49 protein-coding genes, 1 tRNA gene and 1 pseudogene (1 of these 51 running past the window's edge) are annotated in these 57,671 nt (G+C 59.1%); 40 read left to right on the plus strand and 11 right to left on the minus strand.

The window, feature by feature from the left end; all coding sequences use genetic code 11:
- Positions 1–32: 32 nt before the first annotated feature.
- On the plus strand, positions 33–935 hold the full coding sequence (locus CEC48_RS08865) for a LysR family transcriptional regulator (RefSeq protein WP_017475444.1): 903 nt from the start codon (positions 33–35) through the stop codon (positions 933–935).
- Positions 936–938: 3 nt separating this feature from the next.
- On the opposite strand, the gene CEC48_RS08870 is transcribed toward CEC48_RS08865, so the two are convergent.
- The 6 genes from CEC48_RS08870 to CEC48_RS08900 form a co-directional block, all read right to left on the minus strand.
- Positions 939–2,285, minus strand: coding sequence for an OprD family outer membrane porin (locus CEC48_RS08870; RefSeq protein WP_088423392.1), 1,347 nt, complete (start codon positions 2,283–2,285; stop codon positions 939–941).
- Positions 2,286–2,387: 102 nt separating this feature from the next.
- Positions 2,388–3,740: a citrate-proton symporter gene (locus CEC48_RS08875; protein ID WP_256579683.1), complete on the minus strand. Its 1,353-nt coding sequence runs from the start codon at positions 3,738–3,740 to the stop codon at positions 2,388–2,390.
- 94 nt (positions 3,741–3,834) lie between these two features.
- Positions 3,835–5,223, minus strand: coding sequence for an amidase (locus tag CEC48_RS08880; protein WP_088423393.1), 1,389 nt, complete (start codon positions 5,221–5,223; stop codon positions 3,835–3,837).
- A gap of 162 nt (positions 5,224–5,385) precedes the next feature.
- Complete coding sequence (locus CEC48_RS08885) at positions 5,386–6,213, minus strand: hypothetical protein (protein ID WP_088423394.1); 828 nt, start codon at positions 6,211–6,213, stop codon at positions 5,386–5,388.
- Between the two features lie 315 nt (positions 6,214–6,528).
- Complete coding sequence (locus tag CEC48_RS08895) at positions 6,529–7,107, minus strand: helix-turn-helix domain-containing protein (protein WP_256579684.1); 579 nt, start codon at positions 7,105–7,107, stop codon at positions 6,529–6,531.
- Complete coding sequence (locus CEC48_RS08900; RefSeq protein WP_088423397.1) at positions 7,095–9,050, minus strand: FAD-dependent oxidoreductase; 1,956 nt, start codon at positions 9,048–9,050, stop codon at positions 7,095–7,097. The genes CEC48_RS08895 and CEC48_RS08900 overlap by 13 nt, the downstream gene beginning before the upstream one ends.
- A gap of 133 nt (positions 9,051–9,183) precedes the next feature.
- On the opposite strand from CEC48_RS08900, the gene CEC48_RS08905 reads away from it, so the two are divergent.
- From CEC48_RS08905 to CEC48_RS08955, 11 genes are all read left to right on the plus strand, one after another.
- Complete coding sequence (locus tag CEC48_RS08905; RefSeq protein WP_088423398.1) at positions 9,184–9,942, plus strand: class II aldolase/adducin family protein; 759 nt, start codon at positions 9,184–9,186, stop codon at positions 9,940–9,942.
- Positions 9,943–9,983: 41 nt separating this feature from the next.
- Positions 9,984–10,622, plus strand: coding sequence for a TetR family transcriptional regulator C-terminal domain-containing protein (locus tag CEC48_RS08910; protein ID WP_088423399.1), 639 nt, complete (start codon positions 9,984–9,986; stop codon positions 10,620–10,622).
- 154 nt (positions 10,623–10,776) lie between these two features.
- A complete protein-coding gene (locus CEC48_RS08915; protein ID WP_088423400.1) occupies positions 10,777–11,568 on the plus strand; it encodes an enoyl-CoA hydratase/isomerase family protein in 792 nt (263 codons plus the stop codon).
- 41 nt (positions 11,569–11,609) lie between these two features.
- Entirely contained in the window at positions 11,610–12,770 is a 1,161-nt protein-coding gene (locus CEC48_RS08920) for an acyl-CoA dehydrogenase family protein (protein ID WP_088423401.1), read from the plus strand.
- Between the two features lie 18 nt (positions 12,771–12,788).
- Positions 12,789–14,888, plus strand: a complete 2,100-nt coding sequence (locus CEC48_RS08925) for an acetate--CoA ligase family protein (protein WP_088423402.1) — start codon at positions 12,789–12,791, stop codon at positions 14,886–14,888.
- An 11-nt stretch (positions 14,889–14,899) separates the two neighbouring features.
- Complete coding sequence (locus CEC48_RS08930; protein ID WP_088423403.1) at positions 14,900–16,510, plus strand: 5-guanidino-2-oxopentanoate decarboxylase; 1,611 nt, start codon at positions 14,900–14,902, stop codon at positions 16,508–16,510.
- Between the two features lie 12 nt (positions 16,511–16,522).
- Positions 16,523–18,109: an ABC transporter substrate-binding protein gene (locus CEC48_RS08935; protein WP_088423404.1), complete on the plus strand. Its 1,587-nt coding sequence runs from the start codon at positions 16,523–16,525 to the stop codon at positions 18,107–18,109.
- Positions 18,110–18,306: 197 nt separating this feature from the next.
- Positions 18,307–19,266 (plus strand): ABC transporter permease, encoded by a 960-nt coding sequence (locus CEC48_RS08940; RefSeq protein ID WP_088423405.1) that lies wholly within the window; start codon positions 18,307–18,309, stop codon positions 19,264–19,266.
- A gap of 3 nt (positions 19,267–19,269) precedes the next feature.
- A complete protein-coding gene (locus CEC48_RS08945; RefSeq protein ID WP_088423406.1) occupies positions 19,270–20,097 on the plus strand; it encodes an ABC transporter permease in 828 nt (275 codons plus the stop codon).
- Between the two features lie 2 nt (positions 20,098–20,099).
- On the plus strand, positions 20,100–21,719 hold the full coding sequence (locus CEC48_RS08950; protein WP_088423407.1) for an ABC transporter ATP-binding protein: 1,620 nt from the start codon (positions 20,100–20,102) through the stop codon (positions 21,717–21,719).
- Between the two features lie 9 nt (positions 21,720–21,728).
- A complete protein-coding gene (locus CEC48_RS08955) occupies positions 21,729–22,430 on the plus strand; it encodes an NAD(P)H-dependent oxidoreductase (protein ID WP_088423408.1) in 702 nt (233 codons plus the stop codon).
- Between the two features lie 132 nt (positions 22,431–22,562).
- Here the strand turns inward: CEC48_RS08955 and CEC48_RS08960 are convergent, their stop codons facing one another.
- Positions 22,563–23,633, minus strand: coding sequence for a 3-deoxy-7-phosphoheptulonate synthase (locus CEC48_RS08960; RefSeq protein WP_088423409.1), 1,071 nt, complete (start codon positions 23,631–23,633; stop codon positions 22,563–22,565).
- A 618-nt stretch (positions 23,634–24,251) separates the two neighbouring features.
- Here CEC48_RS08960 and CEC48_RS08965 point away from each other — a divergent pair.
- Both CEC48_RS08965 and CEC48_RS08970 read left to right on the plus strand, forming a co-directional pair.
- Positions 24,252–25,004: a carbon-nitrogen hydrolase family protein gene (locus tag CEC48_RS08965; protein WP_088423410.1), complete on the plus strand. Its 753-nt coding sequence runs from the start codon at positions 24,252–24,254 to the stop codon at positions 25,002–25,004.
- Between the two features lie 13 nt (positions 25,005–25,017).
- On the plus strand, positions 25,018–25,452 hold the full coding sequence (locus CEC48_RS08970; RefSeq protein WP_088423411.1) for a GNAT family N-acetyltransferase: 435 nt from the start codon (positions 25,018–25,020) through the stop codon (positions 25,450–25,452).
- 64 nt (positions 25,453–25,516) lie between these two features.
- On the opposite strand, the gene CEC48_RS08975 is transcribed toward CEC48_RS08970, so the two are convergent.
- The gene (locus CEC48_RS08975; protein ID WP_088423412.1) at positions 25,517–25,756 is read right to left on the minus strand and encodes a DNA-binding protein; all 240 of its coding nucleotides are present in this window, start codon (positions 25,754–25,756) and stop codon (positions 25,517–25,519) included.
- Positions 25,757–25,837: 81 nt separating this feature from the next.
- Between CEC48_RS08975 and CEC48_RS08980 the strand changes: the two genes are divergently transcribed.
- The 10 genes from CEC48_RS08980 to CEC48_RS09025 all read left to right on the plus strand — a co-directional run bounded on the left by CEC48_RS08980 (position 25,838) and on the right by CEC48_RS09025 (position 34,866).
- A complete protein-coding gene (locus tag CEC48_RS08980; protein WP_088423413.1) occupies positions 25,838–26,203 on the plus strand; it encodes a helix-turn-helix domain-containing protein in 366 nt (121 codons plus the stop codon).
- A 151-nt stretch (positions 26,204–26,354) separates the two neighbouring features.
- Positions 26,355–26,996: a UvrY/SirA/GacA family response regulator transcription factor gene (gene uvrY, locus CEC48_RS08985; protein WP_008436066.1), complete on the plus strand. Its 642-nt coding sequence runs from the start codon at positions 26,355–26,357 to the stop codon at positions 26,994–26,996.
- A 1-nt stretch (position 26,997) separates the two neighbouring features.
- On the plus strand, positions 26,998–28,836 hold the full coding sequence (gene uvrC, locus CEC48_RS08990) for an excinuclease ABC subunit UvrC (RefSeq protein ID WP_371917751.1): 1,839 nt from the start codon (positions 26,998–27,000) through the stop codon (positions 28,834–28,836).
- Between the two features lie 32 nt (positions 28,837–28,868).
- Positions 28,869–29,429 carry a CDP-diacylglycerol--glycerol-3-phosphate 3-phosphatidyltransferase gene (gene pgsA, locus CEC48_RS08995; RefSeq protein WP_088423414.1) on the plus strand — a complete coding sequence of 187 codons (561 nt, stop codon included), beginning with the start codon at positions 28,869–28,871 and terminating at the stop codon, positions 29,427–29,429.
- Between the two features lie 63 nt (positions 29,430–29,492).
- Positions 29,493–29,568: transfer RNA gene (locus CEC48_RS09000), tRNA-Gly, on the plus strand.
- Between the two features lie 416 nt (positions 29,569–29,984).
- On the plus strand, positions 29,985–31,376 hold the full coding sequence (locus CEC48_RS09005) for an aminotransferase (RefSeq protein WP_088423415.1): 1,392 nt from the start codon (positions 29,985–29,987) through the stop codon (positions 31,374–31,376).
- Between the two features lie 96 nt (positions 31,377–31,472).
- Positions 31,473–32,285, plus strand: a complete 813-nt coding sequence (locus CEC48_RS09010; RefSeq protein ID WP_088423416.1) for a transporter substrate-binding domain-containing protein — start codon at positions 31,473–31,475, stop codon at positions 32,283–32,285.
- A gap of 52 nt (positions 32,286–32,337) precedes the next feature.
- Positions 32,338–33,033 carry an ABC transporter permease subunit gene (locus CEC48_RS09015; protein WP_088423417.1) on the plus strand — a complete coding sequence of 232 codons (696 nt, stop codon included), beginning with the start codon at positions 32,338–32,340 and terminating at the stop codon, positions 33,031–33,033.
- Positions 33,030–33,737, plus strand: a complete 708-nt coding sequence (locus CEC48_RS09020) for an ABC transporter permease (RefSeq protein WP_088423418.1) — start codon at positions 33,030–33,032, stop codon at positions 33,735–33,737. Before CEC48_RS09015 ends, CEC48_RS09020 begins: the two co-directional genes overlap by 4 nt.
- 13 nt (positions 33,738–33,750) lie before the next feature.
- On the plus strand, positions 33,751–34,866 hold the full coding sequence (locus CEC48_RS09025) for an FAD-binding oxidoreductase (protein WP_088423419.1): 1,116 nt from the start codon (positions 33,751–33,753) through the stop codon (positions 34,864–34,866).
- A gap of 35 nt (positions 34,867–34,901) precedes the next feature.
- Here CEC48_RS09025 and CEC48_RS09030 read toward each other — a convergent pair whose 3' ends face one another.
- Both CEC48_RS09030 and CEC48_RS09035 read right to left on the minus strand, forming a co-directional pair.
- On the minus strand, positions 34,902–35,375 hold the full coding sequence (locus CEC48_RS09030; protein ID WP_088423420.1) for an Lrp/AsnC family transcriptional regulator: 474 nt from the start codon (positions 35,373–35,375) through the stop codon (positions 34,902–34,904).
- Between the two features lie 100 nt (positions 35,376–35,475).
- Entirely contained in the window at positions 35,476–37,713 is a 2,238-nt protein-coding gene (locus tag CEC48_RS09035) for an EAL domain-containing protein (protein WP_088423421.1), read from the minus strand.
- Between the two features lie 621 nt (positions 37,714–38,334).
- On the opposite strand from CEC48_RS09035, the gene CEC48_RS09040 reads away from it, so the two are divergent.
- The 16 genes and pseudogenes from CEC48_RS09040 to CEC48_RS09110 all read left to right on the plus strand — a co-directional run bounded on the left by CEC48_RS09040 (position 38,335) and on the right by CEC48_RS09110 (position 56,752).
- Positions 38,335–41,232 (plus strand): PAS domain S-box protein, encoded by a 2,898-nt coding sequence (locus CEC48_RS09040; protein WP_256579685.1) that lies wholly within the window; start codon positions 38,335–38,337, stop codon positions 41,230–41,232.
- The gene (locus CEC48_RS09045) at positions 41,232–41,861 is read left to right on the plus strand and encodes a response regulator transcription factor (RefSeq protein ID WP_088423423.1); all 630 of its coding nucleotides are present in this window, start codon (positions 41,232–41,234) and stop codon (positions 41,859–41,861) included. Before CEC48_RS09040 ends, CEC48_RS09045 begins: the two co-directional genes overlap by 1 nt.
- Positions 41,862–42,177: 316 nt before the next feature.
- Positions 42,178–43,209 carry a methyl-accepting chemotaxis protein gene (locus CEC48_RS09050; RefSeq protein WP_371917754.1) on the plus strand — a complete coding sequence of 344 codons (1,032 nt, stop codon included), beginning with the start codon at positions 42,178–42,180 and terminating at the stop codon, positions 43,207–43,209.
- A gap of 13 nt (positions 43,210–43,222) precedes the next feature.
- Positions 43,223–43,591: a response regulator gene (locus CEC48_RS09055; protein WP_088423424.1), complete on the plus strand. Its 369-nt coding sequence runs from the start codon at positions 43,223–43,225 to the stop codon at positions 43,589–43,591.
- 33 nt (positions 43,592–43,624) lie between these two features.
- Positions 43,625–43,942 (plus strand): lipid asymmetry maintenance protein MlaB, encoded by a 318-nt coding sequence (locus tag CEC48_RS09060; RefSeq protein WP_088423425.1) that lies wholly within the window; start codon positions 43,625–43,627, stop codon positions 43,940–43,942.
- 4 nt (positions 43,943–43,946) lie between these two features.
- Positions 43,947–46,094, plus strand: coding sequence for a chemotaxis protein CheA (locus CEC48_RS09065; RefSeq protein ID WP_256579687.1), 2,148 nt, complete (start codon positions 43,947–43,949; stop codon positions 46,092–46,094).
- Between the two features lie 917 nt (positions 46,095–47,011).
- Positions 47,012–47,416: pseudogene (locus tag CEC48_RS32115) on the plus strand (methyl-accepting chemotaxis protein); the annotation flags it as partial.
- Between the two features lie 66 nt (positions 47,417–47,482).
- Complete coding sequence (locus CEC48_RS32120) at positions 47,483–48,535, plus strand: methyl-accepting chemotaxis protein (RefSeq protein WP_371917755.1); 1,053 nt, start codon at positions 47,483–47,485, stop codon at positions 48,533–48,535.
- Between the two features lie 3 nt (positions 48,536–48,538).
- Entirely contained in the window at positions 48,539–49,045 is a 507-nt protein-coding gene (locus tag CEC48_RS09075; RefSeq protein WP_256579688.1) for a chemotaxis protein CheW, read from the plus strand.
- Between the two features lie 61 nt (positions 49,046–49,106).
- Complete coding sequence (locus CEC48_RS09080) at positions 49,107–49,631, plus strand: chemotaxis protein CheW (protein WP_088423429.1); 525 nt, start codon at positions 49,107–49,109, stop codon at positions 49,629–49,631.
- Between the two features lie 21 nt (positions 49,632–49,652).
- The gene (locus CEC48_RS09085; RefSeq protein ID WP_088423430.1) at positions 49,653–50,456 is read left to right on the plus strand and encodes a protein-glutamate O-methyltransferase CheR; all 804 of its coding nucleotides are present in this window, start codon (positions 49,653–49,655) and stop codon (positions 50,454–50,456) included.
- Positions 50,449–50,961 carry a chemotaxis protein CheD gene (locus CEC48_RS09090; protein WP_088423431.1) on the plus strand — a complete coding sequence of 171 codons (513 nt, stop codon included), beginning with the start codon at positions 50,449–50,451 and terminating at the stop codon, positions 50,959–50,961. The genes CEC48_RS09085 and CEC48_RS09090 overlap by 8 nt, the downstream gene beginning before the upstream one ends.
- The gene (locus tag CEC48_RS09095) at positions 50,958–52,028 is read left to right on the plus strand and encodes a chemotaxis response regulator protein-glutamate methylesterase (protein ID WP_088423432.1); all 1,071 of its coding nucleotides are present in this window, start codon (positions 50,958–50,960) and stop codon (positions 52,026–52,028) included. The genes CEC48_RS09090 and CEC48_RS09095 overlap by 4 nt, the downstream gene beginning before the upstream one ends.
- A gap of 258 nt (positions 52,029–52,286) precedes the next feature.
- A complete protein-coding gene (locus tag CEC48_RS09100; protein WP_088423433.1) occupies positions 52,287–53,219 on the plus strand; it encodes a chemotaxis protein CheV in 933 nt (310 codons plus the stop codon).
- Positions 53,220–53,293: 74 nt separating this feature from the next.
- Positions 53,294–54,427 carry an HD domain-containing phosphohydrolase gene (locus CEC48_RS09105; RefSeq protein ID WP_371917752.1) on the plus strand — a complete coding sequence of 378 codons (1,134 nt, stop codon included), beginning with the start codon at positions 53,294–53,296 and terminating at the stop codon, positions 54,425–54,427.
- Positions 54,428–54,754: 327 nt separating this feature from the next.
- The gene (locus CEC48_RS09110) at positions 54,755–56,752 is read left to right on the plus strand and encodes a methyl-accepting chemotaxis protein (RefSeq protein ID WP_371917753.1); all 1,998 of its coding nucleotides are present in this window, start codon (positions 54,755–54,757) and stop codon (positions 56,750–56,752) included.
- A gap of 253 nt (positions 56,753–57,005) precedes the next feature.
- Here the strand turns inward: CEC48_RS09110 and ppk2 are convergent, their stop codons facing one another.
- Positions 57,006–57,671: the 3' portion of a polyphosphate kinase 2 gene (ppk2, locus tag CEC48_RS09115; protein WP_088423436.1), read on the minus strand. It continues 252 nt past the right edge of the window; only the last 666 of its 918 coding nucleotides appear in the window; its start codon lies off the right edge, out of view — the gene reads right to left on this strand; its stop codon occupies positions 57,006–57,008.

The following is a 57,671-nucleotide window of genomic DNA, read 5'->3' on the forward strand; positions in this document are numbered from 1 at the left end:
CTCCCCAGCCCCAAAAAAAAGGAGCACCCCCCATGCAGCTACGCGCCTTGCGATATTTCCACGAGGTCGCCCGCTGCGCCTCCCTGCGTAAGGCCGCCGAGCGTCTATACGTCACCCCAACCGCCGTCAGCCGCCAAATCGAACACCTTGAACACTTCTTCGGCGCCGCCCTGATTGAACGCGGCCCCCGCGGCATCCGCCTCACCGCAGAAGGCGAATGCCTCGCCGAACAAGTCACCTCAACCCTGCGCGGCCTCGACCAGGTACGCGAAGTCATCGCCAGCCGCCAAAGCCAGGTGGCCGGTAACATCAGCATCCATGTGTCAGAAAGTATCGTTTCCACCGTGCTCGCCCCGGTACTCGCCACCTTCTACCGCGCCCACCCCAAGGTCACCTTCAACATCGTGATCGCCAGCGCCTCCGCCACCCTCGATGCCCTGTGCAGCGGCGAAGCCGACCTGGGCCTGGCGTTCTATCTGCAAGAGCGCGCCGACGTTGAAGTCACCGCCCACTGCCAGTTATGGCACCGGGTGCTGGTCAGTGCCGAGCATCCTTTCGCCCAGCGCGAAAGCATCGAATTGAGCGAACTGGAGGGCCAGCCCCTGGCGATTCCCGACTCGGCCTATGGCGTGCGCCAGGCCCTGGAAGTGGCCGCGAAAAAACGCGGAGTGACGCTCGAACCGGTGTTCACCACCAGTTCCCTGGAAGTGCAGAAGAGCCTGGCCCGGCAACGGGCAGCCGTGCTGATTCTGCCCCAGGTAGAGGCAGACGTACGCGACTTGGGCGACGGCCTGGTCGCCGTGCCGATCGCCGATGAAGACCTCGGCCGCATCCGCATCGACCTGTGCGTATACCGCAACCGCCCCCGCTCGGTGGCGGTGCTCAAGTGCCAGGAGATGCTGGCGGGGGCGATGCAGCGTTGTTCGTTGAACTGAGCCCTAGAAGATGTTGATCGGCACGTTGGCGACGATGCGGAACTCGTCGTAGCTGCCGTCAATCTGCCCGCCGCTGGCGCGGTGGTTGTAGACGATGGTGCGCAGTACCGAGTTTTTCAGTTGCCCGGACTGGATCACGTAGGCCAGCATCAAGCCGTTTTCGTTGTGCTTGGCATCGTCCAGGCCGCGCACGTTGTAGCCGGTGTTGTGGCCGTTGCGGTCGCCGTCGTAGTGGGTGCCGTCGATGTCCCAGCCCTTGGCGTGCCACAGGCTGGCCGTGAGGCCGGGTACGCCGTAGGCGGCGAAGTCCAGGTCGTAGCGCAGTTGCCAGGATTTTTCGTTCGGGCCGTTGTAGTCCGAGTACAGCGAGTTGGCCATGTAGTTGCCGGTGGACTCCCACACGTAGTCGAAGTATTCGTTGCCGAACACTTGCTGCCAGGCCAGGGTCAGGCTGTGGGCCAGGTGCGTGGCGGTGAAGGCCAGGCTGGCAGCGTTGTTGTCGATGTAGCCGAGGTTTTTCGCCCCCGAATCGCTGGTGTGGTAGTAATTGAAGGCGGTCTTGAGGGCGATGTCGCTTTTGTCGCCGATGCGGTGGGTCAGGCCGACGTAGGTCTGGTCCCACATGTCTTCGAAACGCGATGCGTAGACGCTGGCTTCGAGCCCGTAACCCGGCTTGACCGTGGCTCCCAGGTAGCTGATGCGCGCGCCGCTGTAGGCGCGGTTGCCGAAGGTGGTGGTGAGCTTTTCGGCGCCGGTGCCGGTGCGCGGAATCGCCCGTTCGAAGCTGCCGCCTTGCACCGACAACCAGTCGAATTCGTTGCTGAACAGGCCCACGCCCTGGAAGCTGGAGGGCAGGGCGCGGTTGTCTTTGTAGCGCAGGATCGGGTTGTCGGTCATCAGACGGCCGGCCTTGATCTCGGTGCTGGACAGGCGAAAACGCACGTCGCCCACGCCCAGGCGGCTCCAGGTGGGAATCGCATCGCCGTCGCCGTTAACCAGCACGCGGTCGCCGCCATTGGCGACCTTGCCGTGGCCGCGTTCCAGGTTGACCGCGCTGAAGATCCCCGCGTCCACCCCCACGCCAATCAGGCCCTGGGTGTAGCCGGAGCTGTACTTGAGCATGCTGGTTTGTACCCAGGTTTCCCGCACGCGGGTGGGCTCGATGCCGCCGGCTTTCTTGATGCTAAGGTGGGTGGTGCGTTTGGTGTGCTGGTTGGAGTAGTAGTGACGCAAGTTCAGGTCCAGGGTGCTGCCTTCCAGGAAGCCCGGTGCGCTGGCTTGGGCGTTCTCTTGGGCGAAAGCCTGGGTACTGGAGGCCAAAGTGACGGCCAGCAAAAGACGTGGATACATGGTAAATCCCCATACAAATCAGACGTAAGGCGACCGTCCCGGCAAGGCCCTCAGGCGCTGCCGGTCGGTGGCGAAAAGACGCGGGACAGTGGGAAGCGTGTATCAGCGAACCGGGGCTTCTGCGAGCCGGGTTTCGCGAGCCGGGCTGCCGGGCAGCGAGGGGCGGGTTTCCTTGGCGAACCAGGCGGCGGTGAGGCACACCAGGTTGGCGATCAGCAGGTACCAGACCGGTGACATCGGGTCGCCGGTAGTGCCGATCAGCCAGGTGATGATGATCTGCGCGGTGCCACCAAACGCTGCGACACCGAAGGCGTAGACGATGGAGAAACCGGTGGAACGCACGGATTTCGGGAAGCTTTCCACCAGCAGCACGATCAACGCCGCGCCGCTCATGCCGTGCAGGCCCGAGAGTACTGCAAGGGTCAGCAGGAAGGTCGCCGGGCTTGGGTGCTCGGTCATCAATTGCAGGGCCGGGAACAGGATCAACAGCAATACTACCCGTGGCGTCATCAGGATCACCCGGCGGCCGAAACGGTCGCAGAGCATGCCGCCGGCCACCGCACACACGGCCATCGCGGCGCCAGCTACCAGGGTCGAAAGCATGGAGATGCTGGTGGGCAGCTTCAGCTCGGTGAGGGCGAAGGTGGTCATGTAGTTGAGGAAGTACTGGGTGATGGTGCTGCCGGAAAGGATCAGCAGCCCCAGTACCAGCGCCCGCCGATGTTTGCCGCAGACTTCCCGCACCAGGTCGCCGGTGCTGGTCTGCTCGCCGTGGCCGTGGAAGGTTTCGGCGAGGTTGCGGCGGATGTAGATGCCGATTGGCAACACCAGCAAGCCGAACACGAACGGTACGCGCCAGCCCCAGCTGTTGAGGTCTTCCGGGGACATGACTTTGGTCAGGGTGAAACCCACCAGCCCGGCCACCATGGCTGCCACGCCCTGGGCGACCACTTGCCAGCAGGCATAGGTGCCGCGTTTGTGCGGTGGCGCAGCTTCAAGGATGTAGGTGGTGGCGGGGCCGGCTTCGCCGCCCCAGGCCAGGCCCTGGATCATGCGGGTGACCACCAGCAGGATCGGCGCGGCGATGCCGATGGTGTCGTAGCCGGGCAATATCGCGATGCTGCCGGTGCCCACAGCCATCATCACCAGGGTCAACAGCATTGCCGGTTTGCGCCCGACGCGGTCGGCGTAGGCGCCGATCAGCACCGCGCCCAGGGGCCTGACGATAAAGCCGATACCGAAGGCCGTGACCGACAGCATCAAGCTGACGAAGGCGCTGTCGGACGGGAAAAACGTGTGGCCGATCATCACCGCAAAGGTTGCGTACACACCAAAGTCGAAAAACTCCACGGCGTTACCCAGGACCACGGCGAAGATGCTCTTTTTGCCGGCGTCCGGGGACGGTGTTTCGGGTGCGTGATCAGGATCGGATCGTGTCAATTGCTCAGTGTGCATACCAGCCCCTCGATTTTAGTTATAGGTCGTCCGAGCTCCCGGCCGGGTAGGCCCGGAGCTGGCGTGTGGGTGGGCAGTTCTTACAGCGTCAAAGTCAGGAAGGATTCGGCCAGTGGTGGATTGCGCCACGCCAGCTCTCGTAGGTTTTAGCGATTTGCAGCAGCCATTGATCGGCAAAGCGCGGAGCGATCATCTGCAGGCCGATGGGCATGCCGTCGGTGGCGAAACCGCAATTGATCGACAGCGCTGGTTGCTCGCCCATGTTCCAGGGCACGGTGAACACGATGTGTTCGAACGGCAGTTGCGGGTCATTACTCGGTGACGGCCATTCTGCCGGGAAGGCGTTGACCTGGTTGGTGGGGGAGAGCACCAGGTCGAGTTCGGTGAACACTTGCGCGGTGCGGCGGCGCATTTCGAAGGTCTGGTTGAAGCCCTTCACGGCCTGTACGCCACTGATCTCGGCACCGGGCGCGGCCCAGTCGCGGATATACGGCAAGACCTTGTCGAACTGCTCGCTGCTCAAGGCCGACAAGTCGCCCCACTGGCGGGCGCGCCAGAAATGGTCGAGGCCGTCGAGTTGCGCGCGGTCCATGATCGGCGGGATCAGCGTGACCTTGGCGCCATGGGCTTCGAACAGCCGCGCGGCGTGCTCCACGGCTTCACACACGAAGCCTTCAGGCTGCATGCCCACGCCGGGTTCGAGCATCAGGCCGACGCGCAGGCCCTTGACCGACAGCGGCTGGTTGCTCCACTCGGTAGTGAGCGGCGGCAGGCTGGTGGCGTCGCGGGCATCGGGGCGCGCCAGGTGTTGCATCAGCAGCACGCAGTCGTCGACGGTGCGGGTCATGGGCCCGGCGGCGCGGCCGGTGTAGTACGGGTCGATGGGGATGCGCCCCAGGGTCGGCTTGAACCCTACCAGGCCACACCAGGCGGCGGGCAGGCGCACCGAACCACCGATGTCGGTGCCCACGTGCAGCGGGCCGTAACCGGCGGCTGCGGCTGCGGCTGCACCGGAGCTGGAGCCGCCGGTGTTGTTGGCGGTGTTCCAGGGGTTGCGGGTGATGCCGTGGAAGCTCGACAGCCCGGAAGACAGCATGCCGAAATCCGGGTTGGTGGTCTTGGCCAGGATGATGGCGCCCGCTTCACGCATACGGGCAGCGGGCGGCGCGTCCTTGAGGGCCGGGGTCAGGCGCGTGGCGGCACTGCCGAGGGGAATGGGCACGCCTTCGGTGGCGATCAATTCCTTGAGTGTCACCGGCACGCCGTCGAGGGCGCCGTTGGGCTGGCCTTTGTTCCAGCGTTCGGTGGAGGCCTGGGCCTGCTGGCGTACCTGTTGCGGGTCGAAGGCGTAGAGCGCGTTGATCTGCGGCTCCCAGCGGTCGATGTGGGCCAGGAGCTGGTCGTAATAGTCGATGGGCGCGAGTTGCCGGCTGGCGAATTGCGCCAGCAGTTCGGCGGCCGTAAGGGTGTGCAGGTCAGTCATCGAACGCTTCCTTGGGATGGGCCGGCTGGCTCATGGCGGGTTGCAGTAGGGATGACTATATAAACCCGAGGGTGGCGCGGCCATCACAATCGGTGCAGTTCAGTGTTGCGTTTTTGTGTGCACTGAAACCCCGAGGCGCAGCCCCTAGATTATTTTAAATCCTCAGGCGCAGGCGCTTGAGGCTTTTGTCGCACGGATGGGGCGGTGATTGAAGAACTGCTCCTGTTGAGGTGGGCGGTTCTTTCGAGCGTGTGAAGTGTTCCAGGTGGTGAAATCGAAGCGAGTGACAGAGACTACGTTTTCCTGGATCAGCATGATGGGGGCGGGGTGGCTGTTATCTGAATATCGCGTGCCCAGGGTGACTTCCAGTGTGTCCTTGTCACGATAGCCGCTGAGTAGGGGAAGAAGAGTGAAGGCATGGTCCATTCCTTCTGACTCTGTGGGCATGCCAACGAATACGACAATACCGACATACACCTTCCGATCGTTCAAGCTGAACATGCAAGGTGTGTACTTCTGGATGGATTCCCTGAGCAGGTATTTGAAAGGCGTGCCTTCAAGGATATTCAAAGCGAGCCGGCAGTTTAGTTGTTCATCGGATTTCAACTTCAGCTCTTTTTTCTTCGTGTTGACATAAAGTCTTGCCCAGAGAGAAGGAATGACCATGGTGGTCAAACCGGTCTGCAGCCAGAAAACCCAAAGTGCGGCATTCTTTTCGTTGGCAATATCGAGTTGTACCAATAGGACGCCAAGATAGCGGCCATAGTCTGTTGCAACCTCACGGCCTGCGACGTAAACCGCCTGTTGGGACAATGCCAGAATCAAGGCACTTATCAGGCTAGCGACGACCAGGCAAACCAGCCCCAGTCGCGCAACATGCAGATAGAGTAACTGCCCTTCAAAACGATGCAGCCGGCAGTAGTAATAAGGATGTTTGATACACACCAGATAACCGCTGACCAGTAACGGAAAAATGATCAGCAGGCCCATGAATCACTGGACTCCATTTTGCGGACTTGGCGAATTGCTTCTTTGTAGGCCTCGGACTCCATGACTTCTTCGGCGGAGACTGAAATACCCCATTCTCCCTCAATCCTCATGGTTCTTTTTGACTTGATGGCTTCCACCGTATCCAAGTCATCCTGAGTCGGCTTACCGGCGAATAACGAATACAATCCAAACATGGCGACGACCTCGAAAAGATGTAGTCGTTTTTATAGCAAGCGGCCTTGACCCCCGCCATTGATGGCCGGTGTGCCAGCGTCGCCAGTTCCCGTAGGAAACGTCTCCATTCACTCCAACGGTCTAAAACGTCGGCGGCGTGATCACCCAAATCACCACCGCATCCACCTTCCCGGGGTTGCCATACCGATGCGGTTCACTGCTGGGGAAGCTGAAACTGTCCCCTTCATCCAGCTGGAAATGCCGCTCGCCCACCCACAACTCGAGTTTCCCACTCAGCACATAACCCGCTTCCTCACCCTCATGGCTATAACTCTGCTGGCTGTAGGTTCCAGGCGGAAAACGTGAATGCAGCATTTCCAATTGATGATTGGGCAGGGGCGTCAGCAACTGGTCGACGATGCCATCCTCATAGTGAATGCTCTGGCGATTGTTCTTGCGCACCACAAACCCTTCATCCTCCGCTGCCGGGGTGGTCTCACTGGCAAAAAACCACTGGATCGTCACCCCCAGGCTGCGGGCGATATTGAACAGTGCCGGAATCGACGGGTACGCGAGGTTGCGCTCCAGTTGGCTGATATAGCCGGCCGTCAATTCGCTCATCTGCGCCAATTCGGTCAGCGTCAAGCCCCGGGCCTTGCGCAAGCCACGGATGCGGGTGCCGAGAAACAGTTGTGGCGGTTGGTCGTTCAAATGTCCCACGCTACCTTCAATCCTTCATAAATCGCCTCTTCGGCGGTACGCGGCGCCAGGCAATCGCCGATGCGCCGGAACGCCACCAGGCCTTCCAGTTCTGCGCCCAGAGTGTCCACCGGTTGGTGGCCCTGGCACAACACCAGGGTGTCGATATTTTCCAGCAGTATCGGCTCGCCACTGGCAGTGTGTTGCAGGTAGACGGTGGTGTCGTCGCAGCCGTACAAGCGGGCGTAAGGGATGATCGAAATGCCCAGCCGATGCAGCTCGCCGGCCAGTTGATCACGCACGTATAACGGCAAATTTTCCCCGCAATGGGTGCCATTCACCGCCAGTTGCACCTGGTGGCCGGCGCGGGTCAGGCGTTCGGCGATGCCGGGGCCGATCCAGTCGCAACGCCAATCCACCACGACCACCGAACGGCCCAGCGGGACCTCATCGCGCAGCACTTGCCAGGCGTCCGCCACTTGCAACTCGCCGCCACGTTCGAAGGCCGGCCAATAGGGCTCGGCGCCGGTGGCGATGATCACCAGATCAGGTTGTTGACGCTCCACCAACGCGCGGTCGACGCGGGTATTGCGCATCACGCGAACCCCGGCCAGTTCCATCTCGCGTTGCAAATTGGTACTGGCGCCGCCGAACTCGCTGCGCCGTGGCAGCAACTGTGCGAGTAGCACCTGGCCGCCCAGCTGACCACTGGCTTCATACAAGGTCACCTCATGCCCGCGTTGCGCTGCTACTGCTGCGGCTTTCATCCCCGCCGGGCCGCCACCGGCCACCATGATCCGCTTGCGCCGCAGTGCCGGTTGCAGTTGGCCAAACTGCAATTCGCGGCCGGTCTCGGGGTGCTGGATGCAAGAGATCGGCAAGCCCTTGTGGAAGTGACCGATACAGGCCTGGTTGCAGGCGATGCAGGCCCGTACATCTTCGGCATGGCCGCTTGAGGTTTTGGCTGGCATTCGGGGGTCGCAGATCAGTGCGCGGGTCATGCCGCACACATCGGCCTGGCCGCGTTGCAGTATCAGTTCGGCCTCCTGGGGCTGGTTGATGCGCCCGGTGACGAACAGCGGAATCGACAGGCTGGCCTTGAACGTCGCGGCTTCTTCTGCGAGGTAAGCGGGGGCAATGGCCATCGGCGGTACGATATGAATCGCACCGCCGAGGGAGGCCGAGGTGCCGGCGACGATGTGCACATAATCCAGGTGTGATTGAAGGCTTTGCACGGCGGCCAGGGAATCCTCTTCGGTCAGGCCTTCGGGGTCGCGCTCATCGGCGGAAATACGCAGGCCGATGATGAAGTGCTTGTCGGTTTCAGCACGCACTGCCGCGATGATTTCCCGCAGGAAACGCAGGCGTTGTTCAAGCTCGCCGTTGTAGCCGTCGGTGCGGCGATTCACTCGCGGGTTAAGAAATTGCGCTGGCAGATAACCATGGCTGGCGACCACCTCCACACCATCGATCCCGGCCTGGTGCAGTCGCTTTGCTGCCGCACCGTAGCCCGCGACAATTTCGTCGATCATCGCCTGGTCAAGGGCACGCGGCATCACTCGAAAGCGCTCGTTGGGCACCCCGGAAGCCGAATAAGCCACCGCCAGCAAGCCGTCGGCAGACTCCATGATTTCGCGCCCCGGGTGGAAAATCTGCGACAGCACCACGGTACCGTGGGCATGGCAGGTTTCGGCCAGTTGGCGGTAGCCGTCGATGCAGCTGTCATCGGTGGCCATCAGTACATGGGAGGTGTAGCGGGCGCTGTCATGCACCCCGGCCACCTGCAACACAATCAGCCCCACGCCGCCCTCGGCGCGCGCCCGGTGATAGGCGATCAACTGCGCGTTGACCCGGTTGTCGGTGGGCATCGAGGTGTCGTGCCCGCTGGACATGATGCGGTTTTTCAGGCGTTTTCCGCGCAGTACCAACGGTTCAAAAAGACGTGGGAAGGCATGGGCCGACATGGTGCGGATACTCCAGGCGCTGTTGTTGTTATTTTTCTATAGGAGGTCAGCCTCAGTAAAAAATCAACTTGTTTTTTTACTGGCGACTGGATTAGCGTCAGCCACATCACTCACCCGCCTGGAGAATAAAAAAATGACTGGGGCCACCGAACGACAGCTGCGTGAAGAGCTCGCCGCTTGCTACCGCCTGATCGCGCACTTTCGCATGAGCGACCTGATCTTCACGCATATCTCGGTGCGCATTCCGGGGCCCGAGCATCACTTTTTGATCAACCCCTATGGGCTGATGTTTGAGGAGATCACCGCGTCCAGCCTGGTGAAAATCGGCCTGGACGGGCGTGCGGTCGAGGCGTCGGCCCATGGCGTCAACCCGGCGGGCTTTGTGATCCACAGCGCCATTCACGCGGCCCGCGCAGATGCCCAGTGCGTGCTGCACACCCACACCCGCGCAGGCTGCGCGGTGGCGGCACTCGAATGCGGGCTGTTGCCGGTGAACCAGATATCCATGGAGTTCTACGGCAAGGTCGCCTACCACGACTACGAAGGCGTAGCGCTGGATATGGACGAGCAACAACGACTGGTTCGTGACCTGGGCGACAAGCCGGTGTTGATGCTGCGCAACCATGGCCTGTTGACGGTAGGGGAGACGGTCAGTCAGGCATTCCTGCGCATGTACTACCTGGAAAAGGCCTGCGATATCCAGATCGCCGCCCAGGTGTGCGGCAAGCTGATCCTGCCGCCGGCCGATGTGTGTGAATACACCGAGCGGCAGTTCAATGAGCCTGGCCGGCCATTGGAAGAGGGTGAGCTGGCGGACCTGGACGCCATGCAACTGGCATGGGCGGCACTGCTGCGGTTGCTGGATCGGGTGTCGCCGGGGTTCCGGGAGTGAGGTAGAGTCGTCCAGCCGACTCAACCCAAGGACACCGCCTCATGACCCAGGAAACCCGTTTCTCCCGCATGGAACCGGAGTTGCGCAAGGCCAATCTGGTCCAGGCGACGCTGGTGTGCCTCAAGCGCGACGGCTTTCAGGGCGCGTCAATCCGCAAGATCAGTGCCGAGGCAGGGGTGTCGGTGGGGCTGATCAGTCATCACTATTCGGGCAAGGATGAACTGGTGGCCGAGGCCTATCGGTCGATCACCCGGCAGGTGATGGACCTGCTGCGTGATGCCATGGCCAAGGCGCCACCCAGCCCGCGCGAACGATTGTCGGCGTTTTTTCGCGGCTCGTTTTCCCCCGAGTTGCTGGACCCGCAACTGCTGGATGCCTGGTTGGTGTTCTGGGGCGCGGTCAAGACCGCGCCGGCGATCAACCAGGCCCACGAACATTCCTATGGCGAGTATCGCACCATCATGCGTTCGGCTTTGGTCGACATGGCTGCAGAGGAGGATTGGAAGCACTTTGACGCCGACTTGGCCGCCATTGCCTTGAGTGCCTTGCTCGATGGTTTGTGGCTGGAATCGGGGCTCAACCCCGGCACGTTCACCCCGGAGCAAGGTATCCAGATCTGCGAAGCCTGGGTCGATGGTTTGCAGGCCGGCGGCCGCCAGCGCTTCCAGATCAAACCCTGAACTGACGTTTTCTTCGCCGCCTGAACGCAATGTTCAGGCGGGCATTCCCCCTCGAAAAATATTTGCAGCTACCCGATTGCCTCCTTACTGAACACTCGTTTAGTATCGCCCCATGTCGCCCCCCTCAAGCCAATTAAAATAATTCGAGGATCCCATGACTACAGAACCGTCCGTGCTCACTCAAGTGCAAGCAGGCATCGCCTGGATCACTCTCAATCGTGGCGCCCAGCGCAATGCCCTGGACATCCCGACCCTCAAGCACTTGCATGCGTTGCTGGACGGATTCAACAGTGACCCGGCCGTGCGCGTGGTGGTGCTGACTGCCAGCGGTCGCAGCTTCTGCGCCGGTGCCGACCTCGCCGAATGGGCCGACGCCGAAGCCCGTGGCGCCCTCGAAACCTACGGCTGGACCGAAACCGCCCACGGCCTGATGACCCGCCTGCACACCCTCGACAAACCCACCATCGCCGCCATCAACGGCACGGCGGTCGGCGCCGGCGTGGACCTGACCCTGTGCTGCGACCTGCGCGTGGCGGCCCAATCGGCACGCTTCAAGGCCGGCTACACCAGTATGGCCTACTCGCCGGACGCCGGTGCCAGCTGGCATTTGCCGCGCTTGATCGGCAGTGAACAAGCCAAGCGCCTGCTGTTCCTCGATGAATTGTGGAGCGCTGATCGCGCCCTGGCCGCAGGCCTCGTGGGCGAAGTGGTCGCCGATGAGCAACTGCACGCCCACGTCACCGACCTGGCCACACGCCTGGCCAACGGCCCGACGTTCGCCTTTGCCCAAACTAAAACCCTTATCCGCGAAGGCGCCGCGCGCAGCCTGCCCGAGCAGCTCCAGGCTGAACTCGCCGCCGGCTTGCTGTGTGGCCGCAGTGCCGACGGTGCTGAAGCCTTGCGCGCCTCGATGGAAAAGCGCCCAGCGAATTTCTCCGGCAAATAATCCCGCCTCAAAACACCCTCGAACGATCGACAGGTAGCGCCATGAATTTCCAGCCCAGCCAAGAACAAGACATGTTGGTGGACGCGGTACGCAGTTTTGTTGCCAAGGAGTTGTTGCCCCACGAGGAGGCGGTGGACCGCGCCGATGAAGTCTCGCCGGAACTCGCCGCGCAGATCCGTGACAAGGCCATCGCTGCTGGTTTCTATGCCTTCAACATGCCGGAAGAAGTTGGCGGTGGCGGCCTGGATTACCTGTCCCAGGCGTTGATCGAACGGGAGTTGTCGAAGGTGTCCTGGGCGCTGCATGTGTTTGTCGCCCGGCCGTCGAAAATCCTCATGGCCTGCACCGGCGCGCAGATTGGCGAGTACCTGTTGCCGTGTGTGCAGGGCAAGAAGGTCGACTGCTTTGCCCTCACCGAACCGGGCGCCGGTTCTGATGCCAACGCGATCAAGACCCGCGCCGTGCGCAGCGGTGATGACTTTGTGCTGAATGGCAGCAAGCACTTCATCAGCCACGCCGGCCACGCGGATTTCGCCATCGTGTTTGCCGTCACCGACACCTACGAACACAACGGCCGCCAGCGTAACGCCGTGACCTCGTTCCTGGTGGACCGTGGCACGCCGGGCATGACCATTCGCCGGGGCCCCAAGTGCGTCAGTAACCGCGGTTACCACACCTATGAAATGTTCTTCGACGACTGCCGCGTACCGGCTTCCAAAGTCCTTGGTGAAGTCGGCAAAGGCTGGGAAGTCGCCAACGCCTGGCTGACTGCCGGCCGGGTGATGGTGGCCGCCAACTGCGTGGGCCAGGCCCAGCGTGCGCTGGATGTGTCCCTGCAATGGGCGGCAGACCGCAAACAGTTCGGCCAGCCCATCGGCACTTATCAAGGTATCTCGTTCAAGCTCGCCGACATGGCCACGCAAATCCGCGCAGCCGAACTGCTGACCCTGAACACCGCCTGGAAGATGGACCAGGGCACCATGACCGATGGCGAGGCTGGTATGGCCAAGCTGTTTGCCAGTGAAGTGCTGGGCAAGGTCGCCGACGAGGCTGTGCAGATTTACGGCGGCATGGGCTTGATGGACGAAGGGCCGGTGGAGCGCATCTGGCGCAACGCGCGGATCGAGCGGATCTGGGAAGGCACTTCGGAAATCCAGCGCCACATTATTGCCCGCGAACTGTTGCGGCCGCTGTTGCGCTGATCGGGTCGGAGAACGCTTATGTCCCAGGCTATTCGCGACAATCTCAAGCGCCTGCTGGCGCCCCGTCACCTGGCGTTCGTCGGTGGGCGCAGCATGGCCCGCGCCCTCAAGCGCTGCGCCGAGGGTGGTTTTGAGGGCCAGATGTGGCTGGTCAATCCGCAGCATGACAGCCTCGACGGCATTCCCTGCGTGCGTCGCGTGGCCGATTTGCCGTGCGGCCCGGATGCGGTGTTTATCGCCACCAACCGCGAGCTGACCCTGAGCTGTGTCGCCGAGTTGGCGGCCATCGGCACCGGTGGCGCTATTTGCTACGCCTCCGGGTTTGCCGAAACCGGCGCCGAGGGCCAGGCCTTGCAGCAACAATTGCTCAAGGCGGCGGGCGAGATGGCGCTGCTCGGTCCCAACTGCTATGGCCTGCTGGACTACCTGCACCGCTCGGCGTTGTGGCCGGTGGCCCATGGCGGCAAGCCGGTAGAGAAGGGCGTTGCGGTGCTGACCCAGAGCGGCAACTTCGCCTACAACCTGTCCATGAGTGACCGTTCGCTGCCGGTGGCCTATATGGCGTCGGTGGGCAACCAGGCGCAATTGGGCGTTGCCGAATTGCTGGATGTGCTGCTGGATGAGCCACGTGTCACGGCCATCGGCTTGCACCTGGAAGGCTTGAAGAATGTGCCGGGGTTTGCCCGTGCGGCCCACAAGGCGCTGGAAAAAGGTATCCCGATCATCGCCCTGAAAACCGGCGTGTCGCAGATCGGCGCCGAGTTGGCCTTGAGTCATACCAGCTCTTTATCGGGCTCTGATGCGCTGTACGACAGCCTGTTTGCGCGCCTCGGCGTGATCCGGGTGAGCGGGCCGGTGAGTTTTGTCGAAACCCTGAAAGCAGCGGCCTGCGGTAATTTGCCAGCGGGCAACAGCCTGATCGCCCTGGCCTGTTCCGGTGGCGATGCCGGGTTGATTGCCGACTACGCCGAGCGCAACGATTTAAGCCTGCCCAAACTCGATGAAGGCCAGCGCTCGGAACTGGCGCAGGTACTGCCCAGCTACGCCAACCTGGTCAACCCGCTGGACTTCACAACGGCCATCTGGGGCAACAGCGAAGCCCTGAATACGATGCTCGACACGGCACTGCGCACTGAAGCGGATGCGGCGATGCTGGTGCTCGACTACCCGGCTGAATTTACCGGTGAGCGCAAGGAATGCGACCTGCTGCTGGAGCTGTTTTGCAGCGCGCTGAGTCGCCACGGAAAGACCGGTTTTGTCACCTCGGCATTCCCCGAACTGCTGCCGGCCCACGCCCGCGAGCGCCTGCATGCCCAGGGTGTTGCGGCGTTGCAAGGTGTGGAAGATGCCATGGCTGCCTGGGGCCGGATTGCCGACTACCAAAACAATCGCCGGGCGCTCCTGGCGCGGGGTGAATCGATACTGGTCCCGCTGTGCCCGCAAGCGCTTGAAGAGCACGGGCAGTCGCTCAACGAGTGGGATTCCAAGCAAGCTTTACGCGCGTTCGGGTTGACTACGCCGACGGCCGTTTTGAGTACTCCCGCGCGGGCGATTGCCGACGCCAAACTGCTGGGCTACCCGCTGGTACTCAAAGCCGTCAGTGCCGACCTGCCGCATAAAACCGAAGCCGGCGCGGTGGCGCTCAACCTACGGGACGGCCTTGCCTTGACCGCCGCCCTGGCCCAGATGCGCGAGCAAATCGCCGCCTATGCACCAGACGTACCTTTCGATCACCTGCTGCTGGAATCCATGGCCACGCCACCGCTGGCCGAGCTGATTGTTGGTATCAAGCGCGAAAACGATTTCGGCCTGGCGTTGGTGATCGGCGCCGGTGGCATCCTCGTGGAATTGCTCAAGGACAGTCGCAGCCTGTTGCTGCCGACCACAGACGACGCGATCCGCAATGCCTTGCTCAGCCTGCGCAGCGCCGCATTGCTGCAAGGCTTTCGCGGGCGTGAAGTGGCCGACATGGAGGCGTTGGTGGCGGCCATTCGTGCGGTGGCCGACTACGCCTGCGCCAACGCCGGGCAGTTGCTGGAACTGGATGTAAACCCATTGCTGGTCAATGCCCGGGGCGCCACGGCGGTCGATGCATTGATCCGTCTCGCCCAGGCGTGAAGGAGATGACGATGCAAAGCAAAACCTTGACGGGCGGCCAGGCCCTGGTGCGATTACTGGCCAATTATGGTGTCGACACTGTATTCGGGATTCCTGGCGTGCATACGCTGGAGCTGTATCGCGGCTTGCCCGGCAGCGGCATCCGCCATGTGTTGACCCGCCATGAGCAGGGGGCCGGCTTCATGGCCGACGGTTATGCGCGGGTCAGCGGCAAGCCGGGTGTGTGTTTCATCATCACCGGGCCGGGTGTGACCAATGCCGCGACGGCCATCGGCCAGGCGTATGCCGACTCGATTCCGCTGCTGGTGATTTCCAGCGTCAACCACACCGCCAGCCTCGGCAAGGGTTGGGGCTGCCTGCATGAAACCCAGGACCAACGCGCGATGACCGCCCCCATCACCGCGTTTTCGGCGGTGGCGTTGAGTGCCGAGGATTTGCCGGAATTGATCGCGCGGGCCTACGCGGTGTTCGACAGTGAGCGGCCACGGCCGGTGCATATTTCGGTGCCGCTGGATGTGCTGTCGGCACCGATCAAGCGGGACTGGAGCAATGAAGTGGTGCGCCGTCCCGAGCGCGGTTTGCCGTCGGCTGAAAGCCTCGATCAGGCCGTGGCGAAACTGGCTGCGGCCAAGCGCCCGATGATCATCGCCGGTGGTGGTGCGTTGTTGGCGGCGGATGCCTTGCAGCGCTTGAGCACGCAATTGGCGGCGCCGTTTTTCAGCAGTGTGGCCGGCAAGGGTTTGCTGCCGGTGGAGCATCCGCTGAATGCCGGGGCCACCCTGTGCGTCGAGCCGGGCTGGCAGCTCATCGCGCAGGCGGATGTGGTGTTGGCCATCGGTACTGAAATGGCCGATACCGACTTCTGGCGCGAACGCCTGCCGATTAATGGCGAGCTGTTGCGAGTGGATATCGACCCGCGCAAGTTCAACGATTTTTATCCCTGTGCCGTGGCGCTGCACGGGGATGCCCACCACACCGCGCTGGTCCTGCTGGAGCGTCTGCCGGCCACGCCGTGCAACGCCGACGAGGCGCGCAGGGCCGTTGCGGCATTACGCCTGGCAGTCAGTAGCGGCCATGGTCCGTTGCAACGAATTCACCAGGCGATTCTCGACCGCGTGGCCGCCGAGCTGCCCGCCAATGCCTTCATCAGCAGTGACATGACCCAGCTGGCCTACACCGGCAACTACGCCTTCCCCAGCAACGCCACCCGCAGCTGGTTGCACCCCACCGGCTACGGCACCTTGGGCTATGGCCTGCCGGCCGGTATCGGCGCCAAGTTCGGCGCGCCTGAACGGCCTGGCCTGGTGCTGGTGGGCGACGGCGGTTTTCTCTACACCGCCCAGGAACTGGCCACGGCAGTGGAAGAGCTAAACAGTCCGCTGGTGGTGTTGCTGTGGAACAACGACGCCCTTGGGCAAATTCGCGACGACATGCTGAGCCTGGACATCGAACCCATCGGCGTACTGCCGCGCAATCCGGACTTCGCCGCGCTGGCGCGGGCGTTTGGTTGCACGGTCAGCGAGCCACAGAACCTGGATGAGCTGCAGACGGATTTGCGTAACGGTTTCAAGCGCAACAGCGTGACCTTGATCGAGTTGAAGCATGCCTGTGTGAACCTTTAGAGGAGCAACACCATGAGCGAAAACAACAACAAAATGACTCAAGCGATGCACCGACGGGACTTTCTCAAACACAGCGCCGTAGCCGGTGCCGTGGCGGCCGCGTTGTCCATGGGCCTGCCGCTGCACGCTTTCGCCGAAGAGGCCGTGCCCAAGCCGGGGGGCGTGCTGCGCATGGGCCTGGCCGGCGGCAGCACCACCGACTCCCGCGACCCCGGCTCCTGGGTAGACACCTTCACCTTCGTCGGCTTTTCGGCGGTGTACAACACCCTCACTGAAATCGCGGTGGACGGCCGCGCCATCCCTGAATTGGCCGAAAGCTTTGAGTCGACGCCCGACGCGCGCATCTGGACCTTCAAACTGCGCCAGGGCGTGACCTTCCATAACGGCAAAAGCCTGACCGCCGAAGACGTGGTGGCCTCGATCAACCACCACCTGGAGGCCAAATCCACCTCGGCGGCCAAGACGGTGCTCGGCGATGTGGCCAGCGTCAGCGCCAAGGGCACCGACGGGGTGGTGTTTGAACTGCACTCGGGCAATGCCGATTTCGCCTATGTGGTCGCTGATTACCACCTGGTGATCATGCCCGCCAAGGACGGCGCCGCCGACTGGCAGGCCGGGATCGGCACCAGCGGTTATCGCCTGAAAAGCTTCGAGCCCGGCGTGCGCATGGACCTGGAGCGCAACCCTGATTACTGGAAGCAGGGAAGGGCGCATTTCGCCAGTGCCGAGCTGATCGCCATTGCCGACGGCGCGGCGCGGGTGAATGCGCTGGTCACAGGGCAAGTGGACGTGATCAACAAGGTCGACCTGAAAACCGTGGCCCTGCTCAAGCGCAACCCTGCGCTGGTCATCGAAGAAACCAAGGGTGCCCAGCACTACACCTTCCCGATGTTGTGCGACAGCAATGAGTTCAAGAACAACGATATCCGCATGGCGATGAAGCATGCGATCAACCGCGAAACCCTGCTGGCCTCGGTGCTGCATGGCTATGGCCTGGTGGGCAACGATCATCCGATCCAACCCGGCAGCCGCTTCATAAATGCCGCCCTTGAGCAGCGTACCTACGACCCGGACAAGTCGCGTTTCTATCTGCGCAAGGCCGGTGTGGAGTCGCTCAAGGTGCGCCTGCAAGCCTCCGACGCCGCGTACACCGGCGCGGTGGACGCCTCGGTGCTGTTCAAGGAGCAGGCACGCCAGGCCGGGATTGATATCGACGTGGTGCGTGAACCGACCGATGGGTTCTTCTCCAACGTGTGGATGAAGCAGCCGTTCACCACCTCGTTCTGGTACAGCAGCCTCACCGCCGACCGCATGTTCAGCATCGGCTACGCCAAGGGCGCGGCGTGGAACGAAACCCATTGGGATAACGCCCGCTTCAACCAGTTGCTCAACGCTGCGCGCGGTGAGATGAACGCGCCGGTGCGCCAGGAGATGTACAACGAAATGCAGAGCCTGTGCCGCGACGATGGCGGGGCGATTGTGCCGCTGTTTGCCAGCTCCGTGGCGGCACGCTCGAACCGCGTCAGTCATGGACCGCTGACGGCGCCGTATGGGGAACTGGATGGGTTGCGGCTGATCGAGCGGTGGTGGCAGGCGTGAAGATTTCAGAAACGCCGCAAATCAAATGTGGGAGCGGGCTTCTGTGGTGAGCGGACTTGCCCCGCGTTGGGCTGCGAAGCAGCCCCATCAATCTGTGGTGAACCCGACGGGGGACAAGCCCCCTCGCCACAGCAAGCCCGCTCCCACATTGGATATTTGTCGCCTTCGGGAAAATGCCCAACTCATGAGAACCGAACATGAATAGCCTATTCAAACTGGTGCTCCAACGCCTCGCCCTCGGCCTGCTGTCTTTGTTCGCCGTGTCGGTGATCATCTTCCTGGCCGTGGGCATGCTTCCCGGCGATATCGCCCAGGCCATGCTCGGCCAGTCCGCCACGCCGGAAACCGTGGCGGCCTTTCGTGCACAACTGGGCCTGGACCTGCCACCCCTGAGCCGCTTCGTGCAATGGCTGCTGCGCCTGCTGCACGGCGACCTCGGCGCTTCCCTGGCCAACCAGCGGCCCATCGCCGAGCTGATTGGCGCACGCCTGGGCAACACCCTGCGCCTGGCGGCATTGGCCGCGCTGGTCTCGGTGCCCCTGGCGCTGGTGCTGGGGATGCTCGCTGCGCTGTACCGCAACAGTTGGTTCGATCGCCTGCTCAATACCTCGGCCCTGAGCGCGGTGTCGTTTCCCGAGTTCTTCGTCGCCTACCTGCTGATCCTGGTGTTTTCGGTCAAGCTCGGCTGGTTTCCCAGCCTGTCCAACCTGGCGCCCGACGCCTCATTCGGCACCATCCTCGACCGTTCGGTGCTGCCGGTCGCCACCCTGAGCCTGGTGGTGATCGCGCAGATGATGCGCATGACCCGCGCCTCGCTGATCAACCTGCTGGCCAGCCCCTACATCGAGATGGCCCGGCTCAAGGGCATCAGCCAGTCGCGGATTATCTGGCGCCACGCGCTGCCCAATGCGCTGGCGCCGATTGTCAACGTGATCGCGCTGAACCTGGCGTATCTGGTAGTGGGCGTGGTGGTGGTCGAGGTGGTCTTTGTCTACCCGGGGCTCGGCCAGTTGCTGGTGGACTCGGTGTCCAAGCGCGATATCCCGGTGGTGCAGGCCTGCAGCCTGATCTTCGCTGCCACTTACATCCTGCTCAACACCGGCGCCGATGTGCTGTCCATCGCCAGCAACCCACGCCTGATGCATCCCAAGGGGTAGACCATGAGCCTTCTCACACAACTGGCCCGGGCGCCATTGAGCGCGAAGTTCGGCCTGCTGATTATCGTGCTGTATGTGCTGGTGGCGCTGTTTGCACCGGTGCTCGCGCCGTATGGCGAAACCCAGGTGGTGGGTGACGGGTTTGCGCCCTGGAGCGGTCAGTTCCTGCTGGGCACCGATAACCTCGGACGGGATATGTTCAGCCGTCTGGTGTATGGCGCGCGCAATACCTTGGGCATCGCGTTTCTGACGACGGTGCTGGCGTTTTTGCTGGGCGGTTTGAGCGGCCTGGTGGCGGCGATCAAGGGTGGCTCGGTGGACCAGGGATTGTCGCGGGTGGTGGACATCTTGATGGCGATCCCGCAACTGATTTTCGCCTTGCTGATTCTCAGCGTGGTCGGCACCAACGCGACGTCGCTGGTGCTGGTGATTGCACTGCTGGACTCGACCCGGGTGTTTCGCCTGTCCCGGGCCGTGGCGATGACCGTGGTGGTACAGGACTTTGTCGAAGCCGCGCGGTTGCGTGGGGAAGGGCTGTGGTGGTTGGTCACCCGCGAAGTGCTGCCCAATGCCGCCGCGCCGTTGATTGCCGAGTTCGGCCTGCGGTTCTGCTTCGTGTTTTTGTTTATCAGTGCGCTGTCGTTCCTCGGCCTGGGCATTCAACCGCCGACCGCCGATTGGGGCAGCATGGTCCGCGACAATGCGGTGCTGATTACCTTCGGCGACATCAGCCCGTTGCTGCCGGCCCTGGCGGTGGCGTTGATCACCGTCAGCGTGAATTTTGTGGTCGACTGGATGCTGCATAAATCCAGCGGCCTGAAGGAGTGTTGAGGATGGACAAGCCACTGCTGGAAATCCGCAACCTGCAGATCGAAGGGCATTACGAAGATGCCTGGCACCCGCTGATCAAGGGCATCGACCTGACGTTGCAGCGGGGCGAGGTGCTGGGGTTGATTGGTGAGTCTGGCGCGGGTAAATCAACCTTGGGCCTGGCGGCCATGGGCTTTGCCCGCGATGGTTGCCGCATCACCGGCGGCTCGGTGTGCTTTGACGGCATTCAGCTGTTGCAGGCCAAGCCTGAAGCACTGCGCAAGCTGCGTGGCCTGCGCATTGCCTACGTTGCGCAAAGCGCCGCTGCCTCGTTCAACCCGGCCCACCGGCTGATTGACCAGCATGTGGAAGCGGCTGTGATCAACGGCGGTATCAGCCGTGCCCAGGCCGAACGCGAGGCGGTGGAGCTTTACCGCGTGCTGCGCCTGCCCAATCCGGAAACCATTGGCCAGCGTTATCCGCATCAGGTTTCCGGCGGGCAACTGCAACGGGTGATGACCGCTATGGCGATGGCTTGTCACCCCGATTTGATCATCTTCGACGAACCCACCACCGCCCTCGACGTCACCACCCAGATCGAAGTGCTGGCGGCGATTCGCGATGCGGTAAAAACCTTCGGCAGCGCCGCGCTGTATATCAGCCATGACCTGGCGGTGGTCGCGCAGATGGCCGACCGCATCATGGTGCTGCGCCACGGCAAGCTGGTGGAGGAGGCCGAGACTCGCACCATGCTCAGCGCACCGCAGCAGGACTACACCAAGTCCCTGTGGGCGGTGCGCAGTTTTCGCACCGAGCCCAAGGCTTGCCCGGAGCAGCAAGTGCCGTTGTTGGAGGTGCGCCAGGTGTGCGCCAGCTACGGGCATCAGCCGGTGCTGCACGACGTGTCGATGAGCCTGTATCGCGGCCAGACGTTGGCGGTGATCGGCGAATCCGGCAGTGGCAAAAGCTCCACGGCACGCCTGATCACCGGGCTGCTGCCGGCCACGGCGGGGCAGGTGCTGTATGACGGCGAAGCGTTACCGGTGGATTTTCGTCGGCGTAGCAAGGAGCAGTTGCGGCGGATCCAGATGATCTATCAGATCCCGGATACCGCGCTGAACCCGCGCCAACGCATCGTCGATATTATCGGCCGGCCACTGACCTTCTACCTCGGCCTCAAGGGCAAGGCCATGCGCGCCCGTGTCGCCGAGTTACTGGAGATGATCGAACTGGACCCTGCCACCTTCATGGAGCGTCAGCCACGTGAACTGTCCGGCGGCCAGAAGCAGCGGATTTGCATCGCCCGCGCCCTGGCGGCCGACCCGCAACTGATTATCTGCGATGAAGTGACCTCGGCCCTGGATCAACTGGTGGCCGAGGGCGTGCTGAAGTTGCTCAACCGTATCCAGCAGCAGTTGGGCGTGGCCTACCTGTTTATCACCCACGACGTGGCTACCGTGCGCGCCATCGCCGATGAAGTGGTGGTGATGCAACGCGGCAGGGTGGTGGACCAGGGCAGCCGCAGCGCGATCTTCACGCCGCCGTATCAGGACTACACCGGCCTGCTATTTTCATCGGAGCCGGAAATGGACCCCGACTGGCTGGACCATGTGCTGGCCGAACGGGCCGCGCTTACTTCTTGAGGAACGTTTATGAAGGTTTTGATTGTCCATGCTCATCCCGAGCCGCAGTCGTTTACCGCGGCCTTGCGTGACCAGGCCATTTCCACCCTGCAAGCGCAGGGGCATGAGGTGCAGGTCAGCGATCTCTATGGGATGAACTGGAACCCGGTGGCCAGCGCCTCGGACTTTACCTCGCGGGAGAATCCCGAGTACCTGGTGTATGCGCTGGAGCAGCGACTGGGGGTGAAAAGCCAATCCATCGCGGCGGATATCCAGCAGGAGTTGGACAAGCTGCTGTGGGCCGATTTGCTGATCCTCAACTTCCCGATCTTCTGGTTCTCGGCCCCGGCGATGCTCAAGGGCTGGATTGACCGGGTGCTGGTGTCGGGTGTGTGCTACGGCGGCAAGCGGTTTTATGATCAGGGCGGGCTCGCCGGCAAGAAAGCGCTGGTGACGGTCACCCTCGGCGGGCGCGAGCATATGTTTGGCGAACGTGCGATTCACGGACCGCTTGCGGACATGCTGCGGCCGATTCTGCGTGGCACGCTGGCGTATGTTGGCTTTGAGGTGCTGGAGCCGTTTGTGGCGTGGCATGTGCCGTATATCAGCGCCGAGGCCCGCCAGGATTTCCTGCACGGTTACCAGCAGCGATTGGAAAGGCTGGCGGATGACCAGCCGTTGGTGTTTCCCAAGCTGGAGCAGTTTGATGAGGCGCTGTACCCGCTCACATGAGTGCAGTGGAGATCTAATGTGGGAGCGGGCTTGCTCGCCAATACGTTGGGTCAGCTAATACATGTGCTGACTGACACACCGCTTTCGCGAGCAAGCCCGCTCCCACAGTTTGATCTCCATGGATCAACCCGTTTAGGGCTGTGCCCGCAATCGCTCGGCGGCGCTGCGCAGCAACTGCTCGGTGCCGTTCCAGCCCAGGCAACCGTCGGTGATCGACACGCCGTATTTTATCGACGGGCCGAGCGGCTGGCAGCCTTCGAACAGGTGGCTTTCGATCATCATGCCGATCAGCGACGTGTCGCCCTGCAAGCGCTGCTCCAGCACATCATTGAACACCGCCGGTTGGCGCAGCGGGTCTTTGCCGCTGTTGGCGTGGCTGCAGTCGACCATGATCCGTGGCGTGACTTTGCTCTTGGCCAGGTCCGCGTGAACCTGCGCCACGCTCTGGCGATCGTAGTTCGGCCCACGGTGGCCGCCGCGCAATACCAGGTGGGTATCGGGGTTGCCCGGGGTCTGAATGATCGCCGGATGGCCCTGGCTGTCGACACCGAAGTGGCGGTGCGGGTGAGCCGCGGAGCGCATGGCGTCACAGGCGATGGCCACGCCGCCGTCGGTGCCGTTCTTGAAGCCCACGGGCATGCCGAGGCCGCTGGCCATTTCGCGGTGGATCTGCGATTCGGTGGTGCGCGCGCCAATGGCGACCCAGCTCAGCAGGTCATCGAAGTAGCCGGCGGCCATCGGTTGCAGCAACTCGGTGGCCACCGGCAAGCCCAGGCGCAGCATTTCGCGCATCAGTTCCCGGGACAGGCTCAGGCCGGCGGCCATGTCGTCGCTGCCATCCAGGCGCGGGTCGTAGGCCAGGCCTTTCCAGCCGATGGTGGTGCGGGGTTTTTCGACGTAGGCGCGGATCACCAGCAGCATCTGGTCACTGACTTCATGGGCCAGTTTTTTCAGGTTGCGCGCGTATTCCATGGCCGATTCCGGGTCGTGGATCGAGCACGGGCCGACGATCACCAACAGGCGTGAATCTTCGCCCTTGAGGATGGCGCGAACGGCTTGGCGATGGGCGTGGATCTGTTCGTTGAGGAACGGGCTCAGGGGCAGTTGGTGCTTGAGCTCAAGGGAGCTGGGCAAACGCTGGGTCAGCGCTTCATTGGCGCAGGACAGGGTGGAAACAGGCACAGCGGCGATGGACGAGTTCATATTCGGGCTTCCTGGGCAAGCGGCGGGCTGTTCCCGCGCGCTTGGCCCTACTGGGGTGTTCGACAATTGGCCGTATTGGCTACGCGTGTTGGCTTGCCACCAATAGGTGACCGATCGGAGGCGGCAGGCTGTCCCGAACGGAGCTTGCTAAATCGCCAGGCGGTGGAGGTGTCGTAGCGGTAATAGGTGGCGTAGTTCATGTCGTGAGTCCTTTAAGTGTTCGGTGTGTGGCAAAAATAATAAGGGCTGAAAAAACAAAACCCCCGGTCGGGGAGCCGACCGGGGGTTAGATTTCTCTGGTAGGCGACCCCTTGAGTAGTGGGCGCCGATTTCAGGTATCAGGCGCGCCAGTGGCTAAACCAATACCCAAAATAAAAGCTTACCAGTGCGCTCAAACCGCTCACACGGCTAGCCACGACCGAGCGCTGGGCGCTGGCAGCAGGGCAAACCTGAGTGTGGGTGAGTTGCAACATGGTGTGTCTCCAAATGATGGGTGGAGCTTAACTGAGGCGAGTGGGCGGATTCAATCAGTAATTTCTATTGAGGTTGGGTACTTACGGCTATGACCCAAGTATCGATATGCTGCACAGACTTCACGATGATTGCCTGGATGCGACCATGACTGCCTTGACGATTGCTGCTGCCCAATCCATTTCCATTGCGGGCGACGTGCCCGGCAATATCGCCCGTCACCTGGCATTCATGTGTATTGCGGCAGAGCACGGTGTGCAATTGTTGGTGTTTCCAGAACTGTCCCTGACCGGCTATGAGCCGCCCCTGGCCGCCGGGCTGGCGATTGCGCCGGACGATGAAGTGCTGGCGCCGTTGCGGGAGATGGCCCGTGAGTTGCGCATCACCGCTGTGGTGGGCATGCCGATTCGCCTGGGTGGCGCAAGTGAGGTGTTGATCGGCGCACTGGTGCTGGGGCCGGACGGCTCGGTGGCCGTCTATACCAAACAGCATCTGCACCCTGGCGAAGAAGCAGCGTTTGCTGCGGGGCAGGGCGGTGCGGCCCTTGAATGGGGTGAAGACCGGATTGCCCTGGCTGTATGCGCAGACTTCTCCCACGCCAGACATCCACGGCAGGCTGCCGAGGCCGGGGCGACTATCTACGCCGCCGGCGTGCTGATCAGCGAAGGCGGCTACGCGCCGGACACCACGTTGCTCCAGGGCTACGCCGCTGAGCATCAAATGGTGGTGCTGATGGCCAACCACGGCGGCCCAACCGGTGGCTGGACCTGCGCCGGGCGCAGCGCAATCTGGGGCGCTGATGGCGGTTTGATCGCAGCTAGCCCGGGTGTGGGCGATACGCTGGTGATTGCGCGGCGCGACCCGGCAGGCGAGTGGCACGGGGAACAGGTGGCGATTTAGGGAGCGCAGGCACATGGCGTTTCAACTGCAGACCGCGACCAGCCAACACCTGGCATTCGCTAGAACCCTGACCCATCAAGCCATGAGCAACTATTATCGCCAATACGATTTGTCGTGGTCCGATGCGGGGTTCGATACCGCTTGGGCCGGGCGGGAGAACTGGCTGATCTGTCGCGATAACGAGGTGCTGGGTTTTATCAGTATCAGTCGTGACCCAAAGGCGTTGTATATCCGCGAATTGCACATCCTTGAGGCGTTTCGTCATCAAGGGGCTGGCGGCTGGGTCATCGAGCAGATGGTGCATAAGGCGCGCGCAGAAGGGTTGGGTCTTTTACGGTTGACCGTTTTCAAGACCAACCCGGCGCGAAGGCTCTATCAGCGCAAGGGCCTGGAAATCGTTGGCGCGGAGGATTGTTTCTGGCGCATGGAGCGCGGATGCCGCCCGTGATCAGGAGCGAGTACTACCCCTTTGAGGAAAACAGGCACTCGATTTTAATAAGCGCATACTGCCTTCAAGAGGTGATTTCGTGATCATGCCTCACGGTTTCGTCCTCAATCAGAATGATGCCGTCCTTCATGCCCAACAGGACCGCCACCTTATGGGCTTCTCCACGCCGTCCCTTTTTGCGCCCAGCGAGCACCTGATAAGTGGTGGCCGGGTCCACGCCATGTTCCCGGGCGAACGCTTGAACAGACTTACCTTGATGTTCCAGCCAGGCCTTGGCTTGTGCAGCAGTGCGAATACCGGGCATAGTTCAAAACCGTTCAAGTTTGTGTAAAACGAGATGAGTGTGTCACCTCTTGGGGTGTGCCAAATAGGATCATACATCCAAATGAGTGGAATCGGTTCCCGGTTAAGACAAGAAAGAGAGCGACTTGGCCTGTCGCAGAAAAACTTTGGTGAAATAGGAGGTGTAGAGGCTAACGCACAGGGAAAATATGAAAATGGCGGGCGCGCGCCCAAGGCGGATTACTTGTCCCGCGTGGCAGAAAGAGGTGTCGATATCCTGTACGTATTAACCGGCACTCCGACGCCGACTCAACTTGAAAACCTGAGCCAGATCGAAGAGAAAGTACTGGGCAACTACCGGGCAATGTTCAAGGAGGACCAGGATGCAATCCATCGCCTGACCTCCACCCTGGCCGAGCATTCAACCTCGAGTAATGGAAAAAGCAGGTCATCGACCCAGGATTCCTGACCTTTTACCCAGCAAATTGAGCCGCCTGCCATTCGGCGAGGGCTCGTTGTGTATTGAAACTCTATATATATGACGCTTGCAGCTAGGTCTGCGCCTTGGTTTTTTGCTAAGGTGTTCAGCAACCTATAAGACCATATCGCGAGGTGTCTGCTTGATTAGGGTGCTAGTAGTCGATGACCATGATCTCGTTCGTACAGGCATTACACGAATGCTGGCTGACATCGATGGCCTGCAAGTAGTCGGCCAGGCCGAGTCAGGGGAGGAGTCCCTGATCAAGGCCCGGGAATTGAAGCCCGATGTGGTTTTGATGGACGTCAAGATGCCCGGGATCGGCGGTCTTGGCGCCACTACGAAGTTGTTGCGCAGCCATCCGGATATCAAAGTCGTGGTAGTCACCGTGTGTGAGGAAGATCCGTTTCCTACACGGCTTCTACAAGCGGGCGCTGCCGGCTATCTGACAAAAGGCGCGGGCCTGGCGGAAATGGTCCAGGCCATTCGCCTGGTGTTTGCCGGCCAACGCTACATCAGCCCGCAGATTGCCCAGCAGTTGGCGATCAAGTCGTTCCAGCCCACCAGCGACTCGCCGTTCGATGCGCTGTCGGAGCGGGAAATCCAGATCGCCCTGATGATTGTCGGCTGTCAAAAAGTCCAGTCGATCTCCGACAAGCTGTGCCTGTCGCCGAAAACCGTCAACACCTACCGTTATCGGATTTTCGAAAAGCTATCCATCAGCAGTGATGTTGAATTGACCCTGCTGGCGGTACGCCACGGCATGGTAGACGCCAGCGCCTGAAATGACAGCCCCAGAAATAAAAGTCCAGTTCGACCCGAGTGCATTTCTTGCAACCTGCAGTGGCCGTCCCGGCGTGTATCGCATGTTCGACAGCGAAGCGCGCCTGCTCTACGTCGGTAAAGCCAAGAACCTGAAGAACCGCCTGGCGAGTTACTTCCGCAAGTCCGGCCTGGCGCCGAAGACGGCGGCGCTGGTGGCGCGTATCGCCCAGGTGGAAACCACCATCACCGCCAATGAAACCGAGGCGCTGCTGCTTGAGCAGACGCTGATCAAGGAATGGCGGCCGCCCTACAACATCCTGCTGCGTGACGATAAGTCCTACCCGTACGTGTTTCTCTCGGACGGCGACTTCCCGCGCCTGAGCATCCATCGCGGTGCGAAGAAGCAGAAGGGCAAGTATTTCGGGCCTTACCCCAGCGCCGGCGCCATTCGCGAGAGCCTGAGCCTGCTGCAAAAGGCGTTTTTCGTTCGCCAGTGCGAAGACAGCTTTTACAAGAACCGCAACCGCCCGTGCCTGCAATACCAGATCAAGCGCTGCAAGGCGCCGTGCGTGGGCTTGGTTGAGCCTGCGGAATACGCCGAGGACGTGCGTCACTCGGTGATGTTCCTCGAAGGCCGCAGCAATGCCCTGGCCGATGAACTGTCCGGCGCCATGGAGCAAGCGGCCAGCACCCTGGATTTTGAGCGCGCCGCCGAGCTGCGCGACCAGATCTCCCTGCTGCGCCGCGTGCAGGACCAGCAGAGCATGGAGGGCGGCACCGGCGACGTCGACGTCATCGCCGCCTTCGTCAACCCGGGCGGCGCCTGTGTGCACCTGATCAGCGTGCGCGGCGGCCGGGTGCTGGGCAGCAAGAACTTCTTCCCCCAGACCGGTATAGAAGAGGAGGTCGCCGAAGTCATGGCGGCGTTCCTTGGCCAGTATTACGTCAGCAGCCCCGAGCGCGACCTGCCGAGCGAGCTGATCGTCAACGTGGTGCATGAGGATTTCCCGGCACTGATCGAAGCGATTCATGGGCTGCGCGGTCGCGAGCTGGACATCAGCCACCGCGTGCGCGGTACCCGTGCCCGCTGGCAGCAACTGGCCGTGACCAACGCCGAACAGGCCCTGGGCGCACGCTTGGCCAACCGCCAGCACGTCGCCGCGCGGTTTGACGCCTTGGCCGAAGTGCTCAACCTCGACGAACCGCCCCAGCGCCTGGAGTGCTACGACATCAGCCACTCCAGCGGCGAGGCTACCGTGGCTTCCTGCGTAGTGTTCGGGCCGGAAGGGCCGATCAAGTCCGATTACCGGCGCTACAATATCGAGGGCGTGACCCCGGGTGATGACTACGCCGCCATGCACCAGGCCCTGACCCGGCGCTTTAGCAAACTGAAGGAAGGCGAGGGCAAGCTGCCGGATATCCTGCTGGTGGATGGTGGCAAGGGCCAGCTGTCCATGGCCCGCGACGTGCTCAACGAATTGGCCGTGCCCGACCTTATCCTGCTCGGCGTGGCCAAGGGTGCCACCCGCAAGGCCGGTTTTGAAACCTTGTACTTGAATGATGCCGCCCATGAGTTCACCTTGAAAGGCGACTCCCCGGCGCTGCACCTTATTCAGCAGATCCGCGACGAAGCCCACCGTTTCGCCATCACCGGCCACCGTGCCCGACGTGGTAAAACCCGGCGTACCTCAACCCTGGAAGGGGTGGCGGGAGTCGGGCCGACGCGGCGGCGGGACTTGTTGAAACATTTTGGTGGCTTGCAGGAGCTGTCCCGTGCCAGCATCGAAGAAATAGCCAAAGCTCCCGGTATCAGTAAAAAGCTCGCAGAGTTGATTTATGCAAATCTGCACAGCGAGTAGAATGCCTTCTCACCTCGTAGCCAGTTGTGCCGATGAATATCCCTAATCTGATCACCGTACTACGCGTCCTGCTCATTCCGATTTTCATTTTGCTGTTTTACCTGCCGTACGAATGGAGTTACCTGGCATCCAGTTCGGTCTTCGCCTTCGCGGCTGCCACCGACTGGCTGGACGGTTACCTGGCCCGCCGCCTGGAGCAGAGCACGCCGTTTGGCGCGTTCCTGGACCCGGTAGCCGACAAACTGATGGTAGCGGTAGCCCTGGTGTTGCTGGTGCAGGAACACGGCAACCTCTGGCTCACCTTGCCGGCGGCAGTGATCATTGGTCGCGAGATCGTCGTCTCGGCCCTGCGAGAATGGATGGCCGAAATCGGCGCCCGTGCCCACGTGGCCGTGTCCAACATGGGCAAATGGAAAACCGCGGCGCAGATGCTTGCCTTGGTCATCCTGCTGGCCAACCCGTCGGACTTCTCCTTCTGGGTACTGCTGGGCTACGCCTTGCTGTTGATCGCGGCGGGCCTGACCTTGTGGTCCATGCTGCAATATTTGCGCGCCGCCTGGCCGCATCTGCGTACCGAGGTTGAAAAGAAATAAAACTTTTTTGAATCAAGGGGTTGACGGGTGATGAGGATTCTATAGAATGCGCATCACCAAGACGCGGGAATAGCTCAGTTGGTAGAGCACGACCTTGCCAAGGTCGGGGTCGCGAGTTCGAGTCTCGTTTCCCGCTCCAAACATAACCCTGCAGAGTTCCACTGAATTCTGTAAGCGATTGAAATCAGGACCTTCGGGTCCTTTTTTCGTTCCGGCGCAAATCGACCTTAAAGAAGCGCGTACCTGCCATGTTGAAATGTCTGCCTTGCTCAGGCGCCATGAGCGGCGTTGATGTGGTGAAGGTGAACGCCGAGCTCTTGCGCGATGGGCGTTACCAGACCAACTTCCTTATTAACTGGGAATATGGCGGCCCCGCTGGCAACCTGGAGAGGCATTCGCGGGTTTCAAGGATCAAGCTGTAATGCTGCGCAAGTCCAGGTATTTGGCAGTATTTCGGCGTTATAAAATTAATATTAGCCGCCGGGCGGCGCTGAAAGCCCCTTACCATGATGTCACCCCCAACGGCCGCCGTACTCGGCCCTGCAGGAGTTACACGTGGAATACTTTGACAAGATCGCCGAGATGGACCGCAACAGCGTCCTGCACCCATTCACCTACCTCAAGGACTACGCCTCGGGCGCCTCCGGTGGGCCCGTGATCGTGGAGAGCGGCAAGGGCGTGCGAATTGTCGACTCTACCGGCCGGGAATACATCGACGGCTTCGCCGGGCTTTACTGCGTCAACGTCGGCTACGGCCGCACCGAAGTGGCCGAGGCCATTGCGCGTCAGGCCTACAAGCTGGCGTATTACCACTCTTACGCCTCGCACACCACTGATGTACTGGCAACCTTATCTGACCGTTTGGTGAAGATGGCGCCCGGCAAGATGTCCAAGGTGTTCTACGGTCTGTCGGGCTCAGATGCCAACGAAACCCAGGCCAAGATTGTTTGGTACTACAACAACCTGCGCGGCCTGCCGAAGAAGAAAAAGATCATCGCGCGTGAGCGCGGTTACCACGGTTGTTCGGTTGTGTCCGGCTCGATGACGGGCCTGAGTTTTTACCACGAGCATATGGACCTGCCGATTGCCGGCATCCTGCGCACGGGCGTTCCCCACTTCTATTGGGGCGGCGTGCCGGGTGAAACCGAGGAAGCATTCAGCGAGCGTCGCGCCGCCGAACTCGAAGCGATGATCCTCGCCGAAGACCCGGATACCATCGGCGCTTTCATCGCCGAGCCCGTGCTGGGTACCGGCGGTATCATCCCGGCCCCGGCCGGTTATTGGGCGCGCATTCAGGCGGTGTTGCGCAGGTATGACATCCTGCTGATTGCCGATGAGGTGATCACCGGCTTTGGCCGAACAGGCGCGTTGTTCGGTTCATATCTCTATGACATCGAGCCCGACCTGATCACCGTCGCCAAGGGCCTGACCTCTGCGTATGTGCCGCTATCAGCGTGCCTCGTCAGCGAAAAAGTCTACAAGGTTATGGAAGAGGCCACCGACCGCGTCGGCAGTTTCTCCCATGGCTATACCTATTCCGGTCATCCGCTGGGTGCCGCCGCCGCCAATGCGGTGCTCGACATCGTTGAAAAAGAAGACCTCACTGGGCAATCTGCACGCCATGGCGCCTACTTGCAAAAGCGTCTGCATGACGCGTTCGCCGACTTGCCGATCGTGGGCGAAGTGCGCGGCGTCGGTATGATGGCCGCTATCGAATTCGTCGCGGATCCACACACCCGCCAGCGCTTCGACCCGGGCCTGAAGATCGGTGCCCGTGTGTCCCAGGCAGCCCGGGACCGCAACCTGATCGCCCGGGCCATGCCCCACGGTGACATCCTCGGTTTCGCGCCACCACTGGTGATGACGGAAGCCGAAATCGATGAAATGGTCCACATCACGGGCCAGGCTATCCACCAGGTCATGGACGAACTCGCCGCGAAATCCTGAACATTGCACCAACCGTAATCAGCGCAGACTGATGACGGAGAACCTGCCTGCTGACACTGCCCTTCATTCCATCATGCTGGTGTACAGGGGAAAGACATGAACACATCGATAGTGCGGGCGGCTCTGTGTGGTTTGGCTTTACTGGCAACGGTGCCCAGCACCTGGGCCGCTACCGGAGTACTCACCGTGGGTACCGAGGGTGACGCGCCGATGTACAGCATGGCCGACGCCCAGGGGAACGTCACCGGCTATGACGCCGACGTGGCCAAGGCGCTGTGTGCGCAGCTGAAAGTGCAGTGCAAGTTTGTGGTGCAGTCGTTCAACACCTTGATCCCGTCACTGTCGAGCAATCGCTTCGACGTACTGATCTCCGGTCTGGGTATCACCGATGCGCGTCGCGAGAAAATCGATTTCTCCATTCCTTATGGTTCGTCACCGCAATACTTCGTCGTAGCCAAGGGCTCACCGGCGCTGCAAGCCACCAACCTCGAGCAGATCATCAAGGCGTTGTCGGGCAAAACGGTGGGCGTGGTCAACGGTACGACCTATGCGCGCTATGTGGCCAAACATGTGCCTGATGCCGACATCAAGACTTATGACTCGGTGGAGCAACTGCTCGGTGATTTGCAGGCCGGCCGCCTCGACTCCGGTTACAGCGACTCCGATACGTGGACCGACTTCTTCAAAACCTCCGGCGGCGCAAAGTTTGCACGGGTGGATGTGAAGATTCGCTCCTCGGATGATCCGGCCACTCTCGGCTATGGCATGGGGGTCGGCATACGCAAGGGCAATGCCGAACTGACAGCCAAGGTCGACACGGCACTGTGCACCCTGATCAACGACGGAACCCTGAGCAAGGTCAGCCAGAAATGGTTCCAGGAGGACTACACCTTGCCGTGCAAGCATTGAGCGAACCAGCGTTCGATAAGGCGGTGAAACAGTGAACGATCTCCTTTCTCTAATGATCACTCAAGGTTGGGGATGGTCGATTCTGCAGGGCAGTGGCGTCACGCTACTGCTCGGCATCCTCGGCATGTTATTGGGCAACCTGTTGGCGCTTCCCATGGCCGTGTTGCGCTGGCAGCGGGTGCTCCTGGTGTCCAGCCTCATCGACGGTTACAGCTTGCTGATCCGTAGTGTGCCGGGCTTGCTTGTCGTCTACCTGCTGTTCTTTGGTTCGGTGGAAGCGGTGGATGCCATCGGGGCTTTCTTCGGTTTCCAGGAAACGCTGCGTAATGCCTACGCGATGATCATGGGCGTGGTGTCCATCGGCCTGATCGCTTGTGCCTACAGCATCGAGGTGTTTCGCGGCGCCTTGCTGGCTATCCCGCAAGGTGTGATCGAAGCGGCTAAATCCCTGGCCCTGCCGCGGTCCATCATCTACCTGAAAATCATCGGCCCATTGATGCTGCGCAACGCGTTGCCGGGCATGAACAACGTCTGGCAAATGACCCTGAAGGACACGTCGCTGGTCTCCGTGGTGGGTCTGGCGGAATTGATGAGGCTGTCGTCCATGGCGGCCGGTTCGACTCGCAATCCCTTGCTGTTCTACGTGATTGCAGGGCTGGTTTTCCTGGCCATTACCGGTGTCAGCCAGCGCCTCTTCAGCGCCGCCGAGCGCTTGCTCAATCGTGGCTTCGGTGGGGTGGTGCAATGAACCTGGAACTGCTCAACGAGGCGTTGCCGCTGCTGTTCAAGGGCGCACAGGTCACTCTGCTTATCGGCCTCTTCGGGATTGTCCTGGGCTTTCCGCTGGGCATCGTCTTCGCGCTGGCACGCCTGTCGTCCAACCGCCTGTTGAGCCGCGTCACCTCGGCCTACAGCGCGTTCTTTCGCGGCACACCGATGTTGGTGCAAATCTTCATTCTGTATTACGGCTTCGGCCAACTGAGTTTTGTGCGAGAGAGCACGGTGGTCTGGTGGCTGATCGGCAGCAGCCTGCACTGCGCCATGCTTGCCGTGGTGCTCAATACCGTGGCCTATGCCTCGGAGATCTTTCGCGGCGGCTTTCAGTCGGTACCACGTGGCCAGGTGGAGGCGGGCCTGGCCTGCGGCATGACCAAGTGGACGCTGCTGCGCCGCGTGCGCTTTCCCCTTGCCATCCGCCAAGCGCTTCCGGCCTATGGCAATGAAGTCGCCATCGTCATCAAGGAATCCAGCCTGGCCTCCACCATCACCGTGCTGGAAATCACTGGATACGCCAAGCGCCTGATGAGCGAAACCTTCGCGATTATCGAAATCTTCGCCATCGCCTCGTGCTTCTACTTGGTACTGAACGTGCTGGCTTTGACCCTGGTGCGCCTGATGGAGCGACGACTCAACGGTGCCGGCATGGCTCGCACCACCCACACCCGTATCTGAAAAGGGCCCCGCTATGAAACACGTACTCATTGTAGGTGCCGGCGCCGTCGGCCTCTCCTGTGCACGCGCCGCCTTGCTGCGCGGCCACCGAGTCACTGTGCTGGAGCAGGGTGCTATCCCCAATACGCGCTCGGCTTCCTTTGACCAGCATCGCCTGATCCGATACCAGTACGGCCGCTCCGTCGGCTACACGCAGATGGTCAGCGACGCCTTCGGAGCCTGGGACGGACTATGGCAAGACCTCGGCGAACAGCACCACCACGCCACCGGTACCCTTGGCATATCCCTGGAGGAGGGCGATTACATCAGTCAGTCGCGGGTGACCCTCGCGCAGATGGGCATCGACCACCAGTGGATGGATCAGACCGCCATCCAACGCCTATGCCCGCAACTGCAACTGCCTGCTCACGCCCAGGGCCTGTACACCACCACCGGCGGGGTGCTGTTTGCCGATCGTATCGTCCTCGGCCTTGCCGCGTGGTGCCGCGAATACGGCGCGGCGTTGCATGCCAACACGGCGGTGTTGTCGGTGGACATCGAACGTGGCCGGGTACATGTCGCAACGGGCGTTTTGGACGCCGACCAGATCATCATCGCCGCCGGCGCCTGGTTGCCCGGACTGTTGCCGGCCTACCGCGACCTGGTCACTGCGCGCCAGGCTGTGTGCTACGTCGAAGCGCCCCCGCAACATCTCGCTCACTGGGCCAACGGCCCCTGCATCACCGACATTGGCCCGGGCGACAACTACGCCCTCATGCCTGTACAAGGCACGGGCCTCAAGTTCGGCTCTGGCATCCACCGTCGCCCTGGCTCCCCCAGCGAAGGCTTCGGCTCGGAGCCGGACGAAGGCTACGCTGTCATCGCCCATTTCGCCCCCTACCTGCGCAACGCCGCTGACTATCGACCGCAGCGTATGCAAGTGGGCTACTACGTTAGAGACGGTGTCGATGCCTTCCGCGTTGAGCCCCAGGGCAAAGCCATCGTTATCACTAACTGCGGCGGCGGGATGTTCAAGTTCTCTGCCCTCATGGGCGAGCGCGTACTCGCCTGCGTCGATCACGAAATCACCCCGGAGCACCTGCAGCACTGGGCCGCTGGGCACTTATCCACTACACCCTTGCCACCCTGAGCCCTGAGCGTGTGGGTTTCTTTCGACGCACCTTTTCAGGGTGCGTCGACATCCACCGGTACGAAAAAGCCTGCTTTCACCCGATCCATGATCACCATCGTTTTGAAACCCTTGATGTCGGCGTTTTCGTAGAAGAACTTGCGGGTGAACGCCTCGTAATCCTCCATGCTGCGGGCCGTCACCACTAACAGAAAGTCGGCGTCGCCCGTTACGTAGTAGCCGTTCATCACCTCTGGGGTTTGCCGGATCGACTGCTTGAAGCGGTCGACGATATCGGCGCGTTCACGTTCCAGCGTGACCAGGACGAACATGGAAATGGGTCGCCCGACGGCTTTGGGTTTGACGATGGATACGTCAGCTTCTATGACCCCGTCGCTTCTTAGCTTTTTGATGCGACGTTGCACGGCGGTAGAGGACAGGCCGATTAGTTTGCCGAGATCTTCGGAGGGAAGGCGGTTGTTTTTTTGTAGAAGCTCGAGAAGGTGAGCGTCAATGCGGTCTAGGGGCATGGAAGGCGATTCTTGATAGTAGAAGGTGGGTTTCTATATGCAAAAACCGGGCTATAAGCGTCAGGATTGCGTAATTTTTGGCCTTGGCAGGTGTTTTTTCTTAACGCGAAGATTGCAACAGTTTCGTGATTTCCTGCGCATTGATAGGCATGCAAAGTAAGTAACCTTGAATGAAAGGGCACTTCATTGCTTTTAAAACCTGCAGTTGGGCGTTCGTCTCGACGCCTTCAGCCGTGATGGCCAGACTTAACGTTTTCCCCAGCGACAGAATGCTTCTGACAATGGCCTCACTCCTGCTGTGGGACATCATTCTGGAGACGAACGATCGATCAATTTTTATGGCGTCGATCGTATAGCGGTCTATGTAGATTAGCGAACTATAGCCTGTGCCGAAATCGTCGAGCGCAACTCGAATACCTGACGTTCGGAGAGTTTCTAACGTTTTTGCAGTGGTTTCAGGTTCATGAAGGAAAACGGACTCCGTGATTTCTATTTGGAGTTCATACGGCTCGATACCTGTCAGTTCCAGTGTGCGTTCTACCTGTGCAATATATCCGTTGGTATTAAGCTCTTTCCCCGAAACATTTACGTTCAGGTGTAATTTCAATTCGGGAAAGGTGTCCTTCCAATATTTGAAGTCTTGGCATGCCTGCAGCATTATCCAGCCGCCGAGCTCGTTAATCATGCCGATATTTTCCGCTACAGAAATGAAAATATCCGGGGGGACTTGACCTAATTCTGGATGTGACCACCGTGCCAGTGCTTCAACGCCGCTTATTTCACCGGATGCAGCATTATAAATTGGCTGGTAATCCACACGAAACTCACGGTTTATCAGTGCTTGCTTAATTGCATTCTGCATCAATAAGGCGTCTATTGCAGCTTTGCGCATCGTGGCATCAAATACTGACCAGCGGCCTCTGCCTTGCTTTTTTGCGGTATACATTGCTACATCGGCGTCTCGTAGCAAGTCCTCTGGAGATGTATGGCTTGAATCGGCTGTGACAATACCTAAGCTGCACGTCGTGAAGATGGCCTGCCCGTTAACGATAAAAGGTGTGCTTAAAAGATTAACAATTTGTTGAGCCAGCTCTACGGCCACTGCCGACTGATTCTCTCCCGTTATGAATATTGCAAATTCATCTCCCCCGACTCTGGCAAATATATCGCTTTCTCTGATGCAGGCCTCGAGACGTCGGGCGACCGCTATTAATAATACGTCACCAGCTCGGTGCCCTAAACTATCGTTTACGAATTTGAACCTGTCCAGGTCAAGAAACAACACAGTGGCTGCCGCTACATGACTGGAAGGGTGAACGTTGAAGATTTCAGACAGCTTCGACATGATATATGAGCGATTATGCAGCGATGTTAAATCATCATGGAGCGTGGCGTATAAAAGCGCTTTCTCTATTCGTTCCCTTTCCAGCAAGCGTGTTTCCAGGGTGATCCTTTCTTCCCTGTCTATATGAGCTTGCTTCGCCAAAAACTCGGCTTCCTTACGTTCACTGATGTCTCGTTGCACAGAGACCCAATGGGTGAACCAGCCTCGCTCATTCGCAACGGGTACGATACTTAACTGGACCCAAAATCGACTGCCATCACGACGCGCATTGATGAGTTCCACTTCAATGGGGCGCCAGTTTATCAGGGCCGAACGAATCAGATCCAATGTCTCTCTGGATGTCTCTTCGCATTGTAGGATGCGTGGCGTCAACCCCACTAGCTCAGCCGCACTGTAGCCGGTGTTGGCAAAAAAAGCGGGGTTGCAGTAAACAATCTTTGGGCCGGCTTGATCAATAGGCGCTGCTTCTGTAATAAGAATTCCATCTTTAGCGTTAACGACGGCTGACTCCAATAAGCGCAGGCGTTCAATGGAAGAGTCAGGGTGATCTTCAGTCGTCCAATCGTTAGCTTGCAGAATGTCTGCAATAATAATGGCATGCGTTTTTAATGCGAATGACTGAGCTTCGATTAGTTTGTTTTTCTGAAAAGGGGTTTTGATAAGCAGTACCCCGATAAGTATCCTGTTTTTTCCAAATACTCCTACGCCGAACATCACGTCGCCCGTTGAAAAGCCAAGGTGATAAAACAATTCGGGCGGTGGGCCGCCATCAAAAATAGTAAAGTCTCCCTGTCGAACGGTTCCCCTTATCCATGATTCAATTTCAGCCTCCAGAGGTAGAGCATTTTCCCGCTCTTTGAGTGAAATGACTTCCCATCGATTGCCGGGCGCGCCTCCTACTAACCAACCGTCCTGACATTCTGCCGAGCCCACCGCAGCCTTTACCAACAGTTTTAAAGCTTTTTTACGAGTATCACTAAGAGTATCGTCCATGTGTTGACTTCCTCAATGATCAACGTGATTCCGGGTCAGGGCCTGGTATGCGTGATGGCACATTAGCATATGTCAACTTTTTAAAGTGCTTAGTGTGATTTTTTCGGTTTTTGCGGTTGAAGGGTGCTCTGCAATGTTGAGAGGCACTCATTAGCGGTTGATCCGGTCTGTCAATCAATTCGAATGAGTGCAATGTAGTTATTCCGTTGCTATTTCGTTCTTGAGCTACAATCTAGCAGGCGGAATTGAAAGGTGTTTTCTATTTGATAGCCTATTTAAGCGTGTGCAGAGTGCTATTTAGATAGTTGTGTAGTATGTTTTTTACCTCGGCGCGTTTTTTTTTGCGCCATTTAAAATCTTGCGCTCTTTTTTTCAGGTGCCTCCCCCCTCCCTGTTGATGCATATTTTGATTTACAGGTTTAAATTTTTATTCGTATTCATTTGACTATGCCTTCGCTAAGATTAGTTGTGCAGCCATTCAATTGGATTGGCCGGTTCATACGGTCTTGAGTTGATACTAAAGTCTTACTCAGTGGGGGTTAATAGTCTTTTTATAACGGTTGTGATGCGGCATTTCCCAGCGGGAAAAATCAATCGCAATGGATGCCCTTGGGAGCTGCGATGGTTGACGATGAAATGCTGAAAACCCTCGAGAGCGTGCTTTGTTGTCTTTCGGGAGTGGTTGTGGTGTTGGATCGCGCCGCTGCGGTTGTCACTGGCAACTCCGCATTCTCAGATTTTCAGTTCCAAAATGCGATATTTCCCGATTTGGACTCCGAGTTTCTCTCTCTTCTGCGGCCTGAGGACCATTGGCTTTTTTATGCCGCGCTTGAAAAAGCGGATGGGCGCTCTCGCGCGTTTTTTGAGGCAACCGCCAGAGCGTCAGGCCGGTTGAGCATATCGATGACGCTATGGTGCGATAACTATTTTATTGTTGAGGTTATTCCACGCCTGGAGTCGCCGGCGCCTCATCCCGGCAACGAAAGCTTCTCTGACATTCCCCTTAAATCCATTTTCGATTCCTCCGGTACGGGTTTGGCGCTGGTGTCACTGGACGGGCGTTGGCTACGGGCCAATGGCGTAATCTGTAAGCTGCTTGGCTACAGTGAGGCACAGCTGCAAGCCACTACGTTCATGGCGCTGACCCATCCCGAAGACCGGGAGGTCGGCAAGCAACTGATTGACGAATTGACGCGCGGTGCCAGGCCTGGTGCCACTCTGCATAAACGCTATATCCATCACGACGGGCAGGTGGTCTGGGTAAGGTTGACCGTTGGATTGGTGCGCGACGATCAGGGGCAACCGTCCTGTTTTGTGTCTCAACTGGAAGACATCACCGAGAACTGGCAGCTTCGTGAAACGCTGATGGGCAGTGAGCTCAAATTTCTCACCCTCGCGGAAAACTCACCCAACATTATTGTGCGTTACGACTGCAACCTGCTACGCCGCTACGTCAACCCGACATTTTTGCTCCTCACCGGAAAGTCTTATGACGAGTCGATAGGCGTCAGCCCTGACGAGGACGCTGGTGACTACCTCAACCAATTGCGCCATGTCCTGGCGACGGGCGAAACGGCGCAATTTCTAGACTCTTGGACCCTCCCGGGCGGCAGCGAGTATGTGAGTTGTGCGGTCAGCCTCATGGCCGAGCGTAGCAATACCGGTGATGTGGTCGGCGTGCTTGCGCTGGCCCATGACATTACGCAATTGCGCAAGCAACAGATGCTGGAAGACGCGCGTCTGGGTATTTTCGAAAAGATGGCGACGGGCTCGGCCTTGGAGGAAACACTGGCGTTGTTGGTGAGCTATCTGCGATTGGCCTTGCCCCATCGCTCCTGCGGCGTAAAGCTTGTAGGGCCACAAGGCATTGACCTGGCGATGTGCATTCCTCCTCCCTCGCTTCTTGCTGACGGCCCTTTTGCATTCTGGTCTGAACCGATCGTGGACAAACAAGGGCACGTCCTTGGTACGTTTGAGTTGTCCCACTCTCCGGGCTCTGTGCCGGATGACAGCGACATTCAGTGCGTGCGCCAGACGTGTCACATTGCCGCAATTGCGATTGAACGCTGGCGTTCAGAGTCATTACTTCGGGAGCGAGAACGCCGTTACCGGGACATTTTCGATCATACCCTGGACATGCTGTGCCTTCTGGAGGTTACCCCAGTCGGCTGCCTGCGTTGTGTCGAGGTCAACCCCGCGTTGTTACAAGTGCTGGGCAAACCTCATGTCGACGTTATCGGTGAGACGCTCGAATCGATATTTGGTCGGTTGAGTGCTCAGAAGATCCATGCGCTCTGCGAGCAATGTACGGTCGCCGGACTTGTGGTTGAGTCTGATGAGGGCCTGGTGCTTCGCAACGAAGTTCGACACCTGCACTTTACCTTGGTGCCGCTGGCGGATCCTGGATGCGTGGGTTCACGGATATTGGTGATCAGCCGCGACATTACCCTGCTGACCAGGGCTCGGCAGAAGGAGCTCGAACGCCAGCACGACATCAACGCACTGGTAGAGAACAGCCCGGACGCGGTCGCTCGGTTGAGCGCTCAGGGCGAAGTGCTCTACGTTAATGCGCAACTGAGAAAATGGGTGGGAGGGGCTTGGCCGGAGCTGATGGGAATGCCGATGGAAGCGGTGGCGCCCCTGAATACACAATCTCAGTTATTTCGCGAATTGGTTGCCCAAGTGATTCATGAAAATAAAGCGACTGAGCAAGAGTTTCTATTCTCGGGTTTGAAGAGCGCACCCAAAGTGGTGCTGATCCACTTTGTTCCAGAGGTTGACGGCCAACGGGTCGTCAGCGTACTGGCGGTGGGACGCGATATTTCCAAGCTGCGTGCGGCCGAGCGGCGCCTGGCCAGTTCCAATGCACAATTGCGTGATCTGTCGACTCGCCGGGAAACGGCGCGGGAAGAGGAGCGCAAACTGATCGCCAGGGAGATCCATGACGAACTGGGCCAGCACCTGACTGCGCTGCGCATGGGCATTTCGTTATTGAGGTTTCAGTTCGGCGCCGCCATGCCCGAACTCACCCCTCAGGTCGAGCAACTGATGGCGCTGACCGATAAGACGATCCAGGTCGTGCGGGATGTCTCTACCAGCCTGCGACCGTCTGCACTGAACCTGGGGCTGGTCTCCGGTCTTGAATGGCTGACCACCGAATTTGTCACCCTGACCCGGGTTCCCTGTGTGTTGCACCTGCCGTTGATTCCTCTGACGCTCCCCGATACCCACGTCACGGCCGCGTTCCGCATTGTGCAGGAGTCGTTGACCAATATCGCTCGCTACGCCGACGCAACACAGGTCAGCGTCACCCTGAGCCCGCAGGAAACGTACTGGCTGCTGGAGGTACAGGATAACGGCAAGGGTTTTGACCCGGACGCGGTCACCCGCCAGACCTTGGGTTTGGCGGGTATGCGCGAGCGCGGCCTGATGTTGGGCGGCAAAGTGATCATTTTCAGTCACCCCGGACAGGGCACGACGGTCCAGGCGTTCATTCCGATGCACAAGGATACGTATTGATGATTCGCATGCTGATCGCCGATGACCACACCATCATGCGCGAAGGGCTCAAGCAGTTGTTCACGCTGGTCGCCGATGTGCAAGTGGTGGCCGAAGCCGAGAGCGGAACGCAACTGATCGAGCTGTTGCGTCAGGTCGAGATCGACCTGTTGTTGCTCGACATGAATATGCCAGGTATCAGCGGCGAAATTTCGATTGCCCGGCTGCACACCCAGTACCCGAATCTGCCCATCCTGGTGTTGAGCATGCATAACGAAATCCATATCGCACAACGCGCATTGCGCGCCGGTGCGCTCGGCTACCTCACCAAGGATCGCGACCCCGAAACGCTATTGATTGCCATGCGTCGAGTCGTCAGCGGTCAACGTTACCTGGACCCTGGGCTGGCAGAACAGATCGCGCTGCAAAGCAGTGGTTTGAAGCAGCAGACCTTTGTCGAAAGCCTGTCTGATCGTGAGTTCCAGATCCTGCGTTTGCTGGCTCACGGCATGAGCGTCAACCAGATAGCCGAGCAGTTGGTGATCAGCAACAAGACTGTCAGCACCCACAAGACTCGGTTGATGGAAAAGATGGGGTTCTGCTCCACGGCGGACATTGTGCGCTTTGCCATGACCTTGGGTATTTCGTGACGGCCGCGCTCAGGTAGGGATTTTCCTACTCTGTTTCCCGGTATCCCTACCCCAGAATAGGGATGGTCTGATGGTGGTGATGCCATTATTGGGCCAGCATCTCTCTCAAGCAATCGAATCGCCGATCAGGCGGTGAAGACATGCTTTGACTGGGAGACAAACCGTGAGCGTACAGACCGCACCCCCTTCAGTTGCTTTGATACTGTTTCCCGTTGCCTTCGCCGGTACGCTCGCAGGGCTTGCGGTTGCCTACAGCGACAGCTTCAGTACGTGGGCGCTGGTAGCCGGGGGGGCGTTGTTTGCCCTGTGTATCGGCATGGGCCTGTGGGCAAACAGGGGGTACCAGGCGCACTGGTACAGCCTGCGGCAGCAGCTCGATCAACCGGCATTAGTCTCGCCGACGTTGGCCGTCGATAGCGGCTTGGCAGAGGTGTGCGTCAGCGTGCTACCGATCTGGTCCCGACAGATAGAAGCCGCTCGCCTGATCAGCGAAACGTCCATCCTCAAGCTCAGCGAACGCTTTGGCACGCTGTCTTCAAACATTAGCCACAGCGTGTCCAGCAATGGTGGTCAAGACGCTTCCCAGCAATTGGTCGACTTGCTGGAAGTTGGCCAGCATGACCTCAACTCCATCGTCATTGCCCTGCGCTCCGCGCTCTCCAATAAAGAGAATGAGCTCAAGGAAGTCATGCAGCTTTCCGGCTTCACTGAGCAACTTCAGCAGATGGCCAAGTTTGTCGGTGACATCGCCAGCCAAACCAACCTGCTGGCTTTAAACGCTGCCATCGAAGCCGCGCGTGCCGGTGAAGCGGGGCGAGGTTTTGCGGTGGTCGCCGATGAGGTTCGCAAGTTGTCGAGTATGTCCGGCGAGACCGGACGCAAGATCAGCGAAACCGTCATTACCGTCAACGCCGCCATTGCCCGTACGGTGCAAATGTCCCGCCACCACGCCGAACAAGACACTTTGACCCTCGCCGACTCGGAGCGCGTGGTGTCGCAGGTGATTGAACATTTCCGCGGGAACGCCCAGACCATCGTGGGCAACAGCCATGACCTGCAACAGCAGAGCGCAAACGTCGCCGACGAGATTGCCCAGGTGCTGGTCGCACTGCAGTTTCAGGACCGCGTCAGCCAGATGTTGACGCTGATCACGCGTGACTTGGGCAAGTTGCAGGCGCAGTTGGACGAGCGCCATGAATTAAGCCTGAGCGGGCATGCCCTTACCCCGATGATCAGTGACTGCTGGCTGCAAGAGCTTTCAACGGCCTACACCATGCCGGAGCAACACGCCATTCATGGCGGTAAGACGCACGCCAAGGCGGATGCCAGCGAAATCACCTTTTTCTAGAGGAGCTTTTCCGATGAGCAAAACCATTCTGATCGTCGACGACTCGGCCTCCATCCGGCAGGTGGTGAGCATTACGCTCAAAGGTGCGGGTTACGACGTGATTGAGGGCTGTGATGGCAAAGATGCGCTGAGCAAACTGGACGGACGCAAAATCCACCTGATTGTCAGTGATGTGAACATGCCCAACATGGACGGCTTCAGCTTCGTCAAGGCCGCCAAGATGCTGCCGGCCTACAAGTTCACGCCGGTCATCATGCTGACCACTGAGGCCAGTGACGCGATGAAGCAGCAAGGCCAGGCCTCCGGTGCCAAGGCTTGGATGGTCAAGCCCTTTCAGCCCGCGCAAATGCTCACCGCGGTCTCCAAGTTGATACTGCCATAGCGTTGGTCAGCGACCGCTGCCCAGGAGGTTTCCATGAAAAGCACCGTCCCGATGCTGCGTCGAATCCAGGTCATGGAAGGCCCGCTGACGATCTACACGGCCACTGAGCAAAAAGACGTGTTGTTGTCATTGTTTCCCCTGGCCCATGAAGTCGAGTTGGACTTATCCAATGTCGACGAACTGGACAGCGCCGGTTTGCAATTGTTGATCCTTGTCAAACGCGAGTCGCTCAAGGAGGGAACGCAACTGCTACTGAGCAACCCCAGCCCGACGGTGATTGAAGCATTGCGGCTCAGCGGCCTTGAAGACTACTTCGCCAATACGCCTTTTGCCCAATCGGCGGGAGCATGATCGTATGGCTCAGCCCATGAACATGGATGACGTGCTGCAGACCTTCGTTGCTGAAAGTCGCGAGCTTCTGTTGCAAATGGAAGATGCGCTGCTACAGATCGAGAAGTCGCCACAGGACCTGGACACGATCAACGGACTGTTCCGCGTGGCTCACACGATCAAAGGCTCGGCAGGCTTGTTTGGCTTGATGCCTATCGTTGAGTTTACCCACGTCGCCGAGAGCGTCCTGGACCGCGTACGCAGCCTGGAAGTGCGCGTAGACGAGGCCTTGAGTGCATTGTTTCTCGACGTCCGTGACCATATTAGCCAATTGATCGACCTATTGGCCGAGGATGGCAACCTTGACCGATTGGATGAGCCGTTACGGGCTCAGGGCCAACGCCTCAGTGAGCACCTGGCTCGGTATCTGGAGGGGCGGGTATCGACCGTATCGCCGACCGTTCAAGGCACGGTACCGGCGGACGAACAGGGTGTGAGTCTTGACCATTGGCATTTGTCGCTGCGCTTTGGTCCGGATGTGCTGCGCAATGGCATGGACCCTTTGGCGTTCCTGCGTTACCTCGGCACGTTGGGGCGGTTGCTGCATACCGTCACATTGTTCGAGTCGCTGCCATCGGTGGCGGCAATGGATCCGGAAACCAATTACTTGGGGTTTGAGCTCGCCCTGGCCAGCGACGCCTCACGGGAGGTCATCGACGGTGCCTTTGATTTTGTTCGCGATGACGCCCTGATATTGATCCTTGCACCGCAGGCCAGTGTCCATGAGTGTCGTGCTCACATTGACGCGCTGCCACAAGACAATGTTGGCCTGCTTGAGCTGCTTGTACGCTGCGGCACATTGACGGAGCCCCAGGCTTTGCTCGTTGCTCAGGAGGGTGAGCAAGCATCGGCCGATAAGCTCGCAGAGCTTGAAGTGCTCCAGGATTCGATCACCCCGTTGATCAAGGCCGGCAAGGGCGCATCCAGCAACGAAGGCAATCTGATTCGGGTCGATGCCGCCAAGCTCGATCAACTGATCAATTTGGTCGGTGAGCTGATCATTGCCGGTGCCGGAGCCAACCTGGTGGCGGTGCGCAGTGGGATTGGCGAGATGATCGAGGCCACCAGCCTGTTGTCGCGGTTAGTGGAGGAGGTACGTGATTCGGCATTGACGCTACGCATGGTGCAGATCGGTGCGACCTTCACACGTTTCCAGCGTGTGGTGCGGGACGTCTCCAAAGAGTTGGGCAAGGACATCGTGCTGCACATCGGCGGTGGCGAGACCGAGCTGGACAAGACCGTCGTCGAACGTATTGGCGACCCGCTGACGCACCTGGTGCGAAACGCCATGGACCATGGCATCGAGCCCGCGACCACTCGTATCAAACGGGGCAAGCCTGCCCAAGGCACGGTACGCCTGAATGCCTATCACGAGTCCGGCAGCATCGTTATAGAGGTGTCGGACGACGGCGGCGGCCTGGCCAAGGACAAAATCCTGGCCAAGGCCCGTGAGCGTGGCTTGGTGGGGGACGGCCAGCAACCGTCGGACAAAGACATCCTGAATTTGATTTTCGAGCCGGGATTCTCCACGGCCGACCAGGTCAGCAACTTGTCCGGCCGCGGGGTGGGCATGGACGTCGTGAAGCGCAATATCACGGCGTTGCGCGGCAGCGTGAGTCTGGAGAGCGAAGAAGGACGGGGCACCACGGTGAAGATTCGCCTGCCGCTGACGCTGGCAATTATCGATGGCTTTCTGATCGGGGTGGGCAAGGCCTCCTATGTGATTCCGCTGAACATGGTGGAGGAGTGCATCGAGTTGGCGCCTCAGCAGGGAGCCGAGACCGGCTACCTGGACCTCAGGGGGGATGTGCTGCCGATCTTGCGGTTACGGGAGATGTTTGATGTGCAAGAGCCTGGAGGTAACCGAGAAAACGTTGTTGTCGTGCACTACGCCGGCCTGCGCGCCGGCCTGGTAGTTGATCGCTTGCAGGGGGAGTTTCAGACCGTGATCAAGCCACTGGGCAAAGTGTTTGGTGATGCCCATGGCCTGGGAGGGTTCACGATCCTCGGGAGCGGGGCCGTGGCCCTGATTCTGGATATCCCCAATTTGCTCGGACGCATTGCCAAGGAAGCCACCCACCGTTCGATTCCAAGTCCTTTATCGACTCAATAAAGCGTCATCAGGAGTTCCTCGCCATGACCGTTATCAAAAATATTACGTTGTTGGTTTTCACGGCAATGCTGGGCGTCTTCGTGTTGGGTGGCACCAGCCTCTATCTGGCCGGTGAAATCAATTCGACCGCCAGTTATGCCAGCGTCAACACAGTGCCCAGCCTGCTTGAGATCGATAGGGCTGCCGAGGCTTTCAACAATCTCCACACCCTGCAATGGCAGCACGTGAGCGACGCGGGAAAAACCACAATCCCATCCTATTCAGAGGCCGTGGCGCAGAGTTTTGGCGTTATCACCAAGGCGTTTGATCATTACCAGGCCGGCCTGATCTCTGATGATCATGATGCGACGCTGTTGAACCAGTTGCGCACCAAACTGGGGGAGTTTGCCACCTTGCAGGCGCGTTTCGACAAGTCGATTGATGACGGTGACAGGGCTGGCGCGCGCGGGCTGATTGAGGCCAGCCAGCCATTGCAAGGCGCGATTCAGGCGGGCATTGCCGAGGTGCGCCAATACAATCTGGAACTGGGACGTAAAGCCCAGCTGTTGGCTTCCAGCACCCAGCAGAACGCGCGCTCCATTATTTTACTGGTCGGCGCACTGACCCTCTTGGCCACAGTCCTGATCGGTGTATTGCTGGGACGTAGTTTGATGCGCCAGTTCGGCGGTGAGCCGGTGGTCGTTCGCGCCTTCGCTCAACGCTTGTTGGCGGGAGACCTGGATGCAAAAGCCACACTCAAGGCGGGCGACACCACTAGCCTGATGGCTTGCATGCAGCAATTGGGGGCAAGTTTGCATGGGCTGGTCGCGGAGATAAACCGTATGTCCAGCGAACACGACAAGGGCGAGATCGACGCACAGATCGATGCCGGTCGCTTTCATGGCAGTTACGGCTCCATGGCCCAGGGCATCAACGATATGGTCAACGGCCACATTGCGGTCAAGAAAAAAGCCATGGCCTGTATCCGCTCCTTCGGTGAAGGTGATTTGTCAGCGCCTCTGGAGCAATTCCCTGGAAAAAAAGCCTTTATCAACGAAAGCATCGAGCTGTTACGCACCAACATCCTGGCACTGATCAATGAAATGAAGCACATGGCCAGCGAGCACGAAAAAGGTGACATCGACGTCATGATTGATATCGAGCGCTTTGCCGGTTCGTACCGCGACATTGGCCAGGGTATCAATCAGATGGTCAGCGGCCATATCAGCGTTAAGAAGAAGGCCATGGCCTGTATCCGCTCTTTTGGCGAAGGCGATCTGTCTGCGCCCCTGGAGCAATTCCCCGGCAAAAAAGCCTTCATCAACGAAAACATCGAGCAACTGCGAGCCAATATTCTTGCGCTCGTCGAAGACACGAGCCAGATCAGTGACAGCGCGCTGATCGGCAAACTGGACACCCGGCCTGACGCTGCGCGGCATCAAGGTGATTTCCGCCGGATCATCCTGGGTATCAATGGTTCGCTTGATGCGATCATCGTGCCTATTACCGAGGCCATGGACGTATTGTCGGCGATGTCCGGCGGCGACCTGACCCGCAGCATCACCGGTGATTATCAAGGCAAATTCCTGGAACTGAAAAACTCGGTCAATGGCACTGTCGAAAAGCTCTCGGAAATCATCAGCGAAGTGCGCGGCTCTGCGGACTCGTTGTCCAGTGCCTCGGAGGAAATCTCCGCCACGGCCCAAAGCATGAGCCAATCAGCCTCCGAGCAGGCTGCGTCGGTCGAGCAGACCTCGGCGTCGATGGAGCAAATGTCGGCGTCCATTGCCCAGAACACCGAAAATGCCAAGGTGACCGATGGCATGGCTGGAAAAGCCAACAAGGAAGCTTCGGAAGGCGGTCGTGCAGTGAAGGACACGGTGGCCGCGATGAAGACCATCGCCGAAAAAATCGGCATCGTCGACTCGATCGCTTACCAGACTAATTTGTTGGCGCTCAACGCGGCGATTGAAGCGGCACGTGCCGGCGAGCACGGCAAAGGGTTTGCGGTGGTGGCCGCCGAAGTGCGCAAACTGGCCGAGCGTAGCCAGATCGCCGCTCAGGAAATCAGTGAGGTGGCCAAAAACAGCGTTGCCTTGGCCGAGCGGGCGGGCAACCTGTTGGACGAGATTGTGCCGTCGATCGCCAAAACATCGGACCTGGTGCAGGAAATTGCCGCCGCCTCAGAGGAGCAATCCATCGGGTCTGAGCAAATCAACAGCGCGATGTCGCAGATGAGCCAGCTGACTCAACAAAACGCTTCGGCGTCCGAGGAACTGGCGGCAACGGCTGAGGAAATGAGCGGCCAGGCCGAGCAGCTGCAGGAGCTCATGGGCTTTTTCACCGTACAAAGCAAGCGCGCGAGTCGGGCCATCTCGATGCCCATTATCAGTCGTGCGGCGTCGATGCTCGATCAGGACAGCCGTTCGACGGAGGGCGGTTTCGTCCGCTTCGGGAGCTGACCCATGAGTGCCTCAGTTGTTATGCCGGGCACTTTCGAGCCAGCCACGCACGTGGATGAGCCCTTGCAATACCTGACCTTTTTGGCGGCTCAGCAGATGTATGCGGTCAACACGCTGAGTGTTCGCGAGATCATCGAATACAACCAGGTGACGACCGTGCCGATGATGCCGGCATTTCTGCGAGGGGTCATCAATCTTCGCGGCTCGGTGGTGCCGGTCGTGGACCTCAAGGCACGGTTTGGCAAGGGCGCGACGGTATTGGGCAGCCGTACGTGCATCGTCATTTTGGAGGCGGCGAAGGAGGGCGAATCCCAGGTCTTGGGGGTGGTAGTGGACTCGGTCAGCGAGGTGATCGAGATCCTTGATATTGATATCAAGCCCGCACCGGCCTTCGGTAACCCTATTCGTACCGACTTCATCAGGGGGATGACCAAGGTGCGAGGCGACTTTGTCACGCTGCTGCAGATTGAGCATGTTTTGTGTGTCGATGAGATGGCCGGCTTGATGTGAGCTCGACGCGTACGGCCGCCTCCCCAGGCGCAACCGGAAAGTAATTGACCCGAGGTGATTCATGGCGCTACCCATCGAAAGTCCAGGCAATGCCACGGTCTCGAGCCCGAGCCAATACCTCACCTTTGAGCTGGGGGATGAGATGTTCGCCGTTGGTACGCTCAACGTACGAGAAATCATCGAGTATGGGCCGATCACCAGCGTGCCGTTGTTGCCCCCCAGTATCCGGGGCGTGATTAATCTGCGAGGCGCTGCGGTGCCGGTGCTGGACCTGGGAGTGCGCTTTCGCGGCGAACGCACGGTACAGACCTCAAGAACCTGCTTCGTGATCATCGAGGTACAGGCCAGTACCTTGCGCAAGCCGGTGGGCATCATTGTGGATGCGGTCAGCGAGGTACTGGAAATCGCTGATCAGGACATCGAACCCTCGTTGAATTTCGGTACCGATGTCAGGGCGGACTTTCTATTGGGTATCGGCAAATTAGAGAGCGGTTTTGTGCTGTTGCTGGATATCGGTCGCGTGTTGTCGCTGGAGCAAGTCGATGCGCTGGTGAAGCTTGAGTCCCCGCTGCCCTCAACCGCCTGATTTTTCTTTGGGAACGTCCTTATGAACGTGATTCTCTCCGACGCCGAGTTCCTGCAGTTTCGTAACCTCATTCATCAAATCGCAGGCATCAGCCTTTCCGACGCCAAAAAACAGTTGGTCAGCGCTCGGCTGGCCAAGCGATTGCAAGTATTCAAGCTCAATACCTACGGCGCTTACTACAAGGTATTGATGAAGGACAGTACGGAGTTGCAGGTGGCAGTCGACATGCTGACGACCAACGAAACCTACTTTTTTCGCGAGCCCAAGCATTTTGATTTCCTGCGTGATGTGGCGCTGCCCGAACTGCGTGGCAGCGGGCCTCTGCGCATCTGGAGTGGCGCCTGCTCCACCGGTGAAGAGCCCTACACCCTGGCGATGGTCCTGGCGGACAACCTTGCGGGCAGGCCCTGGGAGATTGTTGCGTCGGACATCAGCAGCCGGGTGTTGGACAAAGCCCGCCAGGGACGCTACCCCCTCGAAAGTACGCGTGGCATTCCTGAGGCGCTGCTCAACAAGTATTGCCTCAAGGGTGTCGGCGCCAACCACGGTTGCTTCATGGTTGAACCGGCACTTGCCTCAAGGATCGATTTCCAGGCCATCAATTTGAATAATCCGCTGCCGAAACTCGGGATGTTCGACGTGATCTTCCTGCGCAACGTGATGATCTATTTTGACAACGACACCAAAGTGCAAGTGGTCAAGCGCCTGATCAGCCATCTCAAGCCCGGCGGGTATTTTCTGGTGAGCCATTCGGAGAGCCTCAATGGCATCACCGATGAGCTGCGACTGGTAAAACCTTCAATCTACCGGAGGCCACATGCCTGACACCCGCGAGATTTTCCTGAATCCTGGCGAATGGTTTTTCGGCTCTGGCTCGATTCGGATACGCACCGTGCTGGGGTCGTGTGTTGCATTGGTGTTCTGGCATCCACGGCGCTTGTTGGGAGGCATGTGTCACTACCTGCTGCCTCAGCGTGCAGTGACGAACCCGGGTGCTTTAGACGGTCGTTACGGCAATGAGGCGCTCGAATTGTTGCTCGGCAGAATACACGCGAGCAAGGCCAGGCCTGCCGAGTTCAGAATCAGCGTATTTGGCGGTGGGAACATGTTTCCTGGGCTTGTGCGTTCGGACAGTCACTACGTCGGGCAGCGCAATGTCGAACAAGCCCGGCACCTGCTCGACCTGCATCAGTTGCATTGTCACAACTTTCACGTGGAAGGCGTGGGTTATCGAACCGTGGTGTTTGATCTTGGCAATGGCGACATTGAGCTCAACTACCTGGCCCTACAGAAACAAACCGGCAGCCCTCGTGGAGAGCGTGCGACATGAGCCTTATCAAAGTACTGATCATTGACGATTCCGCCGTGGTTCGCCAAGTGCTGACGGCGACCCTGGGGCAAGACCCTGCCATCGAAGTCATCGGCGCGGCGGCGGACCCGGTGTTTGCCATGGATAAAATGAACAAGCAGTGGCCGGATGTGATTGTGCTGGACGTAGAGATGCCACGGATGGATGGCATTACGTTCCTCAAGAAGCTGATGGCCGAACACCCCACGCCGGTGGTCATCTGCTCCACGTTGACCGAGAAGGGCGCGGCCACCACCATGCAGGCCCTGGCTGCCGGGGCAGTCAGTATTGTGACCAAGCCACAACTCAATTTGCGCCAGTTTCTGACCGACAGTTCCGATGAGTTGGCCGGTGCCGTCAAGGCGGCCGCCAAGGCCAATATGAAACGTATGGTGCCTTCCGGCGAACGCGCCGCCGTGAGGTTGAATGCCGATGTCATTCTTCCTGCGGGTACCCAAGCGATGGCGCGTACCACCGAAAACATCGTCGCCATTGGTACGTCTACGGGGGGGACTCAAGCCCTGGAGTTGGTGCTGACCGCCTTGCCCAGGGTGTGCCCGGGCATTGTAATTGTGCAGCACATGCCTGAACACTTCACTGCGGCGTTTGCCGAGCGCCTCAATCGATTATGCGAGATTGAGGTCAGGGAGGCGAAGAATGGCGACCGCGTCATTCCCGGTTGCGCACTGATTGCTCCTGGCGGCAGGCATATGTTGCTCAAGCGCAGCGGTGCTCAATACCAGGTTGAAATTGTTGACGGTCCTCCCGTCAGCCGGCATCGCCCTTCCGTTGATGTACTGTTCCGATCCGTCGCGCGCAGTGCCGGCGCTAACGCGCTGGGTATCATCATGACGGGCATGGGGGACGACGGCGCCCGTGGCCTGAAGGAAATGCACGACAACGGGGCCCGCACCCTCGGCCAGGATGAAGAGTCCTGTGTGGTGTACGGCATGCCGAAGGAAGCATTCAAGCTGGGTGCGGTAGAGCGTGAGTTGCCCCTGGAACATATTTCGGCAGCGATTTTGCAATCGATGCATCAACGCCGCTGACTGTTCAGATTTCTGTATGGAAGTTGTTTTAAATCACGGCAGCAGCGGGCGAATGCGAGTTAGATAATAATGCCGTTCACTAATGGGTTGGAATGGTGGAAGGCATGGCCTTGCGTACATCCATTTGAATAGAAACAGGCTAGTAGTTTTAGGACCTTTGTCAGCAGCGTCCATGTTCTTGTTTTTTTCACGAAGAATTTACATGTTGCTTCGTAGCATGTTGCTATTGCGGTATTGAGGCTGGTTTCGGGAGAGTTTATGTCAGGTTTGATGGCGTCAATTAACAGTCGCACACAACTGGTAGGGCAAAATCGACTGGAACTCTTGCTCTTCCGATTCGATAATCGCCAGTTGTACGGAATCAATGTATTTAAAGTCAGGGAGGTTATTCGCTGCCCAAAACTTTCCATGATGCCAAAGTCTAATATCAATATTTGTGGCGTGGCGAATATAAGGGGTAGCTGCATTCCGATTCTGGACTTGGCAATGGCAACAGGGTTGCCGGGCGTCAAGGATGTTGAAAATGCCTTTGTTATTCTCACGGAGTATAACAACCGTGTTCAAGGGTTCCTGGTGTATGCCGTTGAGCACATTGTCAACTTGAACTGGGAAGATATCCATCCGCCTCCCATGGGGAGTGGTGACAACAACTATTTAACGGCGGTAACGCGTAGCGATAATCGTTTGGTAGAAATTATCGACGTTGAAAAGGTACTGACCGAGATTTCGCCATGCTCCGAGGAGATTTCCCCGGGGGTAGTCGATGACGAAGTGAACCAAACGGCGCAGCACCTGCGCGTATTGACCGTAGATGACTCGATGGTGGCGCGTAAGCAGGTGACCCGTTGCCTGGAAACCGTGGGCGTTGAGGTTGTCGCGTTAAATGATGGTCGACAGGCTCTGGATTACCTTCGGGCAATGCTTGATGAAGGGCGTAAGCCGGATGAGGAGTTTCTGATGATGATTTCGGACATCGAAATGCCAGAAATGGATGGCTATACGTTGACCACCGAAATCCGTAACGACCCACGAATGGCAAACCTGCACATCGTTTTGCACACCTCGTTATCCGGGGGGTTTAACCAAGCCATGGTCAAGAAAGTCGGCGCCGATGACTTCCTGGCAAAGTTTCGCCCGGATGATTTGGCCGGTCGTGTAGTAGCCCGGATCAAAAATACCAGAGCCGGCTGATCTTCAGCACCGCAACACGCCAGCCAAGGAGGCTTTATAGGAACGCCATACAATAAACTCAACGAGGGCGTGTCATGTTGAAATGCAATGAGCTCTATCAGTTGGATATTGACAGCGAGGCAAGGCCATTTTGGAGGGATCGCCCAACCCGCCCTGACGTGAAGGTCTATTGCGCCCTGGGTTGCGGGAGTGCAACACCAGGCGATAGCGTTTCTTCAACCCCGGCTTTGCCACTCCCAACTTCGTGCTCAACACAGACAACGATGAGCGAAGAACTGGTAGCCGCCAGGAAAATCTGCGCTAGATCCAAGGCAGCCGTAATCGAGATGTTTAGTCATGCACGCATGGGCAAAGCCCTGGAACTCAAAAACATCAGCGCGTTGGTCGACGACATTTCCAATTCGATTTCGCGCCACCCGGACGCATTTATCAACCTGGCTCGGTTGAAGAGTATCGACGACTACACTTACATGCATTCGGTCGCCGTTTGCGGGTTGATGATTGCCTTGGGCAATCAACTCGGTCTGCCCGAAACCTTGATGCGCAGGGCAGGGCTGGCAGGTCTGCTTCACGATATTGGAAAAATGGCTATCTCCGGCGCCATTCTTAACAAACCTGGCCGACTGAGCGAGGACGAACTGCAGTTGGTCCGAACCCATCCGCTTGAAGGCGAAAAAACCCTGTTGGCCACATCGCAGGTGTGCGAAATGATCGTGGATGTGTGCCTGCACCACCATGAACGGGTGGATGGCACAGGCTACCCGCATCGGTTGGCAGGCGAGCAGATCAGCCTCTTTTCTCGCATGGCCGCTGTTTGCGATGTTTATGACGCGATCACCTCCGACCGCTCCTATAACGAGGGCTGGGATCCGGCCGTTGCTATCCAGCACATGTCGACCAGCGAGGGACACTTTGATGACCACGTATTCAGGGCATTTTTAAAGTCAGTGGGTATTTACCCAGTGGGCTCGATTGTTCAACTGAAGAGTGGAGGTATCGGTGTTGTCATCGAACAGCATGCTCATTCTCTGCTGACGCCTAAAGTTAAACTGTTTTTTTTGCCCGTGCTGAATATTCACATAAAGCCGAGAATCGTAGACCTGAGTGACCCTTTGCAGAGTGACCGGATCGTCGAGCGTGTACCTGCCCAGCGTTATGGGTTCAAGAATACTGAGTTGCTGTGGCTGGAAGAAACGACGCACCAGTAATTGTAGTTTAAAACCTAGTTGTCATGTCATCGGTCGCGGGTTAATTAACTAGCCGGGCAGAGGCTCAAGCAGCGATGATTGTTAGTTTTGCCGAGTGTGCAAGGACAGCGAAGTGCCGACGTTAACTTATGCCGGCGATAATTACCGTGGGCAGGAGATACCATGAAATTCAACTCATTGCAGACTCGAATTTGTTTCACTGCGGGCCTTTGTTTATTTATATCATCGGCCAGTCTGGTCCTCTACGGGGTCTTCTCCGCCAGCGCAAACCAGAAGTACGTCACCGGAGAAGTTTCCACGCAGATTGAAAACTCAACGATACGCGAAGTGCAAAACCTTGCGGAGTCGCGGGCGAATGCTATCCAGGCAAAATTGCAAAATGCCCTGGATTCGGCGCGAACCCTGGCCAATGCATTCGCGGCCAGCAAGACCGCGCAAAGCCCACTGTCGTTAGGCCGCGAACAGATCAATACGATGTTGCTCAGCGTGCTTAAGGACAACCCCGACTTCAACGGCACTTATTCCTGCTGGGAGCCGGATGCACTGGACGGCCAGGATCAGGCGTTTCGCAATGGCGAAGGCGGCAATAACCCATTGACCGGGCGCTTCACGCCTTACTGGACACGCAGTTCGGACGGCCATATCGCGGTTCAACCCTTGGTGGAATATGACTCCCAGGCTCGTCATCCCAATGGCGTGCCCAAAGGTGGCTGGTACACGGGGCCCCGCGACACTCAGAAAGAAAGCGTCCTGGACCCCATTCCTTATGTCGTTCAAGGCAAGAACGTCTGGCTGACCACGCTTTCAGTGCCGATCACAGCCAATGGCAAGTTTTATGGCGTAGTCGGCGCTGACTTCGATATTGCCTTCATCCAGAAACTCAGCGAACAAATGTCAGCCGAGCTTTACGGTGGCAAAGGCTCCGTCTCGATCCTGAGCAATCAGGGGCTGGTCGTTGCAGACAGCGCGCGCACCGATCTGATCGGCCAACCCTTGAAGGGGTTACTGCCCGAGACCTGGGAAAAAACCCTCGCCGATATCCAGAGCGCGCGCGGTGTCGGACAACTCAACAAGGACAGTCAGAACATCGAAGTGTTGATGCCTATTCAGTTGGGCCGCACCGGCAAGCCATGGGCCATATTGATTCGTCTGCCCAAGGCCGTGGTGATGAGCCACGCGATTGCCCTGGAGCAGGAGATGCAATCGCGCAGTGTCAGCAACAGTGTCTGGCAGGTGTCAGTGGGCGTTGTCATTTCCTTGCTGGCCCTGGTAGCCCTGTGGTTTGCCACCGCAAAAATTGTCGGGCCGATTCGTGAAGCCGCCGCGCTGGCGGCGAGCATCAGCCTGGGTGATTTCTCACGCCGCCTGGTTCAGAAGTCCGAAGATGAAGTCGGGCAATTGTCTTTTGCCCTGAACGATATGTCAGAAAGCCTGCAACGCCAGGTCAGAATCGCCGAGCGCATTTCCGAAGGTGACCTGGATCTGGACGTCCGTCTTTCATCACCCCAGGACTCCCTTGGCAAATCACTGGAGAAAATGGTCACTAACCTGAATAACCTGATTTCGGAAGTCCAGGTCAGCGCCACTCAAATCACCGGTAGCTCCGCACAAGTCACTGAGTTGAGTCAGTCGCTGTCCGATGGCGCGTCGAATTCCGCCTCGTCGATTACCGAAATCAGCGCCGTGATGACGCAGATGGCGGCACAGACCACCGACAACGCCGCCAATGCCAAAAAGGCTGACGAGCAGTCCCAGGCGTCACGGGCCGACGCAGGCGAAAGTGACAAGTTAATGAGCGAGTTGATTGCCGCCATGGCCGAAATCGACAACTCAGGCAAAGACATCACCGCCATCATCACCACTATCGACAACATCGCAGCCCAAACCAACCTGCTGGCGTTGAACGCCGCGATCGAGGCAGCCAGAGCCGGGGAGCTTGGCCGCGGGTTTGCGGTGGTCGCTGACGAAGTGCGCAGCCTGGCGGCTCGCAGTGCCGAAGCCGCTCAACAAACGGCGGCCTTGATAGCCGACTCTTCGGTCAAAACCCAACGCGGTATGATCATTGCGGGCCGTACCGCCGACTCGTTGAGAAATATCGTCAGCGGAACCAGCGCTGTTTCAAGTCTGGTATCACTGATCTACCAGGCATCGAGCGAGCAGGCATCCGGCTTACAACAGGCCAGCATCGGCCTTGAGCAGATCGATGAAGTCACTCAGCAGAATCAGACCAACTCACAGGAGTGCGCAGAGGCGGCCAGGAATCTGTCGGAACGAGCGAGTACGATGCAACGCGGTCTCGGCCGTTTCAAAGTCAAAAGCAGCTAGGGTCTACACCTGCACTGTGGACGTTAACGATCGGAGGGTGATCCTGACTGACTACAAAATCAGTTTTGCCCACGATGGACTGGAACAAGCGCTTTACATCAGCGCGCAAGATTGTGAAGAGGCACATACGTGGCGTTATATCGCAGACAGCCTTGGGGGCTCCTGCCGAAGCGAGCCTCGTTTCCCGCTCCAAATATAGAAAAAGCGCCACTCATGGAGTGGCGTTTTTTTTACGCGCTCATTTCGGCCTGTATCAATAAACCTGAGGCACGATAAGTTCCGGTGGCGTTGGACTGCGGGAATAGTCCTCCTGCCTGACGCGTTGCGGCAGTTCGATGACCGGTAGCTCCACTTCTTCATAGGGCATCTGCCCGAGCAGGTGGTTGATGCAGTTGAGCCGGGCTTTTTTCTTGTCATCGGCTTGCACCACCCACCACGGCGCTTCGGCGATGTGGGTACGCTCGAGCATGATTTCCTTGGCCTTTGTATAAGCCTCCCAGCGCCGACGCGACTCCAGGTCCATGGGGCTGAGTTTCCACTGTTTGAGCGGATCGTGAATGCGACTAAGAAAGCGCAGATGCTGTTCCTGGTCGAAAATGGAGAACCAATACTTGATCAGCTGGATGCCGGAGCGGGCGAGCATGCGCTCGAACTCGGGTACGGTGCGGAAGAACTCCTCGTACTGGTCTTCGTTGCAAAACCCCATGACTTGTTCAACGCCCGCACGGTTGTACCAGCTGCGGTCAAACAGCACGATTTCACCGGCGGCCGGCAGGTGTGAGACGTAGCGCTGGAAGTACCATTGCGTCTGTTCGCGGTCGTTGGGTGCAGGCAGCGCGGCGACGCGACAGACTCGAGGGTTGAGGCGTTGGGTAATGCGCTTGATGACACCGCCTTTGCCGGCGGCATCCCGCCCTTC

Origin of the sequence: Pseudomonas sp. K2I15 (assembly GCF_002204795.1) — a bacterium.
Taxonomy (GTDB): Bacteria; Pseudomonadota; Gammaproteobacteria; order Pseudomonadales; family Pseudomonadaceae; genus Aquipseudomonas.

Coding starts and splice junctions, on each gene's coding strand:
- CEC48_RS09085 (WP_088423430.1), top strand. CDS start 49,653: ATGAACGTGATTCTCTCCGACGCCGAGTTCCTGCAGTTTCGTAACCTC.
- CEC48_RS08905 (WP_088423398.1), top strand. CDS start 9,184: ATGACTGGGGCCACCGAACGACAGCTGCGTGAAGAGCTCGCCGCTTGC.
- CEC48_RS09010 (WP_088423416.1), top strand. CDS start 31,473: ATGAACACATCGATAGTGCGGGCGGCTCTGTGTGGTTTGGCTTTACTG.
- CEC48_RS08950 (WP_088423407.1), top strand. CDS start 20,100: ATGGACAAGCCACTGCTGGAAATCCGCAACCTGCAGATCGAAGGGCAT.
- CEC48_RS08920 (WP_088423401.1), top strand. CDS start 11,610: ATGAATTTCCAGCCCAGCCAAGAACAAGACATGTTGGTGGACGCGGTA.
- CEC48_RS08935 (WP_088423404.1), top strand. CDS start 16,523: ATGAGCGAAAACAACAACAAAATGACTCAAGCGATGCACCGACGGGAC.
- CEC48_RS08900 (WP_088423397.1), bottom strand. CDS start 9,050: ATGTCGGCCCATGCCTTCCCACGTCTTTTTGAACCGTTGGTACTGCGC.
- CEC48_RS08865 (WP_017475444.1), top strand. CDS start 33: ATGCAGCTACGCGCCTTGCGATATTTCCACGAGGTCGCCCGCTGCGCC.
- CEC48_RS09055 (WP_088423424.1), top strand. CDS start 43,223: ATGAGCAAAACCATTCTGATCGTCGACGACTCGGCCTCCATCCGGCAG.
- CEC48_RS08980 (WP_088423413.1), top strand. CDS start 25,838: ATGAGTGGAATCGGTTCCCGGTTAAGACAAGAAAGAGAGCGACTTGGC.
- CEC48_RS09025 (WP_088423419.1), top strand. CDS start 33,751: ATGAAACACGTACTCATTGTAGGTGCCGGCGCCGTCGGCCTCTCCTGT.
- CEC48_RS09080 (WP_088423429.1), top strand. CDS start 49,107: ATGGCGCTACCCATCGAAAGTCCAGGCAATGCCACGGTCTCGAGCCCG.
- CEC48_RS09075 (WP_256579688.1), top strand. CDS start 48,539: ATGAGTGCCTCAGTTGTTATGCCGGGCACTTTCGAGCCAGCCACGCAC.
- CEC48_RS09015 (WP_088423417.1), top strand. CDS start 32,338: ATGATCACTCAAGGTTGGGGATGGTCGATTCTGCAGGGCAGTGGCGTC.
- CEC48_RS08925 (WP_088423402.1), top strand. CDS start 12,789: ATGTCCCAGGCTATTCGCGACAATCTCAAGCGCCTGCTGGCGCCCCGT.
- CEC48_RS08910 (WP_088423399.1), top strand. CDS start 9,984: ATGACCCAGGAAACCCGTTTCTCCCGCATGGAACCGGAGTTGCGCAAG.
- CEC48_RS08940 (WP_088423405.1), top strand. CDS start 18,307: ATGAATAGCCTATTCAAACTGGTGCTCCAACGCCTCGCCCTCGGCCTG.
- CEC48_RS09095 (WP_088423432.1), top strand. CDS start 50,958: ATGAGCCTTATCAAAGTACTGATCATTGACGATTCCGCCGTGGTTCGC.
- CEC48_RS08970 (WP_088423411.1), top strand. CDS start 25,018: ATGGCGTTTCAACTGCAGACCGCGACCAGCCAACACCTGGCATTCGCT.
- CEC48_RS09020 (WP_088423418.1), top strand. CDS start 33,030: ATGAACCTGGAACTGCTCAACGAGGCGTTGCCGCTGCTGTTCAAGGGC.
- CEC48_RS09105 (WP_371917752.1), top strand. CDS start 53,294: ATGTTGAAATGCAATGAGCTCTATCAGTTGGATATTGACAGCGAGGCA.
- CEC48_RS08930 (WP_088423403.1), top strand. CDS start 14,900: ATGCAAAGCAAAACCTTGACGGGCGGCCAGGCCCTGGTGCGATTACTG.
- CEC48_RS08955 (WP_088423408.1), top strand. CDS start 21,729: ATGAAGGTTTTGATTGTCCATGCTCATCCCGAGCCGCAGTCGTTTACC.
- CEC48_RS09050 (WP_371917754.1), top strand. CDS start 42,178: ATGGGCCTGTGGGCAAACAGGGGGTACCAGGCGCACTGGTACAGCCTG.
- CEC48_RS09060 (WP_088423425.1), top strand. CDS start 43,625: ATGAAAAGCACCGTCCCGATGCTGCGTCGAATCCAGGTCATGGAAGGC.
- CEC48_RS08965 (WP_088423410.1), top strand. CDS start 24,252: ATGACTGCCTTGACGATTGCTGCTGCCCAATCCATTTCCATTGCGGGC.
- CEC48_RS09065 (WP_256579687.1), top strand. CDS start 43,947: ATGGCTCAGCCCATGAACATGGATGACGTGCTGCAGACCTTCGTTGCT.
- CEC48_RS09035 (WP_088423421.1), bottom strand. CDS start 37,713: ATGGACGATACTCTTAGTGATACTCGTAAAAAAGCTTTAAAACTGTTG.
- CEC48_RS08915 (WP_088423400.1), top strand. CDS start 10,777: ATGACTACAGAACCGTCCGTGCTCACTCAAGTGCAAGCAGGCATCGCC.
- CEC48_RS09030 (WP_088423420.1), bottom strand. CDS start 35,375: ATGCCCCTAGACCGCATTGACGCTCACCTTCTCGAGCTTCTACAAAAA.
- CEC48_RS09090 (WP_088423431.1), top strand. CDS start 50,449: ATGCCTGACACCCGCGAGATTTTCCTGAATCCTGGCGAATGGTTTTTC.
- CEC48_RS08960 (WP_088423409.1), bottom strand. CDS start 23,633: ATGAACTCGTCCATCGCCGCTGTGCCTGTTTCCACCCTGTCCTGCGCC.
- CEC48_RS08880 (WP_088423393.1), bottom strand. CDS start 5,223: ATGACTGACCTGCACACCCTTACGGCCGCCGAACTGCTGGCGCAATTC.
- CEC48_RS08945 (WP_088423406.1), top strand. CDS start 19,270: ATGAGCCTTCTCACACAACTGGCCCGGGCGCCATTGAGCGCGAAGTTC.
- pgsA (WP_088423414.1), top strand. CDS start 28,869: ATGAATATCCCTAATCTGATCACCGTACTACGCGTCCTGCTCATTCCG.
- uvrC (WP_371917751.1), top strand. CDS start 26,998: ATGACAGCCCCAGAAATAAAAGTCCAGTTCGACCCGAGTGCATTTCTT.
- CEC48_RS08870 (WP_088423392.1), bottom strand. CDS start 2,285: ATGTATCCACGTCTTTTGCTGGCCGTCACTTTGGCCTCCAGTACCCAG.
- CEC48_RS09100 (WP_088423433.1), top strand. CDS start 52,287: ATGTCAGGTTTGATGGCGTCAATTAACAGTCGCACACAACTGGTAGGG.
- CEC48_RS09040 (WP_256579685.1), top strand. CDS start 38,335: ATGGTTGACGATGAAATGCTGAAAACCCTCGAGAGCGTGCTTTGTTGT.
- CEC48_RS08975 (WP_088423412.1), bottom strand. CDS start 25,756: ATGCCCGGTATTCGCACTGCTGCACAAGCCAAGGCCTGGCTGGAACAT.
- CEC48_RS08875 (WP_256579683.1), bottom strand. CDS start 3,740: ATGCACACTGAGCAATTGACACGATCCGATCCTGATCACGCACCCGAA.
- CEC48_RS08885 (WP_088423394.1), bottom strand. CDS start 6,213: ATGGGCCTGCTGATCATTTTTCCGTTACTGGTCAGCGGTTATCTGGTG.
- CEC48_RS09045 (WP_088423423.1), top strand. CDS start 41,232: ATGATTCGCATGCTGATCGCCGATGACCACACCATCATGCGCGAAGGG.